The 57,671-nt window shown below is 45.2% G+C and carries 50 protein-coding genes; 20 read left to right on the top strand and 30 right to left on the bottom strand.

All coding sequences use genetic code 11. The features are described from left to right. Nucleotides 1–43 precede the first annotated feature (43 nt). The 10 genes from JC606_RS05090 to JC606_RS05045 form a co-directional block, all read right to left on the bottom strand. Nucleotides 44–1,135 carry an ABC transporter ATP-binding protein gene (locus JC606_RS05090; RefSeq protein WP_198778151.1) on the bottom strand — a complete coding sequence of 364 codons (1,092 nt, stop codon included), beginning with the start codon at nt 1,133–1,135 and terminating at the stop codon, nt 44–46. Further along, nucleotides 1,135–2,484 (bottom strand): GH1 family beta-glucosidase, encoded by a 1,350-nt coding sequence (locus JC606_RS05085; protein WP_198778150.1) that lies wholly within the window; start codon nt 2,482–2,484, stop codon nt 1,135–1,137. The genes JC606_RS05090 and JC606_RS05085 overlap by 1 nt, the downstream gene beginning before the upstream one ends. A gap of 17 nt (nt 2,485–2,501) precedes the next feature. Then, nucleotides 2,502–3,350: a carbohydrate ABC transporter permease gene (locus tag JC606_RS05080; RefSeq protein WP_017061568.1), complete on the bottom strand. Its 849-nt coding sequence runs from the start codon at nt 3,348–3,350 to the stop codon at nt 2,502–2,504. A gap of 46 nt (nt 3,351–3,396) precedes the next feature. Then, nucleotides 3,397–4,383: a carbohydrate ABC transporter permease gene (locus JC606_RS05075; RefSeq protein WP_105023945.1), complete on the bottom strand. Its 987-nt coding sequence runs from the start codon at nt 4,381–4,383 to the stop codon at nt 3,397–3,399. Nucleotides 4,384–4,450: 67 nt separating this feature from the next. After that, nucleotides 4,451–5,698 (bottom strand): ABC transporter substrate-binding protein, encoded by a 1,248-nt coding sequence (locus JC606_RS05070; protein ID WP_198778149.1) that lies wholly within the window; start codon nt 5,696–5,698, stop codon nt 4,451–4,453. A gap of 18 nt (nt 5,699–5,716) precedes the next feature. Beyond that, nucleotides 5,717–6,724, bottom strand: a complete 1,008-nt coding sequence (locus tag JC606_RS05065) for a LacI family DNA-binding transcriptional regulator (protein ID WP_004737065.1) — start codon at nt 6,722–6,724, stop codon at nt 5,717–5,719. 446 nt (nt 6,725–7,170) lie between these two features. After that, nucleotides 7,171–9,189, bottom strand: coding sequence for a methyl-accepting chemotaxis protein (locus JC606_RS05060; protein ID WP_198778148.1), 2,019 nt, complete (start codon nt 9,187–9,189; stop codon nt 7,171–7,173). Between the two features lie 200 nt (nt 9,190–9,389). After that, a complete protein-coding gene (locus JC606_RS05055) occupies nt 9,390–10,679 on the bottom strand; it encodes a carbohydrate porin (RefSeq protein ID WP_198778147.1) in 1,290 nt (429 codons plus the stop codon). Nucleotides 10,680–11,052: 373 nt separating this feature from the next. Then, entirely contained in the window at nt 11,053–13,113 is a 2,061-nt protein-coding gene (locus JC606_RS05050) for a prolyl oligopeptidase family serine peptidase (RefSeq protein WP_198778146.1), read from the bottom strand. A gap of 11 nt (nt 13,114–13,124) precedes the next feature. After that, nucleotides 13,125–14,042, bottom strand: a complete 918-nt coding sequence (locus JC606_RS05045; protein ID WP_102426077.1) for a LysR family transcriptional regulator — start codon at nt 14,040–14,042, stop codon at nt 13,125–13,127. 234 nt (nt 14,043–14,276) lie between these two features. Between JC606_RS05045 and JC606_RS05040 the strand changes: the two genes are divergently transcribed. The 3 genes from JC606_RS05040 to JC606_RS05030 all read left to right on the top strand — a co-directional run bounded on the left by JC606_RS05040 (nt 14,277) and on the right by JC606_RS05030 (nt 20,334). Continuing rightward, entirely contained in the window at nt 14,277–15,971 is a 1,695-nt protein-coding gene (locus tag JC606_RS05040) for an L-lactate permease (protein WP_198778145.1), read from the top strand. Nucleotides 15,972–16,173: 202 nt separating this feature from the next. Beyond that, entirely contained in the window at nt 16,174–17,313 is a 1,140-nt protein-coding gene (lldD, locus tag JC606_RS05035) for an FMN-dependent L-lactate dehydrogenase LldD (RefSeq protein ID WP_198778144.1), read from the top strand. A gap of 165 nt (nt 17,314–17,478) precedes the next feature. Then, a complete protein-coding gene (locus tag JC606_RS05030; protein ID WP_198778143.1) occupies nt 17,479–20,334 on the top strand; it encodes an FAD-binding and (Fe-S)-binding domain-containing protein in 2,856 nt (951 codons plus the stop codon). Nucleotides 20,335–20,403: 69 nt separating this feature from the next. On the opposite strand, the gene JC606_RS23330 is transcribed toward JC606_RS05030, so the two are convergent. From JC606_RS23330 to JC606_RS05015, 3 genes are all read right to left on the bottom strand, one after another. Then, a complete protein-coding gene (locus JC606_RS23330) occupies nt 20,404–20,553 on the bottom strand; it encodes a hypothetical protein (RefSeq protein WP_233090101.1) in 150 nt (49 codons plus the stop codon). 270 nt (nt 20,554–20,823) lie between these two features. Further along, a complete protein-coding gene (locus JC606_RS05020; RefSeq protein WP_198778141.1) occupies nt 20,824–21,069 on the bottom strand; it encodes a hypothetical protein in 246 nt (81 codons plus the stop codon). 23 nt (nt 21,070–21,092) lie between these two features. After that, the gene (locus JC606_RS05015) at nt 21,093–21,962 is read right to left on the bottom strand and encodes an AraC family transcriptional regulator (protein WP_198778140.1); all 870 of its coding nucleotides are present in this window, start codon (nt 21,960–21,962) and stop codon (nt 21,093–21,095) included. A gap of 115 nt (nt 21,963–22,077) precedes the next feature. Here JC606_RS05015 and JC606_RS05010 point away from each other — a divergent pair, with 115 nt between their 5' ends. From JC606_RS05010 to JC606_RS05000, 3 genes are all read left to right on the top strand, one after another. Next, nucleotides 22,078–23,226, top strand: a complete 1,149-nt coding sequence (locus JC606_RS05010; RefSeq protein ID WP_198778139.1) for an aminotransferase-like domain-containing protein — start codon at nt 22,078–22,080, stop codon at nt 23,224–23,226. A 260-nt stretch (nt 23,227–23,486) separates the two neighbouring features. Then, nucleotides 23,487–24,476, top strand: coding sequence for an oxygen-dependent tRNA uridine(34) hydroxylase TrhO (gene trhO, locus JC606_RS05005; RefSeq protein WP_171761860.1), 990 nt, complete (start codon nt 23,487–23,489; stop codon nt 24,474–24,476). 156 nt (nt 24,477–24,632) lie between these two features. Beyond that, nucleotides 24,633–24,890 (top strand): YdcH family protein, encoded by a 258-nt coding sequence (locus tag JC606_RS05000; RefSeq protein WP_032498145.1) that lies wholly within the window; start codon nt 24,633–24,635, stop codon nt 24,888–24,890. A 54-nt stretch (nt 24,891–24,944) separates the two neighbouring features. Here the strand turns inward: JC606_RS05000 and JC606_RS04995 are convergent, their stop codons facing one another. Together JC606_RS04995 and JC606_RS04990 are read right to left on the bottom strand one after the other, a co-directional pair. Further along, entirely contained in the window at nt 24,945–26,219 is a 1,275-nt protein-coding gene (locus JC606_RS04995) for a sensor histidine kinase (RefSeq protein WP_198778138.1), read from the bottom strand. After that, nucleotides 26,191–26,859 (bottom strand): response regulator transcription factor, encoded by a 669-nt coding sequence (locus JC606_RS04990; protein ID WP_198778137.1) that lies wholly within the window; start codon nt 26,857–26,859, stop codon nt 26,191–26,193. Before JC606_RS04990 ends, JC606_RS04995 begins: the two co-directional genes overlap by 29 nt. A gap of 104 nt (nt 26,860–26,963) precedes the next feature. On the opposite strand from JC606_RS04990, the gene JC606_RS04985 reads away from it, so the two are divergent. After that, nucleotides 26,964–28,136 carry a DUF5666 domain-containing protein gene (locus tag JC606_RS04985; protein WP_198778136.1) on the top strand — a complete coding sequence of 391 codons (1,173 nt, stop codon included), beginning with the start codon at nt 26,964–26,966 and terminating at the stop codon, nt 28,134–28,136. A 112-nt stretch (nt 28,137–28,248) separates the two neighbouring features. After that, a complete protein-coding gene (locus JC606_RS04980) occupies nt 28,249–28,716 on the top strand; it encodes a GNAT family N-acetyltransferase (protein ID WP_137407102.1) in 468 nt (155 codons plus the stop codon). Between the two features lie 26 nt (nt 28,717–28,742). Here JC606_RS04980 and JC606_RS04975 read toward each other — a convergent pair whose 3' ends face one another. Then, entirely contained in the window at nt 28,743–31,658 is a 2,916-nt protein-coding gene (locus JC606_RS04975; protein WP_198778135.1) for an alkaline phosphatase family protein, read from the bottom strand. Nucleotides 31,659–32,016: 358 nt separating this feature from the next. Here JC606_RS04975 and JC606_RS04970 point away from each other — a divergent pair, with 358 nt between their 5' ends. Next, nucleotides 32,017–34,698: a hypothetical protein gene (locus tag JC606_RS04970; protein ID WP_198778134.1), complete on the top strand. Its 2,682-nt coding sequence runs from the start codon at nt 32,017–32,019 to the stop codon at nt 34,696–34,698. A 108-nt stretch (nt 34,699–34,806) separates the two neighbouring features. Here the strand turns inward: JC606_RS04970 and JC606_RS04965 are convergent, their stop codons facing one another. Next, a complete protein-coding gene (locus JC606_RS04965; RefSeq protein ID WP_004737046.1) occupies nt 34,807–35,145 on the bottom strand; it encodes a DUF1840 domain-containing protein in 339 nt (112 codons plus the stop codon). A gap of 283 nt (nt 35,146–35,428) precedes the next feature. Between JC606_RS04965 and JC606_RS04960 the strand changes: the two genes are divergently transcribed. Continuing rightward, nucleotides 35,429–36,619 (top strand): GGDEF domain-containing protein, encoded by a 1,191-nt coding sequence (locus tag JC606_RS04960; RefSeq protein ID WP_198778171.1) that lies wholly within the window; start codon nt 35,429–35,431, stop codon nt 36,617–36,619. On the opposite strand, the gene JC606_RS04955 is transcribed toward JC606_RS04960, so the two are convergent. Continuing rightward, entirely contained in the window at nt 36,616–36,897 is a 282-nt protein-coding gene (locus JC606_RS04955) for a hypothetical protein (protein WP_004737044.1), read from the bottom strand. The two genes, JC606_RS04960 and JC606_RS04955, sit on opposite strands and share 4 nt — an antisense overlap. A gap of 157 nt (nt 36,898–37,054) precedes the next feature. Here JC606_RS04955 and JC606_RS04950 point away from each other — a divergent pair, with 157 nt between their 5' ends. After that, nucleotides 37,055–37,918, top strand: a complete 864-nt coding sequence (locus tag JC606_RS04950; RefSeq protein WP_198778133.1) for a pirin family protein — start codon at nt 37,055–37,057, stop codon at nt 37,916–37,918. 166 nt (nt 37,919–38,084) lie between these two features. On the opposite strand, the gene ppnP is transcribed toward JC606_RS04950, so the two are convergent. Continuing rightward, complete coding sequence (gene ppnP / locus JC606_RS04945; RefSeq protein ID WP_004737042.1) at nt 38,085–38,366, bottom strand: pyrimidine/purine nucleoside phosphorylase; 282 nt, start codon at nt 38,364–38,366, stop codon at nt 38,085–38,087. A 312-nt stretch (nt 38,367–38,678) separates the two neighbouring features. Between ppnP and JC606_RS04940 the strand changes: the two genes are divergently transcribed. Both JC606_RS04940 and JC606_RS04935 read left to right on the top strand, forming a co-directional pair. Further along, a complete protein-coding gene (locus JC606_RS04940; protein WP_105023967.1) occupies nt 38,679–39,143 on the top strand; it encodes a DUF2850 domain-containing protein in 465 nt (154 codons plus the stop codon). Nucleotides 39,144–39,525: 382 nt separating this feature from the next. Continuing rightward, a complete protein-coding gene (locus JC606_RS04935; RefSeq protein ID WP_137408955.1) occupies nt 39,526–42,066 on the top strand; it encodes a glycosyl hydrolase family 18 protein in 2,541 nt (846 codons plus the stop codon). 90 nt (nt 42,067–42,156) lie between these two features. Here JC606_RS04935 and JC606_RS04930 read toward each other — a convergent pair whose 3' ends face one another. After that, nucleotides 42,157–43,005: an alpha/beta hydrolase gene (locus JC606_RS04930; protein WP_137408954.1), complete on the bottom strand. Its 849-nt coding sequence runs from the start codon at nt 43,003–43,005 to the stop codon at nt 42,157–42,159. Between the two features lie 144 nt (nt 43,006–43,149). Beyond that, nucleotides 43,150–43,743, bottom strand: coding sequence for a TetR/AcrR family transcriptional regulator (locus JC606_RS04925; protein ID WP_137408953.1), 594 nt, complete (start codon nt 43,741–43,743; stop codon nt 43,150–43,152). Between the two features lie 163 nt (nt 43,744–43,906). Between JC606_RS04925 and JC606_RS04920 the strand changes: the two genes are divergently transcribed. Further along, the gene (locus tag JC606_RS04920; protein ID WP_137408952.1) at nt 43,907–44,863 is read left to right on the top strand and encodes an AEC family transporter; all 957 of its coding nucleotides are present in this window, start codon (nt 43,907–43,909) and stop codon (nt 44,861–44,863) included. 122 nt (nt 44,864–44,985) lie between these two features. Further along, nucleotides 44,986–46,026 (top strand): acyltransferase, encoded by a 1,041-nt coding sequence (locus JC606_RS04915; protein ID WP_137408951.1) that lies wholly within the window; start codon nt 44,986–44,988, stop codon nt 46,024–46,026. A 122-nt stretch (nt 46,027–46,148) separates the two neighbouring features. On the opposite strand, the gene JC606_RS04910 is transcribed toward JC606_RS04915, so the two are convergent. Beyond that, the gene (locus tag JC606_RS04910) at nt 46,149–47,027 is read right to left on the bottom strand and encodes a 6-pyruvoyl trahydropterin synthase family protein (protein WP_137408950.1); all 879 of its coding nucleotides are present in this window, start codon (nt 47,025–47,027) and stop codon (nt 46,149–46,151) included. A 229-nt stretch (nt 47,028–47,256) separates the two neighbouring features. Next, on the bottom strand, nt 47,257–48,081 hold the full coding sequence (locus tag JC606_RS04905; protein WP_137408949.1) for an AraC family transcriptional regulator: 825 nt from the start codon (nt 48,079–48,081) through the stop codon (nt 47,257–47,259). Between the two features lie 110 nt (nt 48,082–48,191). Here JC606_RS04905 and JC606_RS04900 point away from each other — a divergent pair, with 110 nt between their 5' ends. After that, complete coding sequence (locus tag JC606_RS04900) at nt 48,192–48,668, top strand: YHS domain-containing (seleno)protein (RefSeq protein ID WP_137408948.1); 477 nt, start codon at nt 48,192–48,194, stop codon at nt 48,666–48,668. A 163-nt stretch (nt 48,669–48,831) separates the two neighbouring features. Then, a complete protein-coding gene (locus tag JC606_RS04895) occupies nt 48,832–49,458 on the top strand; it encodes an START domain-containing protein (protein ID WP_198778132.1) in 627 nt (208 codons plus the stop codon). Nucleotides 49,459–49,492: 34 nt separating this feature from the next. Here JC606_RS04895 and JC606_RS04890 read toward each other — a convergent pair whose 3' ends face one another. From JC606_RS04890 to JC606_RS04875, 4 genes are all read right to left on the bottom strand, one after another. Next, a complete protein-coding gene (locus JC606_RS04890; protein WP_137408946.1) occupies nt 49,493–50,023 on the bottom strand; it encodes a DNA mismatch repair protein in 531 nt (176 codons plus the stop codon). A gap of 8 nt (nt 50,024–50,031) precedes the next feature. Further along, a complete protein-coding gene (locus JC606_RS04885) occupies nt 50,032–50,418 on the bottom strand; it encodes an MAPEG family protein (protein ID WP_061032915.1) in 387 nt (128 codons plus the stop codon). 605 nt (nt 50,419–51,023) lie between these two features. Next, nucleotides 51,024–51,419: a YjiG family protein gene (locus JC606_RS04880; protein ID WP_240700707.1), complete on the bottom strand. Its 396-nt coding sequence runs from the start codon at nt 51,417–51,419 to the stop codon at nt 51,024–51,026. Between the two features lie 71 nt (nt 51,420–51,490). Continuing rightward, nucleotides 51,491–52,228, bottom strand: a complete 738-nt coding sequence (locus JC606_RS04875) for a nucleoside recognition domain-containing protein (RefSeq protein WP_102425097.1) — start codon at nt 52,226–52,228, stop codon at nt 51,491–51,493. 469 nt (nt 52,229–52,697) lie between these two features. On the opposite strand from JC606_RS04875, the gene JC606_RS04870 reads away from it, so the two are divergent. Then, on the top strand, nt 52,698–52,868 hold the full coding sequence (locus JC606_RS04870; RefSeq protein ID WP_170259340.1) for a hypothetical protein: 171 nt from the start codon (nt 52,698–52,700) through the stop codon (nt 52,866–52,868). 214 nt (nt 52,869–53,082) lie between these two features. After that, nucleotides 53,083–54,522: a sodium:proton antiporter NhaD gene (gene nhaD / locus JC606_RS04865; protein WP_137408944.1), complete on the top strand. Its 1,440-nt coding sequence runs from the start codon at nt 53,083–53,085 to the stop codon at nt 54,520–54,522. An 11-nt stretch (nt 54,523–54,533) separates the two neighbouring features. On the opposite strand, the gene JC606_RS04860 is transcribed toward nhaD, so the two are convergent. The 3 genes from JC606_RS04860 to JC606_RS04850 form a co-directional block, all read right to left on the bottom strand. Continuing rightward, the gene (locus JC606_RS04860) at nt 54,534–54,908 is read right to left on the bottom strand and encodes a hypothetical protein (RefSeq protein ID WP_137408943.1); all 375 of its coding nucleotides are present in this window, start codon (nt 54,906–54,908) and stop codon (nt 54,534–54,536) included. A gap of 160 nt (nt 54,909–55,068) precedes the next feature. Then, nucleotides 55,069–55,551, bottom strand: coding sequence for a methylated-DNA--[protein]-cysteine S-methyltransferase (locus JC606_RS04855; RefSeq protein ID WP_102425403.1), 483 nt, complete (start codon nt 55,549–55,551; stop codon nt 55,069–55,071). A 48-nt stretch (nt 55,552–55,599) separates the two neighbouring features. After that, on the bottom strand, nt 55,600–56,976 hold the full coding sequence (locus JC606_RS04850) for an AlkA N-terminal domain-containing protein (protein ID WP_137408942.1): 1,377 nt from the start codon (nt 56,974–56,976) through the stop codon (nt 55,600–55,602). A gap of 238 nt (nt 56,977–57,214) precedes the next feature. On the opposite strand from JC606_RS04850, the gene JC606_RS04845 reads away from it, so the two are divergent. Continuing rightward, nucleotides 57,215–57,418 (top strand): hypothetical protein, encoded by a 204-nt coding sequence (locus JC606_RS04845; RefSeq protein ID WP_008216777.1) that lies wholly within the window; start codon nt 57,215–57,217, stop codon nt 57,416–57,418. Nucleotides 57,419–57,671 lie beyond the last annotated feature (253 nt).

The raw sequence follows: 57,671 nt of genomic DNA, 5'->3' as shown, positions 1-57,671 counted from the left end.
AGCTCGTTGGCTGACTTAAGTTGACCGGCTAGCTCGTAATTGACTAGCTCGCTAGCGAGTTCTCGCTCAATGCGTCAAACAGGTGGAAAGCATCCAAATCTAAGTAAAGTGTCAGTTCCTTCACATCCACTTCAGCAGCTTGAGTCTCAACCATCAGCGGTTGGCCGCCGATTTCTGTTTTCAGAAGAATGCTCGCACCCAGCAGTTCCTTGTCTTTGATTTTCACAGGGAATGGCAGCACACGGTCGTGGTCAACTTGCTCAGCACGCAGGTGGATGTCTGTTGGACGAACACCAAAGTGAAGCGCTAGGTTTTTAGACGCCAGAGACTTAAAACGCTCCGGCAGTGGAATATGAACATCACCAAGTTCAACGAAGTATTCACCTTCTTTTTCAATCAGCTTAGCTTCCAACATATTCATTGACGGGTTACCAATGAATTGCGCGACAAACTTGTTAGCTGGGCGCTGGAACACCTCTGTTGGCGTACCTACTTGTGCCACATAACCGTCTTTTAGGATCACAATGCGATCCGCCAGTGTCATCGCTTCGATTTGATCGTGAGTTACGTAGATGGTGGTGGTTTTAAGCTCACGATGTAGGTGTTTGATCTCTTCACGCATCACGCCACGCAGTTTTGCATCTAGGTTAGATAGCGGCTCATCAAACAAGAACACTTTCGGCGTACGTACCATCGCGCGGCCCATTGCTACACGCTGACGCTGACCACCAGAAAGATCTTTTGGCTTACGGTTTAGTAACGGGTCAAGCTCTAGCATTTTTGCAGCTTTGCGTACTTCTACATCAATCTCTGCCTTTGGCATGCCCTTCAGTTTCAGAGCGAAAGCGATGTTCTCGTAAACCGTCATGTGTGGGTACAGTGCGTAGCTTTGGAATACCATTGCTAAGTCACGGTCTTTGGCGTCGACCTTGTTCATCACTTTGCCACCAACCACGATATCGCCAGAGCTAATGCTTTCTAGGCCAGCAAGCATGCGAAGTGTGGTCGACTTACCACAGCCAGATGGGCCAAGGAAAACCACGAATTCACCGTCTTCAACCGTAAAATCAAACTCTTTAACCACTTCAACATCACCGAATGATTTCTTGATGTTTTTGAATTCTACTTTAGCCATTATCTGTTCTCCTCAGCGCGCTCTTGAAGCATGTTTCGGTACGCAATTGCGCTCTGTTTCAGTGTTCTTTCTTGGGTGGTGTAATCAACATGGACGATGCCAAAGCGTTGGCAGTAGCCGAATGCCCACTCAAAGTTATCCATTAGACTCCACGCAAAGTAGCCATCAACTTTCACACCTGCTTCAACTGCGTTGTGAACCGCTTCGATGTGGCCTTGGAAGTAACGAACACGTTGGTCATCCATCACTTGTCCGTTAACACGCTCGTCGTTACCTGCGGCGCCATTCTCAGTAATGTAGATAGGCGGCATGTTTTCGTAGCGAGCGTCTAGTCTTACCAATAAATCGGTTAAACCTTGTGGGTTGATTTCCCAGCCGATGTAAGTGTGTTCAGCGTCAGTCTGTTTTACTGATTCAATGTCGCCATTCTCATTGAAGCGAGCGACATTGCGCGTGTAGTAGTTGATACCGATGTAATCAACCGGTGCGCTGATGATGTCTAGATCGCCTTCTAAAATCATCGGCATGTTCATCGCTTGACGGTCGACTACTGACTGTGGGTATTCACCTTTCAATACAGGGTCGATGAACCAGTGGTAGTTCTCTGCTTCACAGTAGTCTGCAGCGCCTTGGTCTTGCGGTGTCAGTGGGTAAGCCGGAGTCGCGTTAAATACCACACCATGCTTAGCATGAGGCGCGTTCTTACGAAGAATCGGCATCGCCAAACCATGGCCTAGCATTAAATGGTGAGAAGCTAAGAAGCCTTCTTTTTCACCCTTGATGCCCGGTGCATGCTCGCCCCAACGGTAGCCTAAGAACGCAGATACAAACGGTTCGTTCAATGTGGTGTAAACATCAATTTTATTGCCAAAGTAGTTACTCACCACTTCTGCATATTCTGCAAACTTGTAAGACGTTTCACGGTTTAACCAACCGCCTTTGTCTTCAAGGTATTGCGGTAGATCCCAGTGATAAAGTGTCACGAACACCTTCATTCCACGAGCATGACATTCATCGATGATCTGCTCGTAAAACTCTAGACCTTGCTGATTCACTACACCGTCTTGCGGCAAGATACGTGGCCATGCAATTGACAGGCGGTAAGCATCAACACCTAAGCCTTGAATCATCTCGATATCTTGTTGCCACAAGTGGTAGTGGTCGCACGCCACATCACCACTGTCGCCGTTATCTACCTTACCTGGTGTCTTACAAAACGTGTCCCAGATAGACGGTGTACGACCGCCCTCTTCAACGCCGCCTTCAATTTGGTATGAAGATGTCGCGACACCGAATACAAATTCCTTACTGCGTAACTTTGAATCACTTGGAAGTTGAAATTTATTCATTGTTATAACCCTTAAACCTAACCTTTAACTGCGCCGGACGTTAAACCACTGATCATCTGTTTCGATGCGAACAGGTATGTAATCACGAGTGGTAAAATAGAAATTGTGGTACCTAGCATTACCGCGCCCCATGGCGTATTCGGAATACCTTGAACACTTCGTAGTGCTTGTGTGATGACGTAATTGTCAGGGTTGTTCAGCACCACAAGAGGCTGCATAAACATGTTCCAGAAGAAGACAAACTGCACGATAGCGAGTGTTGCTAATGCTGGTTTCATCAGTGGCAATACCACACTCCAGTACGTTCTGAACTCACCTGCGCCATCTAACTTCGCCGCTTCTAATAGCTCTTTAGGAATCGATGCAATCACGTGCTGACGCATCAAGAAGATACCAAATGGCGTGGTTGTGAACGGTAGCCATACCGCCATGTGGTTATCCAACAAGCCTAAGAATTTCACGATCATGAAGTAAGGGATCAAGCTAAGCACTGGCGGAATTGCCATTGAGCCAACCAGCATGCCGAACAACACGTTCTTACCGCGGAACTTAAACACAGCAAACGCGTAACCACCCATGCTACAAAACAGAAGCGAGATGGTTGTGCCTAAGAAAGCCACGTAAATCGAGTTAAACATCGCTTTCCAAAACGGCATGATTTCCAGCAGTTTTGCGTAGTTCACCATTAGGCTATCGCCAATAGCAAAGCTGATGCCCGAGCCGAAGATCTCCGAACGGTCACGTGTTGAAAGCAGTGCAGACCACACAAATGGGAACACCGTAATGATTGCGGAAACAATCAGTAATATGCCGAGCATGACCATCAAGATCTTAGTCATGATGTACATGGTGCGTTCGCTTGGCATTAGGCCACTTAGTGGTGAGGTATTTGTCTTAATTGATGTCGACATCTTAATGTTCCCCTAAGCCTTTCTTACCGAAGAATAAAAATTGAACCAAAGTACAAGACGCGATCAGTGCAAACAGAAGCCATGAAATTGCTGATGCTGTGCCCATTTCTAACCATTCCCAACCCACTTTGTAGAGGTACATAGAGATAGTTAAACCAGATTGACCCGTACCACCTGTACCACGCGTTAGAACGAACGGTTCTTCAAACATTTGCAGGTTACCGATAATGGTCATGGTGATTGCAAAAAAGATGAATGGACGAATCATTGGTAGTGAGATGTTCCAGAAGCGGCGGAAGGCATTCGCACCATCCATACGTGCAGCTTCTAAAATGTCTTTAGGAATCGTCATTAAACCTGTGGTGTAAAGGACGATGTTAAAACCGGTGTATTTCCAGAAAACCATGATCGCGATAGACGGCTTCACCATAGTGGCATCATCTAACCAGCGGATTGGTTGAAAATCGTTAACCCAAGCAAACGCCCAACCAAACAGCGTGCTATCGGCCAATGCCATTAGCGTTTGGTTGATAATTCCTGAGTTAGGAGAATACATATTGAAGAAAATCAGTGACGCTGCGACCGTTGATGTGATGAACGGTAGAAAGTACGCCGATGTTAGCCAGTGACGCATACGATCACCCATTGAAACCAACATGTAAGCCACTGGAATAGCGACTAAGTGCTGAGCAACACCCGATGTGATTGCTAGCCATAATGTGTTCTTTAATGAACGCCATAGCCATGGGTCAGTCAAGGCAATGTGATAGTTCTCAAAACCAACGAACTCCATTGCATCCATGCCCTGTACTGGGTTCCATTCGTGGAACGACAGGTAAACAGAGAACAACAGCGGGAAGATCCCAAATACAGAAAAAATGATCAGAAACGGCAGAAGGAATCCATACGGTGTAAGCGCTTTCAAATTCAGACGAGAAAAAAGGCTTTGCTCCGAAGGTTCTATCGTTGTGCTCGCTGTATGATTCATAGTAACGACCTCTTAAAAAAGGAAGCGCGTTATCCACGCTTCCTCACTTACTTAAAGTAAAACCAAATTAAAGATTACGCGTACGACGCTTAATTAGGCGCTCTGCCTCTTTAAGTGCAGTTTCGATGTCCTTACCTTCATCAAGCACTTCCATCAATGCGTTCTCTAAAATAATAGAACGTGCTACGTGGTCGCCTTGAGCTGGAGATACTGGCTTGATGTTCTGTGCCACTTCTGCAAATAGAAGACGTGCTTTCTGACCACCTAGGAACTCCATCTCTTCTTGAAAAAGCTCATCGTCATACGTCGTTACGTTCGCAGGGAAAGCCGCAATCGTTTCGAAGTGCTTAAGTTGAACTTCACGGTCCGTCGTCATGTACTCGATAAGCGCCCATGCTTCATCTGGGTTTTCAGATTGCGTTGGGATAGATAGGAACGAACCACCCCAGCTGCCGTAGATACCATCAGGAAGGTTTTCTACTGCCCACTTACCTTTGGTTTCAGGTGCAATCCAGTTGTTTAGGTGACCAAGTAGCCAAGCGCCAGAAAGTTGAGTTGCAAATGTGCCGTTGCGGAAGCCTTCGTACCATTCATTAGACCAAGCCAGAATGCGACCGTCTAAGCCTTTGTCGCGAATCTCTTTTGCTACTTCAAACGCGTGAACAAAGCGCTCTGATGTCACAACTGGGTTGCCATCTTTATCGAAGTAAAGACCTTCGCCTTCAGGAACTGTAGTAAAGATGATTGCTTGTGCTACGTCGGCTGCTGAAGCAATTAGCTGTACGTTTTGCTCTTTCAGCTTCTCACCTGCTGCGATGTATGAACCCCAATCTTTGATTGCGTCTTCAACATTGATCCCCGCTTTTTCAAATACATCGGTGCGGTAGTACATAACACCCGGACCAAGGTCGACAGGAATACCGTACATGTCGCCATCAGCACCTTTACCTTGTGCCCATGCGTAAGGTGCGAATCGTTCTTCGTATTTATCTGCACCGTAGTTTTCAGACAGGTTAACTAGGCCGCCAGAACCAACGAATGGACCGATTTTCTCAACGTCCACAACAATCACGTCACCCGCACCTGAGCCCGTTGCTAGGTTAGTGGTTAGTTTCGTGTGGTGGTCACCGTGATTGTTCATAAGGTAATCCACTTTGATCCCTGTTTCCTTTTCGAAATCAGGCAGTAATACCTTCAGGCTGCTGTCGAAATCTGGGAAGCCGTCGAAACGAATCTCTTTGTCAGCAGCATTTACCGCTGTTGCACCTAGTCCTAAAGCAACCGCGCATGAAAGCGCTAAGGTCTTAAATTTCATGTTCTATCCTTAATGTTTTTATAGGGTAACCAGTAAATCCGATACCGAGTTTCTAGTGACCAACGTCGGCAGCAATTTAAAGTTCACGTCATGTTTAATTTTCTTTAGCTTTTGCAGAGTGAGCTGCACTGCTTCAATGCTCATCTCTTCAATGGGGAAATTTATGGTGGTCAAACTAGGGGTCAGATAGCGCGCGAAGATGGTGTTATCGAAACCCACAAGCGAGATGTCTTTCGGAACCGACAATCCCTCGTTGTGTAAGACTTCGAAAGCGCCAAATGCCATGTGATCGTTTGAAGCAAATACCGCTGTGAAGTGGCACTTACGGTTGATCAACTTCTTCATAGCACTGATGCCGGTCTCTTCAGTAAATCCCGCCTCAGAGACCAAGGCTTCATCATATGGCACACCGGCTTCTTCCAGTGCCTTGCGATACCCCTGCAAACGCCCCCTAGCGTCTGCTTTATCTAAAGGCCCGGTAATACACGCGATATCTGTATGTCCCTTTTGCAAGAGATATTGAGTAGCGAGTAGCCCCCCGACTTCGTTATCAATATCAATGCAACTCATCGCCATTTCTGGGATGAAGCGGTTAATTAAAACCACAGGGGTCCCCTGTTCTTCCAATTCAATTAAATAGTCATCACTGAGCAGTTGAGTATGAAGAATCAAAGCATCGACACGACGCCCCAACAGAAACTCCACAGACTCGCGCTGCCCTTGTTCGGTGTTCGAACCCGCTGTAACCACAGCGTGGTAACCGAAGCGGCGTAGGTTTTCCTCTATGCAATGCAAGATGCCTGAATAGAAAGATCCGCCCAGTTCTGGAACAACAACCCCCACACTTCCGGTACGACTTGAAGCTAAAGCCTGAGCGATAGAGTTCGGGCGATAACCCAACTCTTTGATCGCCTTTTCAACCTTTAGCTTCTTATCGTGGCTCACTCTACTGGTGCCGTTAATCACTCTAGACACTGTCGCTTGAGACACACCTGCATGCTCTGATACGTGTTTAATTGTTGCCACTCGAACCTCGATACTTCATTAGCTTGTAACCGCTTACAAAACGATTATTAAGAAATTACGTTTTAGTTGAAGTGAGTGTCATCACACTAAACTTGGAGGTAAAAAGGCTGGATTTGGAAATCTTGAAAGCGCTTACAGATTCACTTCACGCCATGAAACTGTTTCATGAGATTCTTACTCACCCAATCAAAACGATGCCTGGTTACTTGCTGCCAGGGTGAAAGTAAGAACGCTTAAACTCCGGTTCTCAAAAGCACTATTCAGAGGTGAACCCGCAGCAGACGGTAATATACGGGGCTAAATTGACCCTATTATTTCAGTGTCTATGCTAAATTGTATGGGAACATTTCATAGGTACTTCGAATTCGCTTTGCAGAACCCGAAACTTGAAACAACAACGCCCAGCAAAGGCTGGGCGTGAAACAGTAGAGAGCTTAGAGTCGCCTCTAAACCTTGTTTTCTGATTGCTCGGCGAGCTTAAACTCTTGAGTTAGTGAGAATTGCTGCTGCGACATGGTTTCAAGCTGTTGACCATGAGAAAACAAAACCTGAGATCGTTGTGAGTTATCTTCAGCCAAGGTGTGTATCTGACTGATGTTTTGTGTAACTTGGGATGCGACCACTTGGTGTTCCGTGGTCGCAGTTGCGATTTGATGGCTTCTTTGTTCAACCTCAGTGAGCAGACCCGACACGCTTGATATTGAGTGATTCACTTCGCCCGTTTGTTCAACACATTGAACCATGCCCACCACACATTGATTGATTTGCTCCACCGCCAATTTAGAACTGGTTTGCAGCTGTTCTATCTTGTTGTGTATCTCTTGCGTCGAGGCATTGGTTTTGGCCGCTAACACGCGAACTTCATCAGCCACCACAGAGAAACCGCGCCCTTGTTCGCCCGCTCGCGCCGCTTCAATGGCTGCATTCAATGCCAACAAATTGGTTTGTTCGGAGATCCCAGATATCACATCCAAAATAGAGCCAATGCTAGCGCTTTCGCTTTCAAGCTGGCCGATGGTCGCTTTTGATTCTGCTAACTTACGCTCTAAACTGCCCATCAACTCGACGCTTTTATCCATGGTCTTCTGACCAGCACAGGAACTCGACACCGCTTCAGTCACCAGGGTTAGCGTTTGATTAGCGGCTTGAGTTATTTCGGTCACCGAGCACTCGATCTGCTCCATAGCTGTTGCCACCATCACGGTCTGATTGGTTTGGTCTTGCATCGCCTCGCTCAATGAACGGCTCGTGCTTTGATTCTCTATGGACGCCTCTTTTAAGCACGTCGACGAATAAAGCATGTTCTCAATCATTTGAGTCAGATGACTGATCACTAAGTTGACCTTGTCGCTCACTGAGCCAAACTCATTATTGGCTTGATAATGCACCATCGCACTCAAGTCTTTATTGGCAACTTGGTCGAGTGCACTTTGTAGCAGATTGCTTGGTTTACGGATACCTTTGGCAATATTCAACCCGATCAACAGAGCAATAAGCACGGAAGCAAGTGCAATAAAACCCTGCATCACAAGGGCTTGCTGTGAAGAGTCCATCGATTCGTGATACAGGCGTGTCGCGGTGTCTTCAGCGTACATTGAAAGCTCATCAAAGTGACTTAACTGTTGATCGATTAGCTGTTCAATTTCCTGCTTTTGAAGGGAGATAGACTCATCGAGTTTGATGGTTTCTTTATGGGTAGCGACTGAGCCACTGGCTGAAAACGCGTGTGAAGCGAGCAACGATAAAGACTGTTTACTGCGGCGCAGCAAAGATGAATCCAGATTATCTATATCTGCGACCGCTTGTTCGAATCGCTCTTTGCGACTTTGTAGGCGTCGCTCTACCCCGCGAACTTCTGATGACGTTTGTAATGAGAAGGCCTCATTCGCCTCTGCCGCAATCAGGCTTAGTTGCACCAACAGAGCTTCGACCGCCTTTTGTATTTGATCTGATTTCGCACTCGCCAGTTGATTGACCAAGGTGTTATTAAGCTGTCCCACCACAGACTGAAATTGCGCTTGCCCCATCGCACCAAGATCTTTGCTATCCAGATAAGCAACGTAAAGTTCGAGTACTCTTTCTATCTTTTCGATCGTCGATCTACCCGTTTCATCAATGTTACTAAGCAGGATTTCCATATGTGAACCAGCGACACTTTTACCTTCAAACCAACTCAACTGCTGCTGATATAGCTCGATGTTGTTCAACACCACTTGTTTCAGTGGCTCAAGTTCATCAATGTAGTTAGTGGATAAATAGGGTGTGGTGCTGCGATTAATGTCCAGAAATCGGATGGTTAACGTGGAGGATTGAAGCATTAATGGCGTAGCTTGCTGGGTGATGCTTTCGATTCGAGTGGTGATGTCTTTATTGCTACTGATGCTTAGCCATGCGGAACCTAGCATGATCACAATCAGTACGAAGAAGCCTAAATAAACTCGAGACACGATGGAAGAAAGTCTCATAGTAAATCCCTGATCTAGTGGCGAAAAAAAGGGCACAAAAATGTGCCCAAGAATGGAGTTAATTGAAACGTGCCCTAATCAATCTGCCTTTAGGGCTAAAATGGACAGTATTTACGTACTATTGAAAAGCATGGATATTCGAAAGCATGACTCTTTGAAAATATGCCGAATTCAAAGAGCCTCTCTTTCTATATCGGTGATTACCACCAAGCTTCAAACATTGCGCCGAACGACAATGTGTCAACATTCGTTGTCTTCACTGTGTTGCCTTTAGTTTCTACATCACCCACGGTTGTGTAGAAACGAAGCATTGGACGGCTCCAAGGTAAGCCACCTAGAGAAACGTTTTGAGAAAGCGTTACTTTCCATGCGTTCTCTTCACCGTCGTCATCGTAATCAACCATGCCGTAGCCAGCTTCTAACCATGTAGAGTGAACATCATCCCATTGGTACTGTGGACGAACGATACCAGCGTACTCCGTGTTCTCGCGGTCTAGATCAGAACCAGAGTTGTCTTTGTACGACACTAAGTAATCGATGATGAAGTTATCTGTTGCTGCGTAGCTACCTTCAACACTTGCGTACAAAGTTTGGTAGTCACCTTTTAGGTCAAACACTGATGAATCCGCACCGTCACCATACTTAACAACCAACTTGTTAGACTCACCCAAGCCTAAGGTTGCACCTACCAGGTATGCCGTTTCGTCACTGACTTTTGGATCACCCGCTACGTCAGAGTCTGCTTCATCTGAAGCAAAACCATAGTTCGCATATAGGTCTAGTTGGCCGATACCCGCATTAATAGAGTGCAACTTAGAAGTAATTGCGTATCGACCGTTGTCGTTCACTAGGCCGCCTTTCACTTGGCCTACGAAGCCCATGTCTAGCTTGGCACCGCCGAAATCTAGGTTGTTAAAACCAGCACCTTGACCATCGTGTGTCATCCAGAAGTAATCGTTCAAACCTTGTTGCGGACGTTGATGGAAGTCACGACCAGCCCACATGTAAAGCTCAGGCTGGCTTTCAAATACATTGGTTACACCAGCGTACATTTTTTTCATGCTCAGGCCACCGTCATCAGCCCATGCGTCTGCTTCCCAGTGATCAGCCATGAATACGATGTCCCAGATAGCACCGTTGTCAGCTTGGAATAGCTTAGCTAACTGAACTTCACCACCATTGGCTTCGTTACCTAAACGACCAACTGAGCGACCTGTTGTACCGATGTCTACATAACGCTCATCGCCACTTTTGTAGTGAGCGCCGTAACGAGCATAACCAGAAAAGACGATACCGTCTGGTACATTGGTTTCTGCAGTCAGAACCGTTTGTTGTTGATCATCAACATACTTGATATCACCAACTTGAGATTCCAGCTCTTGGATTCGTTGTTCCAGAGCGGCAAGATCCGTTTCTGCAGCAAAAGAAGAGAGTGAAGCAAGCGAAGCCGCCACTGCGACCGTTATTGGCAAAAGCTTAAATTTTTGCATTGTAATTCCCTATTATTTTTTTGAGTTTTCATCGAACAGGGAAATATTAAGCAATGAAAGCGTTGAAAAGTTGGTCGCTGTTCACACTGATAAATTAGGTCGAGAGCCATGAAACTTTTAGAAAAGTCATACCCAAAACTATTAATTTAATATCAGAAACTTAGGGCGGGAAACGCGTGAAATATCAGCTTGAAATCGCTTTCATTTCATCAATAATGGCGGGGTCTATCACGGAAAAGTGTATGTAAAAGTGAAGGAAATATGGTGCAGTTTTGATAAGTTTTCATATATATGAAAAACCTCAAAATCTAATGTCGATTTTGAGGCTTTTTAGTCTGAGTCAAACACCCAATTATCTAGAATCAAGCATTATCTAAAACGAATCTAGAGATTCAACGCCCATATTAAACAGCGTAAACGCATAAATATCGGCAGTGAGATCGATCGCTTTACTCAGTGGCATTCCGGCGCCATGGCCCGCATTTACGTCGATACGAATCATCACAGGCGCACCACCTTCATGCTTATCTTGCAGCTCTGCGATAAACTTATAAGAGTGTGCTGGCACCACGCGGTCATCATGATCCGCTGTCGTGACCAAAGTTGCTGGGTAGTCGACACCACGCACAACGTTATGAACCGGAGAGTAACCAAGCAGGTATTCAAACATCTCTTTGTTTTGCGCGGAGGTACCATAGTCGTACGCCCAACCTTCGCCAGACGTAAAGGTATGGTAACGCAACATATCTAGCACCCCAACAGCAGGTAGAGCCACTTGGAAAAGCTCCGGCCTCTGTGTCATACACGTACCCACCAGCAACCCACCGTTAGAGCCGCCACGAATCGCCAACTTGTCACTACTGGTATAGTTCTCGGCGATTAAGAACTCCGCAGCAGCAATGAAGTCATCAAACACATTCTGCTTTTGCTGCTGAGTACCCGCTTTATGCCACGCCTTACCGTACTCACCGCCGCCTCTCAGGTTGGGAACTGCGTACACGCCACCCAATTCTAACCAACTGCCCACCGTCCCCGAGAAAGAAGGCGTTAGGCTGACATTAAAGCCGCCATAGGCGTACAACATGGTTGGGTTATTACCGTCCAGTTTTAGTCCCTTCTTATAAGAGATAAGCATCGGAACCTGAGTGCCATCTTTTGAGGTATAAAAGACCTGTTTAGACTCAAACTTATCCGATTCAAACGGTGACTCAGAGCGCTGATAAACTTCTAAACTGCCCGACTCAATATCAAAAGAGAAAATGGTTGGCGGCGTAACATAGTTGGTAAAGGTGTAATAAAGCTGAGTTTGCTCTTTCTTACCACCTAAGCCACTGGCCGTTCCCAGCCCAGGTAAATGGATTTCACGAACTAGGTTACCTTGGTAATCCAGCTGCTCAATTTTCGACACCACATCCACCATGTAATGAGCAAACAAATAGCCACCACCAGTACTGATGTCTAATGGCTGTGGCTTTTCTGAGATGATATCTCGCCAATGCTCAGTGCCGCTATCAAAGCTCACAACCTTGCCATTCGGCGCATCAAGGTTGGTGTATAGAATGAAGTTCTCACCTTGATTATCGATGAGATACGTATCGCTATCCACATGATCAATCAGTGTGTTCAAAGACTGCTCTGATGATTTTAAATCGATATAGAACAGTCGATTACCTGAAGTCGACTCCTTGCCGAGGATGATCAAGTATCGATCGTCTTCAGTGGTGTAGCCAGACACATAGCGGTGTTGCTCATCGTTGCTTTCGCCAAAGATCACCTTGTCGCTAGCTTGCTCTGTGCCCAACTCATGGAAGTACAACTTGTGTTGTTCTGTACGAGCTGAAAGTTCACTACCGTCAGGCTTATCGTAACTGGAGTAGTAAAAACCGCGATTGCCTAACCAAGAAATGCCAGTAAATTTGGCGTCGGTAATTTCCGTTTCGAGCTGCTGCTTAGTCTCAGTTTCAATCACGAAGATCTTACGCCAATCACTGCCACCCTCAGAAATACTGTACGCCACTAAGCTATAGTCTTTCGAAAACGATACCGAGCCCAGAGATGTCGTGCCATCTTCCGAGAAAGTGTTCGGGTCTAGGAATACTTCAACCGGCTGCCGCTCTCTCTGACGATAGAGAATGCTGTGGTTCTGCAAGCCATCATTCTTATAGAAGTAGGTGTAGTCACCTCGGACAAACGGCTGCGAGCTCTTTTTGTAGTCTTGCGCTTTTGCCAGTCGCGCTCGCAGTTCCGCGCGATACGGAATTTGAGCAAGGTAATCAAACGTGACTGCATTCTGGTTCGCTACCCACTCTGCAGTTTGGTCACTTCTGTCATCTTCTAACCAGCGATATGGGTCTTCGATTATCTGACCAAAATAGTCATCGCTGACGATCTGCTTATTGGTGATTGGATATTGATACTCTTTTAAATAGCTCATCGTGATCCTTATTAAAAATAGTGAGAAATCGTCAGATAACGAGTTCTGATGTGTTCAATCAATAACTTAATCTTGTTGGGCGGCTGGCGCGTAAAAGGGTACACCGCATAAATACCGAGCTTCTTACCCACTAAGTCAGGGAAGATATCCACCAGCTGACCGTTACGAATATCGTGATAAACCAGACAACGCGGCACGTACGCAACGCCATGTCCACCCAGCGCAGCTTTTCTTAATGCAGTCGCGTTGTCTGTCGAGAAAGAGCCCGAAACACGCACGATATATTTGTCGTTGTCTGTACAACCGTCTTTGCTATACAGAAACTGCCACTCACTCGCCCCTGTGGTTTGATAGGCGTATTGCAAGCAGTTGTGCTCCACTAAGTCTTTGGGCTGCATCGGTTTACCGTTCTTGGCGATATAAGAGGGCGAGGCACACACCACCCATTGAGAATCCAATATGTGTCGCGCAATCAAGCTGGAGTCTTCTAGGTAACCGGTACGAATCACCAAGTCCAAACCATCTTCTACTAAGTCAACAAAGCGATTGTCCAGTGACATATCGACTGTTAAACCTGGATGCATATTACAAAACTCAGCAACGGCGTCTGCCAGAATCAAATCTCCAGAGATAGTAGGCACTGACATTTTGATATGACCGCTGACATTTTCACCAAAGCCTGAAACTGCGTCCATAGCCTCTTGAGTCGCCTGCTTCACATTTTTGGCTCCGTGCAAAATTGCCTTGCCCGCCTCAGTCAGGGTCAATTTACGCGTCGTTCGATATAATAATTGCACGCCAATTTCTTCCTCTAGGCGTGCAATTCTTTTACTAACTACCGAATTTGTAAGGTTATTTTGCTCTGCTACCTTACTGAAACTGCCCAGTTCTACTACCTGTGAAAACAGGATCAAATCGTCTGCTCGCATCTGATTATGCCAATTTTGGAATTAATTATTTTCATTATTTCCCTATATCAATAAAAAATAAAGGGGTAAATTCACGCCAAATTAACAAAACAATTACAAAAGAGTCATTCCAATTACAAGATTCGCACCCAAATGGTTCCCGCTTAGAGGCCAATAGCGAGTCAAAAAATGACAACCCATAACGTGTTATCTACTTCAAACATGAACGTTTGAAAACAGTACGAGGAAGTACCCATGAGTGAAACTCTACTAGCTCTATTGGCCTTTTCACCAATAGTTGTTGCAGCGATTCTGCTGGTCGGCCTGAACTGGCCTGCGAAAAAAGCGATGCCAGTGGCATTTGCATTAACCGTTGCTATTGCCCTATTTGCTTGGGATATGTCTGGCACTCGCGTGTTGGCCTCTGTATTCCAAGGTTTCGGTATTACCGTGTCGGTTCTCTGGATTGTGTTCGGCGCCATCTTCTTATTAAACACTTTGGAACACACCGGAGCTATCACCACCATCCGCAACGGCTTCACGGACATATCCGCTGACCGTCGTGTTCAGGCGATCATCATCGCTTGGTGTTTCGGTTCCTTCATTGAGGGCGCATCTGGCTTCGGTACACCTGCAGCTATTGCAGCACCGCTACTGGTTGCTATCGGCTTCCCTGCGCTTGCTGCGGTACTGATGGGCATGATGATCCAATCGACACCAGTCTCATTCGGTGCGGTAGGTACACCTATCATCGTTGGTGTGAACAAAGGTTTGGACACGCACAACATCGGTGAAAGCCTGATTGCTCACGGTTCTACTTGGGACGCTTACCTGCAACAAATCACCTCAAGCGTCGCTCTGATTCACGCCTCTGTGGGTGTGATGATGCCAGTACTAATGGCAATGATGCTGACTCGCTTCTTCGGTAAGAACAAAAGTTGGACAGAAGGTTTAGACATTCTACCGTTCGCACTGTTTGCTGGTGCAGCGTTCACCATCCCTTACGCACTAACAGGTGTCTTCCTAGGTGCTGAGTTCCCATCTCTAATTGGTGGTCTAGTCGGCCTAGCAATTGTGGTTACTGCAGCAAAACGTGGCTTCCTAGTACCGAAATCAAAATGGGATTTTGAGAGCGAAGACAAGTGGCCAGCTGAATGGCTAGGTTCTTTGAAAATTGACCTTGATGACAACAATCAAAGCCATAAGAAAATGAGCATGGCGATGGCATGGGCACCTTACGTGCTGCTAGCTGTGACTCTGGTTGCTAGCCGTGTGAGCCCTGAATTCAAAGGCCTACTGAAGAGCGTTAGCCTTTCATTCAGCAACATCCTTGGTGAGACTGGCGTAAGCACAGCGATTCAACCTCTTTATCTGCCGGGCGGTATCCTAGTATTTGTTGCTCTGGTTGCTGTTCTGATTCAAGGCCGCAGCGCTGCGCCACTAGCGAAAGCATTCGGTGAATCAAGTAAAACACTGATTGGTGCAGGCTTCGTACTGGTGTTCACCATCCCTATGGTTCGTATCTTCATCAACTCTGGTGTGAACGCAGCTGACCTAGCGAGTATGCCTGTAACAACAGCCAACTTCGCCGCGGACTTAGTTGGCAGCGCATTCCCTGCATTGAGTGCAACCGTCGGTGCTTTGGGTGCCTTCATTGCGGGTTCGAACACAGTATCAAACATGATGTTCAGCCAGTTCCAATTCGAAGTAGCGCAAACTCTGACTATCTCAAGTGCAGTCGTCGTTGCCCTACAAGCCGTTGGTGCAGCAGCCGGTAATATGATTGCAATTCACAACGTAGTAGCCGCTTCGGCAACGGTAGGCCTACTAGGACGTGAAGGTGCAACACTACGTAAAACCGTTATCCCAACGTTCTACTACTTGATGATGACAGGAATCATCGGCCTAGTAGTTATCTACGGCTTCAATATGACAGACGCACTTATGTAAGCCATAAGTCGTCACCAAAGCACTTGGCGTTAATACTCAATTCCCCGACAGCAACACCGTCTAATAAGACAGTTGATGAGTTCCGGGATGGACACTAGAACACATCAACACTCACGGGTATTAACGCCATTTTCCCGAATTAAAGCAGCCCAAACCAAGCTCTCAAAGAAGAGCAACATCCCAAGAATTTAGGACTGAAATTATGATCATATCCGCATCGACTGATTACCGCGCCGCAGCAAAATCGAAATTACCTCCGTTTCTTTTCCACTACATTGATGGTGGTTCTTACGGAGAGCACACCCTACAACGCAACACGGCTGACCTTGCTGAGATTGCGCTAAAGCAGCGCGTACTCAACGACATGTCGGATCTAAACTTAGAAACAGAGCTGTTCGGCGAGAAGCTTGCGATGCCAATCGCACTAGCGCCTGTTGGTTTGACGGGTATGTACGCACGACGCGGTGAAGTACAAGCCGCCAAAGCCGCAGACAACAAAGGCATTCCGTTTACCATGTCGACCGTGTCAGTGTGCCCGATTGAAGAAGTAGCCCCTAAGATTGAACGCCCAATGTGGTTCCAACTTTACGTGCTCAAAGATCGCGGGTTCATGAAGAACGTACTAGAGCGTGCGAAAGCGGCAGGCGTAACCACATTGGTTTTCACGGTTGATATGCCAGTGCCCGGGGCACGCTACCGTGACATGCATTCCGGAATGAGTGGACCAAATGCAGCAGTACGCCGCGTATTCCAATCTATGCGTCATCCTAGCTGGGCAGTTGATGTCGGCTTGCTGGGTAAACCACACGACCTAGGGAACATATCTACTTATCGTGGTTCTCCTACCAGGTTGGAAGACTACATTGGTTGGTTGGGTGATAACTTCGATCCGTCGATTTCATGGAAAGACCTAGAGTGGATTCGTGATTTCTGGGACGGCCCAATGGTCATCAAAGGTATTCTCGACGAAGAAGATGCAAAAGACGCGGTGAGATTTGGCGCAGACGGTATCGTCGTTTCAAATCACGGTGGTCGTCAGCTTGATGGTGTTTTATCGAGTGCTAAAGCGCTGCCTTCGATTGCTGATGCAGTTAAAGGCGACACCAAGATTCTGCTCGACTCTGGCATTCGAACTGGCTTAGATGTGGTTCGCATGATGGCACTTGGCGCAGATTGCACCTTGCTTGGCCGTTCTTTCGTATACGCATTAGCAGCTCAAGGACAAGCCGGCGTTGAGAACCTACTCGACCTTTACGACAAAGAGATGCGCGTTGCCATGACATTAACTGGCGCAAAGACAATCAAAGACTTAACTCGTGAATCTTTGGTGGGGTTAGATTAAGTCCGTTGATTCACTGTAATGCTTGGGTCTACTTAGACTGAAGTTCAATCGGTGTCACAGCAATTCCACTGCCGTTGTGACACCGTTTAAGCACTGGAAAATAAAACAAAAAAACAAAAAACAAAAAACAAATCAGTGCCAAATAAGAAGCACAAGGAAGCAAAGATGGTAACAAACACATCCCATGAGCGAGTAATTGACGTTAAAGCTTATCAGCAGCTTGAGGCGATACTGGCTCAAAAAATAGAAACGGAACGCATTGTCACGCAAGAGGCAAAGCGATTGGCTTACGGCACCGATGCGAGTTTTTATCGCTTGGTGCCGAAAATGGTTCTAAGACTTAAAAACTTAGAGGAAGTGATATTCACGATTCAAAGCTGTCGTGAGCTGGGCATTCATTTTACCTTTCGCGCGGCAGGTACCAGCCTTTCAGGACAAGCGGTTTCAGATTCAGTACTTATCACTCTGACCGACGATTGGCGTGGCCATGAGATTGTCGATAACGGCAATCAAATCATTCTTCAACCCGGTGTAATTGGCGCTGATGCCAATAAATACCTCGCCCCGTTCCAACGTAAAATAGGCCCAGACCCAGCCTCTATCAACACCTGTAAGATTGGTGGTATTGCCGCGAACAACGCCAGTGGCATGTGTTGTGGTACTGCGCAGAACTCCTATCGCACGGTCGAAAGCATGAAAGTCGTATTGAGCGATGGCACCCTGCTCGATACCGCAGACAGTGCTAGCGTTGAATCATTCAAGCAGTCACACAAAACGCTGTTTGATGGTATTGCTGAATTACACCGTCAAACCAGCTCAAATCAAGAACTCGCCGACAGAATCCGCCACAAGTATCGCCTTAAAAACACCACGGGCTACGCACTCAATGCATTGGTCGATTACCACGACCCAATCGAAATCATTAAACACCTGATGATCGGTTCAGAGGGCACGCTAGGCTTCATCGCCGAGATCACTTACAACACGGTGATTGAACACCCGAACAAAGCCTCTGCTCTGCTGGTGTTTGCCGACATCGAGCAAGCTAGTAAAGCCGTGACTACGCTATCCAAAACTCCGGTTGCGGCTGTTGAGTTAATGGACGGTAGGGCGTTACGTTCTGTCGCGGATAAACCGGGTATGCCTGCGTTCATGCCAAGCCTAGATCTAGAAGCAGCAGCTATTTTGGTGGAATCACACGCCAGCTCCCAGCAGGACTTAGATTTACAATGTAAATCAATTTTGGATGCATTAGCTGATTACACGATTGTCGAATCTGTCCCTTTCACGTCCGATCCTAAGACTGTCGCTACCCTGTGGGGCATCCGTAAAGGCATGTTCCCGGCCGTTGGCGCAGTGCGTGAAGTCGGCACGACGGTCATCATTGAAGATGTTGCTTTCCCAGTCGACAATCTTGCAAATGGCATTCGAGAGCTGCAAGAGCTGTTCGATAAATACGACTACAGCGAGGCGATCATTTTCGGCCACGCCCTAGAAGGCAACCTGCACTTTGTATTTACCCAAGGCTTTGATAGCCAAGAAGAGATCGACCGTTACGGCGGATTCATGGATGACGTAGCCGAGCTTGTCGCCGTGAAATATCAAGGTTCTCTGAAAGCGGAACACGGCACAGGCCGTAACATGGCACCTTACGTGGAGTTGGAATGGGGCAAAGATGGTTACGCCTTGATGCAACAGATCAAAGCGCTGTTCGACCCAGAAAGGTTGCTCAACCCTGGCGTTATCATCAACGACAACCCAAACTCCCACATCACAGACTTAAAGCCAATGCCAGCTGCCGACGATCTTGTCGACCGCTGTATTGAGTGTGGATTCTGTGAGCCAGTCTGCCCGTCTCGCACACTGACCTTGTCACCTCGCCAACGCATCGTGTTGTACCGAGAACTGCAACGTCGCCGAGAAGCAGGTGAAGAGATAGAAGCCAGCGAACTAGAAAAAACCTTTGAATACCAAGGCATTGATACCTGTGCGGCAACAGGCCTGTGTGCCGAGCGTTGTCCGGTAGGCATTAATACGGGAGACTTGGTGAAGAAACTTCGTGTTGCCAAGTATGAGAAGTTCACACCAATCGCCAAATGGACAGCGGATCATTTCTCGACCACCACGAAACTGACCAAGGCAGGTCTCAAAACCAATCAAGTAGCGAGTAAAGTTCTGGGCGCAAACACGGTCGGCAAGCTTACCAATGGCCTGCGCTCAGTGACCAAAGGCGCAACGCCAGTTTGGATGCCAGAGATGCCGCAGTCCAACAGTCACACTCTCACGGCTTCACCAATGACAGCCGCAACGTCTAATGACGCAAAGAAAGTGGTTTACCTCCCGTCGTGTGCTAGCCGAACCATGGGTCAACAAAATGATGCGGGTGATCAACGCCCTCTTACTGAAGTGACCATGTCTCTGCTCAACAAAGCTGGATTTGAAGTCATCCTGCCGAAGAAATTAGACGAGCAATGTTGCGGTATGCCTTACGACAGCAAAGGGATGAAAGATATAGCCCAATCTAAAGCACAACAGCTCGAAGAAGTGTTGTGGCAAGCGACTCGTCAGGGTGAATACCCAGTATTGATGGACACCAGCCCATGTGCCAAACGCAGTATTGAGCAGTTCACTAAGCCCTTAGAAGTTCTGGAGCCGACAGGCTTTGTGAATCAATATTTACTTGAACATCTGACGCTTGAGCCACTGAAAGAGACCGTGATGCTTCATGTCACTTGTAGCTCTCGCCGAATGGGCTTAGAGGGCGCGATGTTAAACCTCGCTAAAGCCTGTACTGAAGAAGTGATTGTTCCTGAGCATATTCAATGTTGTGGCTGGGCGGGTGACAAAGGCTTCACTACGCCTGAACTGAATGAAGCAGCGGTGCACCCACTTAAGGAACAAGTACCGAGCAACTGTACTCGTGGATTCAGTAACAGCCGAACTTGTGAGATCGGTTTGTCGCATCACAGTGGCATTCCATATCAATCAATCTTGTACTTGGTGGACGAAGTTGCGCAGTAGCCAGACTTTAAAAGCGAGACACACTCTAGATAAAAAGGTTGCCTGAACGGCAACCTTCTGTGGCTCTAGTTAAAGCTCCCTCATGATGATTTGACAGTATATGTCGTTTTCTGGGCAAAGGTTCAAAGAATTGTTCATTTCGTTGTTGAGTTCTTGAGCGTGACTGGTAGAAGCCAACATGAGTTGTATCAGTGCGGCCAAAATGGTTGTTTTCTTCATTACTGTTTTTCCCAATGTATACTGAAACAGAGAGCCCTTAAAATTTAAGTATATTAAAGCTGGCTCACTCCGAAGAACCATACTACTCAGAACTTTAAACATGAATGCCCATTTCTTAAAAAAGACGATGGAAGACTCAAAGCCGCATGAGCTTTCTCTGAATAATGACTACCAGTCCGAACCAAGCTAAGTTTAGCGATAAGCAATATTTAGGGTTTTCAATATTTTACAATACACTTTATTTAAACGAGACCATACTCAACGCTATGGTTACGCACTAATCAGGTTCGCTAACTCTTGCGCAGAATAGTGCTCAGCCTCTTGACCTCTGCTGATCAAGTCAATCACTCGGAACCCTCTCATATCACCAAACTCTTTGATCAAGTAATCTCGAAACGCTTTTTCGTTCGGCAATTTTCCTCGCACGATATAACCCTCTTCTTTGTCGAAGTCTTCCGTCTCAAAAAAAGAAAAATCAGTCATACCAATGTTATGGCAATACAAAACAAGATACATGTTTACTCCTCAAAATGGGTGGATTAATAAAAACTCACGGGAAGATAGAAATCAAGTTCAAACACTTCATCACTATTAAGGAAATGATTCTGATGATAATGCACATAGGCGGGAGTTGAACGCTGCTTGAAGCCTGATGTAGGTAACCATTTTTCTAATACCATACTGATCTGTGGTAGCAATTCTCCATAACGGCCATTGAGTCGAAACACAGCATGCAAACCGCCGGGAATCACCATCTGATTAACTACGCTACGGTACTTAATAGGTCCACTGATCGCGATACACGCCACATAGCGACACTGGTCCATCTCGACCCAAGCAGGGTTTGAATGGTGCAAACCAAACTGGGTCGAAAAATCACGTTGCTCAGAGTTCGCCCACGCTTTCAATATCAACCACGCATTGCGAATAGAACGGTTATAGCCAGTGTGGCGAACATAGGCTGCCATACGTTCAGGTGTTTCCACTATTTTTGGTTCGGGTAGTATCCGCTGTGCGACATTTTGATAACCCGCCGCCACTTCAGGATCTTTCAAATAAGGCTTTTCGGCGATCTGTAAATCGTGTTTGCGCCACTCGCCCGGAGACATATTAAAGGTCGCTTTAAACGCTCGGCTAAACGAAGACACCGAACTGAAACCACATTTATTGGCTATCTCAACCACCGACGAGCGGGTATCGAACATCAACTGATTAGCGGCATACTCCATTCGGGTACGTCGAATGTATTGATGTAACGACTCCCCCACCACACTTTTGAACGTGCGATGAAAATGTTGCTCTGAGTAAGCCGCAATCTCAGATAGCGCTTTGGCAGACAACGGCTGACTGATGTCTTGATGAATATGGAACAGAACATCATTGATTCGAGATATATGTTGACGTGACATCGTTTAAACAGCATAAATGGACATGTTTAAGAGCATAAATGGACACGCTAGTTTTTACAATTGCCGTGTAATATCAAGCGATAGAATAAAAACGGAAAACGACGAGACACAACACATGGAAATCGCACAGTCATTACAACAAATTCAATCTTCATATATTCGAGAGATCCTCGCTGCAGCAAGCGATCCAAACGTCATCTCACTGGCCGGTGGTCTGCCGGATGAGAAAACATTCCCAATCGATTTAATGAAGCCAACGCTAGAAAATCTAGCGAACATGCCTGAAGTTTTCCAATACGGCTCTACGGCTGGTTACGGCCCATTGCTTGACCATCTAACGCAAAGCTACCAATTGCCAGAAACTCACACAGCGATGATCTGTACAGGCTCTCAGCAAGGTCTAGATTTGATTGCTCGTGCATATGTTGACCCGAATGATGTAGTTGTGATGGAAGCGCCGAGCTACTTAGGTGCGATGCAAGTGTTTGGCTTGGTTCAAGCAAACATTGTGACTGTGTCTCAAACCGAATTTGGCCCTAACCTAGATGAACTAGAAACGTGCTTTGCCGAGCAATCGCCAAAGATGTTCTACGCGGTGCCAGATTTCCATAACCCAACGGGCGTATGTTGGACAACAGAGACTCGCCAAAAAGTGGCAGAGCTGTGTATCAAATACAACGTGGCGTTCATTGAAGATGCACCATACCGAGAGCTACGTTTCACAGGCACAGAGCTGCCGTTGGTTTCGTCTTTCTGCCCTGATAACTCTATCGTTCTTCGTTCATTCTCTAAGATTGCATCACCTGGTTTACGTATCGGTGCGGTAACAGGCAAGCGCAGCTACCTTGAGCCACTGATCAAGGTGAAGCAAGGCGCAGATTTGCACTCAAGCGTTCCGATGCAGGCCCTACTGCTTGGCCTTCTAAAGCACCAAGACTTTAACGTACACATGGAAAGCATCCGTTCACTATACAAGTCTCGCTATGAAGTGCTGTTTTCAGAACTAGAAAAACAACTGCCTGCTAACTGTGTATTGAAAGCCGTAGATGGCGGGATGTTCATTTGGGTTGAAATTCCAAAGTGCGATACTTTTGAATTGGCTAAGACCCTACTTTCAAATGGTGTAGCCGTTGTACCAAGCCCAGTATTCTATCCAAAGCCAGATGGAGCAAAAGCCGCACTGCGCTTAAACTTCACTAACGCTAATCCAGAAGAGCTGACTGAAGCGGTGAAACGCTTAGCGGAAGTACTTAACCAAGCGTAGTCGCCAATTAAGTAAGACAGATTCAACACAAGCCCTGCTGTATTTGTACAGCAGGGCTTTTTCGTTCCTCAAACCATAAACCCACAATAAAATAGGTGATAAATAGCCCTACACTTGGTTGGTTTTTGTCCTACATAGCCTTAGTTATACTGCGGCGGATTTTAATAAGCCATCATGACGAGCTAGGCTTCAATGTCCAGCTATGATCAGAATAGGCAACCGCTCTGGATTTACGTTCCAGCTCGCAGAAAGGAAAAACCATGTCTCAATATGTTGTATGTGCTCTGTATAAATTCGTAGCACTTGATGATTACCAAGAAATTCGCCAACCGCTAACTGAGCTTCTAGAAGCGAATAACATTCGCGGTACTTTGTTACTCGCAAGTGAAGGTATCAACGGTACCGTTGCAGGTAAGCGCGAATCTATCGACGCTCTTCTTCAATGGTTCAAGCAAGACACTCGCTTAGCGGATGTTGTTTACAAAGAGTCGTTCAACGACGAACAACCATTCAACCGCACCAAGGTTAAGCTTAAGAAAGAGATCGTAACCATGGGTGTTGAAGGCATCGACCCTCGCCATGTTGTTGGTACTTACGTTAAGCCAAACGAATGGAATGACCTTATCTCAGATCCAGATGTGATCTTGGTTGATACTCGTAACGACTACGAAGTAGATATCGGCACATTCAAAAACGCAGTAAACCCAAATACGGAAACTTTCCGTGAATTCCCTCAATACGTTGAAGATAATCTAGACCCGAAGAAGCACAAGAAAGTCGCGATGTTCTGTACAGGTGGTATTCGTTGTGAAAAATCAACGGCCTACATGAAAGAGCAAGGCTTTGAAGAGGTTTACCACCTTGAAGGCGGCATTCTAAAGTACCTAGAAGAAGTACCTGAAGAAGAGAGCATGTGGGAAGGCGATTGCTACGTGTTTGATGGTCGTGTTGCCGTTAACCACCAGCTAGAAAAGAGTGGCTACGATGTATGTAACGCTTGTCGTCTACCAATCACAGAAGAAGACAAAGCCTCTGAGCATTTCGAGAAAGGCGTAAGCTGTCCTAAGTGTTTTGATAAGCACTCTGAGGAGCAGAAAGCGCGTTTCCGTGAACGTGAAAAGCAAGTACAGCTATCAAATGCGCGTGGTGAAACCCACGTAGGTGGCGATGCTGCTCACCTAATCGAACAGCGCAAAAAAGAAAAACTGGCACACAAAGAGCAACAACGTTCTGGTAAGAAAGCTCAGTAATATTTGATTCTGCTGAAATAACAAAGGGCATTAACGTATCCACAATGGAAGGTTAATGCCCTTTTTTGATCCTACTCTCGCTTTGTGTTTAGGGACACATTTATCTTCAAAAATAGGTTCTATACTGAAGTTAATTTGATGAAAGAGGAAGTGCCAATGCTCAATGAAAACCATGCCTTTATCTTAGATTTCCCAGAGCTAAAATTAGACATTGTTCAACTCAACCACGACGACGAAACCTTCAAAGCGGACATGCAGAAATACCATCAACTCGACTACGACATCCGTCAGCTTGAGATCTCGGGTAGTCCAATTGATGACGACAGCATGCACAACCTAAAAGTAGAACGCATGGAGCTCAAAGACTCGCTTCACAAGCAACTCACTCGACATCACGCCCTGAAAATGGTGTAGCCATACAAACACTTAGTGTGGCCGCAATCGTCACACTAAGTGATTAGCTAAACGTTAAGTTACCTTATTCCCATCAGAAAAATTCAAATAGGTATGAAACCTCTCGCCATCATCTCGGGTTTCAAAATGCCAATTCATACGCTCACAAATACGCTGAACAATAATCAGACCACAGCCGTAGCCTGCGTTATAGGTTTCGTTACCATCATGCCTATTGACGATCACCAACTCTTTCTCAATCAATTGAATATCAATGTCGCCGATACTGTAGCTAAATGCATTCTTGATTAAGTTGTTCATGACCACGGTGATGAAGCTTTCAGGCGCATACACGGTAGCTGATCTTGAAACATTAAGGCGGTAGCTCGCATCCTGTTTGGCAAACAAAATTGCCAACTCTTTCAGTTGCTGTCGGACCATGGTTTCTAAATCATGCTCAGAGAAGCGGTGTTCATCGACACTTTCTTTCCCAAGCAGCAAAAACATCTCAGTCAGAACACGCATTTGTTCACTGGCTTCTTGAACTCGATTGATAGCTTTCAACGCCACAGGAGGCTGGTTGTCGACTTTGGCGAGTAAATCTGCAGAACCTTGAATTACCATGATTGGCGTACGAAGTTCATGAGCGGCAAAGCGACTAAACTCCTCTTCTCGCTGAAAGTAGCCCGATATATCGTTTTTAGAATCGAGTAGAGTTTGCTCGATATGACGGGTTTCCGCGTAACCAGTTGTCACCTCAAAAGAGGGCTGGTCGGGCTGCATTAAACTGATTTTTTGCTCTATCTGATTCAGTGGACGTGACAATGAACGCACGACATAAACACTATAAAAAACCATAGCCAAGGAAATAAAGCCCCCCAACAGCATGGTGTAATAGTGGAGGCTCCACTCGTAGTTATCTAGGTAATCATCTGCATCATCTTGAAAGACGATGTACATCATCCCCTTGCCCGAAGGATGCTTCAAAACGATGAAATGTTTGTCCTCCGCCCCCAGAAGGTATTCATAGAAGCCTGGTGTTTTATAGTAACTTAACCAACGGGGTAATTCGTTCTCGCTCCAATAGGTGGAGAACTCATTCGGATTGGGCAATAAGGTATTTTCACCATATAACTCATACTCTGCGGTATAGCGGCTCGCTTCGGTATCTAACCAGTGGTGTAAGCTAATGACTTCCATCTGGTTTTCGGCCAAATAAATGGCTGTCCAGAACATGCTGAACATAACAAGTGTCATGATCCCAAAGCTTCTACGAATTTTCTTGTAGATACTTGGGTACGTGCTTTCTTTGACTGAGCTTTTACGCTTTAAGTCGGTATCCTTGTCCATGAATCGTCTCTAATCTTGAATGCTCAAAACCCTTATCAAGCGCATTTCGTAAACCATAAATGTGGCTTCTTAATGCATCACTCGATGGAGATTCGTCTCCCCAAACTGAGTCAATTACTTCTCTGCGCGACACTATTGCTGGGGCGTGTCGAATAAGCACTTTCAATATTTTCAGTTGAATACGACTTAGCTTAATCAGGTTGTCACCACGGAACACTTCATCGGTTTGAGAGTCCATCGTGATATCGGCAAAGCGCACCTTACCAACATCTAGCCTAGGACCACGGCTTGCCAATGCGTGCAGTCGTAAACTCAATTCTTGCATCGCGAAAGGTTTCAGCAAGTAGTCATCACCACCCGCTTGGAATGCTGCAATTTTGTCGTCCAGCTGCTCTTTTGCTGTCAGAAACAGAATAGGAGTACGACATGCCTGCTCTTGTCGCAGCTTTCTGACTGTCGAAATGCCATCTAATTTTGGCATCATGATATCCATAATAATGACATCGTAATGGTTTTCAGCCACTAGCTTTAATGCCGCTTCGCCATGATATGCGCAGTCAATACCAATACCTTCTAACTCGAGATAATCAGCAATGGTTTCAGAGACACTATGGTTATCGTCAACAATCAAAACTTTCATCGATTTATTTCACCTTTCTTCACGAGTGCTTCACGTTCGAGTTTATAAGATAGCGCCTAATTAAAACAAATAAACTTAAATTAATTCTATTAAAGAGTATAAAAATGAGAAAGTTAGCGTTAATTACAGCGATTAGTTTAGTCCTAGCTGGTTGCGGTGGCGGCAGTAGTGACAGCAGCAACACAAACGAAGCTCACACACCTTCATCTATCCAAAGCACGATCGACTCTGTTTCAGGCGATACCATTGTTGTTAATGGTTATAGCTATCAAGTAGGCAGCGCGAACTACGCAGGCGAAGAAGTCGCGATTGCTGACCTAGAAAAGAACATGATGGTTTCGATTGCATCTAACACTCGCAGCGCATCCGCTCACACTGGCGGGGCCCAAGTTGGTCTTGAACCGACGATCGTAGGTCTGATTGCAAATACTAACCACGTAAATGGCACATTTGAAGTCAACGGCATACCTCTAACTTTCTCAGCGCTTTCGACTGAGATTGAAGATGGCGATTGGGTGATGGTGTCTTCTCTACCGACCGCTAACGCAGGTTACAAAGTACTGTCGGTAGTGAAATTCGAACACTCTAACTTAACAGAGTCAGTTGAAGTTGAAGGCCTGATTAGCGAGTTAGACAGCAACGCAAAAACATTCAAACTCGGTGCAAATCTAAGCGTTGATTATTCAAATGCTCACATCGATAACGACGATTACAGCTCTGAGTTATCTAATGGTCTTTGGGTTGAAGTAACAGGCTCAATGACAGGCTCTGTACTAACAGCCAATGAAGTCGAAGTTGAAGACTTTGATGAAGTCAGCAATGACACGGAAATCGAAGGCATTATTACTTGGGTGGCGAACGACCAATCATCATTTGATTTAAGCTATAAAGGTCGCTTTGTTGTAAATAACAGCACTCGTTACGAAGACGGAAACAAATCGAACTTAACCGTTGGTGCAGAAGTTGAAGTCACAACGAAAAAAGCTAACGGCGACAATGTTGCAACCGAAATCAAATTTGAACACGACGATGATGCACAAGATTGGAATGACAACGATATCGACCTAGAAGGCATTGTTCAGAGCATTGATGAATCAGCATTGAGCTTTGTTATTCAGACAACTTCTGGTAATAAAACCGTCTACGTTAACCACAACACTCGCTATGAAGATGGCTTAACGTTCAACACGCTAACCAATCAACGAGTTGAAGCAGAGACGTATAAGGTAAATAACCAATACATCGCTAGCGAAATCGAAGCTGAAGACAACAACTAAATGTCATGAGTTTAAAAGCCACGTATCTACGTGGCTTTTTCATTTAGTATAAATATCAGCCGCTTATGGTATTGTTTGCTTATCCAAGATTCAGGGTAAGGAAATAGAAGGAATGACTATCATATACGGAGAACTTCGATTAGAAACCGTCTTAAGCTCCGAGTTCGGCGACCTGTTTGATTGCGTTAAGCAAGGTATCTTCGAACACGTCGACAATGTATTTGGCTGGGATGACGAGTTTCAACGTAACCGCCTCTCAAACGACTACCACCGCTCTTGGTTTCATTGGGTGTATAGAGACTCTCAAAAGGTCGGACTTACCTGCTTCAAACCTTATGACAACGCATATCATATCCACCTTCTGATCATTGACCCTCAATACCAAGGCAAAATGCTCGGTAAAAAAGTAATGTCACTCATCCACACCAAAGCCCTTCGAGAGCAACGAAATCAAGTCACCCTCTCTAGCTTTAGGAGTAACGCTCGCGCCATCAGCTTTTATCAGACGCTTGGCTATAAAGTTGTTGATGATAGTGATGAAGATTTTGTCGGAATGGCTCTCTCCCTAAATAACCATTAATGAGCCATTAGGGAGAGAATAAAACATTAACGAGCTGAAGTAATATCCAACTTATTCAACAATGAAGGGAATCCCCAACCATTCTCGCCTGCTACTACGGGTTCTCCGGTCAAGTACTCATAGAGAGTCGGTGCTAACGAACCATTGGCTTCGATCTTTAATGGTAATGAGTTCTCACCAATTGGGGAGCCCCAGAATCCGATAAATGCATCTTTCTCTAAATAGTCTTCACCAGCGTGACGCCCCGGCACTATTGTGTTGTAACCAATTCCCGCTTTAGGGAACAAATTAATGGTACCGGCTCTATCCTCAAGATAAATGTTAGCCAGTTGATTGACCGAATCAGGTCGAGGAGTCAATTGGGTTAAATCCGTCCACTCACTGCGACTACACCACGTTGAATCATCTTCTTTAACTGAACGGTTAATGCACTTTTCCACTAGCCGAGAGTAAACAGAAAAGTCAGCTTTACTCGGTGATGCAAGGTATGGGTTTAACGTTTGTATATTCAGTAAAGTAGGTGCCTGATTTCCCATTAATGACTCATAAAATAGTTTGTCACCGTGTCGAGTGATCAACTCGTCAACGCGCTTAAGATCACGATTGCCGATCACTCGAACAGAGCAAGCTCGCTCGCCACAGGCACTCTCTCTTACCACCATATAATCGAGACTCTCAGGTAAGCGTTTTGCTATCTCATCAATAACATTAATGCTGCCATCTTTTGGGGCAGCAATAGGCGCCCACTGTACCAACTCCTGATAAACCGGCTGTACAGTCCAACCCTGCTTTGAGTTAAAGAAATCCATCATAAAGTTGCCACCGGCGGTCGAAGCAACCACGACATCAACATGTTTAGAGCTTGGATAATTCAACGCATTCGTTATTTTAGGCCCCTCACCTTCATCCGAGGAAATTTTCTTCACCATAATTGGGTAATCAAGCTCTGCTTGTAACCCATCAAAAACTTGCTTCTCAGGATTCAATGAATAGAACACAGGTGTTAGCCCGTGATCCCCAGCCATTCCCCACAACGTCTTATCGTAGACACCAGCACTTTTATAAGTCGCTTCTATTTGACGAATCCAATAATCCAAACGATTTAACTCACCGGTTGGCATTAAAATCTCGTCACTAAAAGGCCCTGTAAAATGGGCGAAGTGATCGGGCCATGGGTTATACACCAAGGTGTAATCTGGCATCCCGTTGCCATCAAGCTCCGCAAACTGAGTTATCGACTGTTTAACTTGCGCTTTTTTAGATAACTTAGTGAACAAGTCAAAACTTGAAATAGAATGGTAGGCCTCGATGTCTTCTATCAAGGCCTTTCTTTTCTCTCGTAAAGCAACTTCAACTTCAGAGCGTGCCTGAAGCTCTTTTACACAACGTTTCTCACCGTAATCGCGTAATGACTCCCCTAAACCTAAGTTCACCAGACCATCATAACTTGTATGTGCATTCCAATCGTATTGAGCATTACAATTCAGCGTTTTAAGGTAATCGAGACGATCAAACATCGTCTGTACCTTGTTGTCTGCCATTAGTACATCCAGCTGGAGCGCATCATTCCCAAAGAAGTAATAAGCTCGGTCGATATCCCTGTCCACAAAGTGGAAGTTAGGCACGCCTGTACCACCTTCACCAGAAACCTTAGCGCCCGTTTTGATAATAGGCAGGTTACGCACGCTGATGGTTGGAGTCGACGAGATACCGACGCGGCTAATATTGTCTCGATGATCTTGATAAAGCTTTTTAAAGAAAGGCAGATAATGTGGATCACGGTAGGTTTGTTCAGATAGAACTTCCATGAACCTCACTTGTTGTTGATGCTCAGGTTCGATCACCTTTTCTATCTCGGGTTTATATTTCGCTCGGTCTTTATGGTTCTGATAAGCAACCGAAATAAAAGGCGTGCCTTCATTGACCAAACCCTCAATCAACCCTTGTTGTAAGCCATCTACCGTCACTTGCACAGCAAAACGTTTATTCTGTTGGGATTCCAAAAACTGAATTAGAGAGTCCGGCTGCTCATCAAAGGCTTGCTGCATCCAATCATCAAGCGCTTCAGCTCGCTCATCTTTATAAACAAATTGCCGGTAGGCTTTGAGTAAATTCAAGCGAACAAAATCAATAAGCGTGATAGTAAGAGCTTGTGCTTTGTTATTCGGCTTATCGGCATTTTCCGGCTTACCATCCTCGGCAATTGCGAGCATTGCCGATTTCATGTCACCCTCTTCTATGCCCGACGCTGCCTGAGCAATTAACTCAACAATAATCGGTTGTATCTGATTAATGATTGCTAAATCTTCAGGGCTGTTAGTTAAATAGGTATAGCTCTCTGGCAATCTTTCCATATCTTGCCAAACACCAATCTCAAACAGCGCATCGTAGATCACAACCATGTTCGCAATGAAGTGTTCATCGATTCGAATACCCTCATGATGTCCGGTTGCTTCTGTGGACGTATCAGGCTCTTTGTAATCAGAATCAGGCGCATCACCCACATAATAGAGGCTATGTTCAAAGCCTCTTAATACCTCATCATCGTAGACTGTCGATAGGTATGCTTTGAATACATCTTCACTGCCCAAGCCCGAATAGCGATCGTAGTAACTATAGAGAAAGTACCCCAAAGGAATGGAGTAAGTCGGGTTAGACAGCTGAGCGATCACCCGCGCTTTCGTTTTAGCATCCAAAGGCAGTGCGAGAATGTACGCATCTAGCGTTACGCCCGCGATCGTAAAGATCGCTGCATCGCGAGTTAATGTAGCCGAATAACTCAGGCTTGAAAGCACCTGGTTTTTCAAAACCTCACTTGAACTGAATACACCACCAATGACAGGCGTTGTCGATATATCGGCAACACTAGACGTTGGTACAACCGCTAAAGAAAGCGTGCTAAATAAATAGGCACGGCAACGACTTGGGGAATAGAAACTCATCAAATACCCTTAGTTTAATGTGTTTTTATAAATGTAAGTTATTGTTCCAGTTTAGTTTAACAACCAAAAAATGCGCAATGATGCACATCTCAAGTCCCCAATGAGCTGTCACTTATTAACTGGTAGTAATATCAATTACACACACCATTCATTCACTAGAGATATAACTTGCATATAAAACATTCAAATTTGATGTGACTCTAGAATAAAAGCTCCTGTGCTTTCCGCGCAATCCCTACTTGATACATTCCACAATAATGGCACTCGATTTATAAATAGTCATATTTATCAATGACATTCCGTCAATTGATTTCTAAATAGAAGACTTTTATCAATAACTCAATAAAGGAGAACTAACATGAATGGTCAACGTTCACTGTTAGCAGTGGCAATAGCCCTAGGGATAGCAGGATGTGGTAGCGATAGTTCGAATAGCCCCGCAACGGATAGTGGGGGTTCAACGGCAACAACAGCATCTCTTACTGCCAAAGCCGCAGATGGCTATCTAGTAGGTGCTAATGCATGTTTGGATCTAAACAACAACAAGGAGTGTGATAAGGATGAGCCAAATGCAGTAACCGGCGACAATGGCGAATTCACCATTGATAACTTAACTCAAGAGCAACTAGAGCAGAGCACTCTGTTAATCGAAGTGGTTGCAGGACAAACCATCGACACGGATAACCCTGGTGTTGTGTTAAGCAAAAGCTACCGCTTAACGGCTCCACCACAATCAGAGTTTATTAGCCCGTTAACCACACTCATACAAAATGAAATTGAAAGTGGCGCATCATTAGATGAAGCGAAAGCAACTATTCAAGAGAAGTTAGGGACAACGCTCGACTTAACTCAAGATTATATTGAGGCCAAAAATAACGACAAGCTAGCGGACTCACAAAAAGCAGCTTTTGAGAACCTACACCGCGTTGCTCAAGTTACGGCATCGGTCATGGCTGAGAATACTAACGCACTATCAGAAACCACAGCGTGTGCTGGTATTTCTGTAGAAGCGCTTAGGGCGTTGATCAATGAAGAAGTAACTCGAGTCTTAGATGAAGTCGTCAAAAATATTGAAGCAGCGGGAGAAAACTTCAACCCAAGCGACATTGCTGGCAGCATTAATCGCGACCACATCGCCATTGATGACTCTAACCTTGAAGATAAAATCAAAGAAAACGAAGCAAATAAAGAATCTAAGCAAGCCGACCTTGCGAAGCTGATTAAAACGGATGGCATCAATTGGTTTGGTGGTGAGAATTACACAGGCAAAGACTTGATGGTCGTCTATGGAACACTAAAAGCGAATTCCGATAACTCTGTAACCGAAACCAGTTACATTTATGACTACTTTGCAGAACAGTTTGTTGAAGTTGAAAGCACTCCTGACGCTAATGATATGGTTTTGGGTCTAAGCGGCTGGGAAACTAGCAATGACACTTTAACTAGCATCGAGCCAAATAAAGACGGCAGTATCACTCTTGAGTCTAGCAGCTCAATTTTTAATAAAGTTGCTAGTGCTAAACAGTTGGATATCAGCGGTCTTAATGTTCGCTCAATCATGGATCAAACAGATGGTGAGAACGTTTGGTCTCTAATCATGCCAGCAGGATTAAAATTCTCAGATAACACCACAGCATACAAGTTGTCAGTAGAAGACCTCTACGACAACATTTATTACTTTTATAAGGATGATTGGTGTGCAGAACACGATCCAGATCGTTACCAAGCGCTCAATAACTCGTGTAACGGAATAAGTGCCTTTAAGAATGGCAGCGATACATGGTTAGCAACTTTAGCATCAACCGTAGCTGAAGATGAGTCAGATCGTCATGACACTGCATATAACAACCATGCAGATCTAATTCCAATGGCAGGAATAGAGGGTGCTGAAATATTTGCACAGCTTCTGCCTAACGGTACCGTGGTTTATTATTCGAGAGCCTGGGAGCTAGACTCTACATTCTCCAGATTATCAGAACTGGGGTCGTGGGAAGATCAATCAGTGAATGGCGAGGTATTACGTCAAGTAACAATTCCTGAATCCATCCACTCGCAAACCACATGGTCAAATTATCAAAGACAGGATAACTCCGCTTACTTATCTGTTTTCGATAGATTTGTGCGTATAACCTACAAAGAACATAAAGAGGTTGATAGTGAGGCCTATATCTTTGATGAAGCAACTAAACAGTTCATTTTAGATAACGCATTAACGCCACAGCCTCTGCATCCTCTAAATCTGCAGGCTTGTCTTGACTCGCTACCAGATGCAGGGTTCGCACCTGCAACCAATGACGACACGGTATACGATGTACAGCGCACACCTATGTGGGAAGAAGATCCTGTTACCGAAAATCTAACTTATGAGTTTACCTATCTTGGGGATACATTTTCTTGGCTGAATGACGTTACGTTAGTCACTGGACTTCCAAGTTGGATTTCTGACCTAGAGGGTAGTCTAGAAAAAACACGTATCGATATTAAAGATTCGGAAGGTGTTTTAATAGGGTATGAGTATTCATATAGCTCTGAAGGTCACTATCTAGGTCAAGAAGGCTTTAACTCTGATGACTCGTTAGGTTGGGGGTCAGCGAAAGCAGTATTACCTCTAGCGGTTGCTGATAACCAAAAAATCATCAATCAAACGATAGACTTTGGAACGTCAACTAACGCCCCACTCACCTCTCAGTTCGATTATTGGTGGGACGAAGATAGCAGTGAGATAATCGAAATAGAGTATCCTGGGTTAAGAACCGTTTCTGTAGAAACATCATTGGATGAAATCATTTATGCGAACCCTAGCTATCTATCCTCTTTCGATTACCAGCAAGCCTACGTAGGTAAAGAGGAAATCACAGTGCCTGCAAGTGCTTTGGTAGCATGTAAAGTAACAAGTAAGACACAATTCGTAGATTATGGACCTACTGATACTCAAACTACCTGGCTTACTAACCGAGGCTCCATCAAGTCTATTAAAGAGGAACAATCTTGGGGTATGTCGATTGTAATGGAGGCAAAAAGCTTACCTTCTATTCAGTAATCGATAAGTAATAAGAACAAGCCAATATTTTATTGGCTTGTTCTTTTTTACAAACCACACTTTGCACCCGACACAGAAACTGATTCACAAGATGTGGTGTAAAGACCTCTACAAACGCTTACCGCTGCCATCTTCCCACATCACTTCACACTCTTCTTTAATGGCTGCTTTTAATAGTTCTACCAACGGAAATGCTCGGCTGCCAATGTTTACTGGCGCTTCGACAACTTCATCTTCATTGTCGTCATCCGTATCGCCTTGCTCTACAGCTTGATTTTGCTCCGCAGCTATTGCAGTGCGCAGGTTATTCAATGCTTGGGGAACTTCTGAAGCATCGATCGCTCCTGGGATCTTGCCACTATGTCCGAGCATTTTAATAAACTGAAGGCCTACTTCACCAAACATCGTGACGCTTGCGTGCGCCTTGCAACTGAACGTGATTAACATAATTGGTCCCTTGATAACTCAATAGTAAAAGAACTATGTGGAGTAAATTGTTGGAAAGCAAGCACATAATCGCTCGCTTGCTTTTGGCGAGCTGCACCACCAGTGACATTTATCACCATTTAGAATGCGTTAATCAACCTTTCATATGAAATCTTGATAATAGTCACATTAAATGATCACCGAAGTTTCCGCATAGCCCATTATTTAATCTAGTATTAATACCATTATCAAAATTAGTGGCACAAATCACATGAACAGGCTTGTAGGAAGGCACCTTGAAGAGATGGCGGATCTCCGCTCTACGCGAAAACAAAAAATCGTCTACTCCTTTTCACTGACTGCTGCCGCGCTCTTTATCTTTTACACATGGGCTTACTTTCAGGGGCAACACTATACGCTGTCCATGTTTGAACTGTGCTTCGCCTTTATCGCTATCGCCAACGCGATTTATGTAAGAAAAGTCTACAACCCTGAGTACTCAGAGCTAATTCTCAGCTGTGTACTGCTTGTGCAAGGCGTCATCCTATTTTTATACAGCTATGCCATTCCCGACCGCATACTTTGGCTCTATCCAATTTTGGCCGCCGTTATTTTCATCAACGACTTCAGAATTGGTGTCATCCTAAGCACCTCTTTTTGTCTATTCATAAGTACGCTGATCACTGCATTGCCTAGCAATTTTTCTCTACCTTTTAACAGCACACATCGCTTTATTCTTAGCTTGTTTACTATGAGCTTGGTGTGCCATACCTCGGCTTACTACTACACCAAAGCAGTAAGTTATATACAGCGCTTGTATAAAGAAGGGATCGAAGACTTAGCTTACCGAGACCAACTCACAGGGTTAGCAAATCGATGGAGCTTTGAACGTTGGGCTATTGAAAAAATCACAACCGTTGATAGTGAGCGATCACTTACTGCATTGGTTTTTTTAGATATCGATGATTTTAAAGGCATCAATGACAGTTATGGACACGATGTGGGCGACAGTGTGCTGCAGCACTTTGCGAATCGCTTGAGCAACAATATTCGAACTCGAGATCGAAAAAGTCACGAATACGACTATTCGATTGCGCGTTTTGCAGGCGATGAGTTTGTATTAATGCTCTACGATATCCCGACGCGAAAAGACCTCGACGGAATCCTAGACCGGATCTGTGGTTTATTCGAAAGCGGCTGCCAAACAAATGAAAGAATAAAAGAACTAACGCTCAGTGTTGGTGTGTCTTTGTATCCACAAGACGCGCAAGACTTACATGAGTTAACGAGATGTGCGGATAAAGCCATGTATGTTGCCAAGCATTCAGGCAAGAACCGATACGCTTATTATCACGACAACCCTGTTTCTCCCCTGATAGAAGAGTGTCCGATAGACAGCATCCATGCAGAAGCCGAATCGTCTAAACATGAAGAGGATGTTCAAACTAACGTAGAAGGGAACAATGTAACGTTACTAAAAACTCGCCAGCGTTAGCCAGCCATATACATGGCCCATAAGCTGACAAGACCAATAACAATAATCCAAACCACTTGCCGAACTCGGCTTCGGTTTTCCCATTTAGATCTGGTGACGGTTTTCAGCGCGGATTCCTTTGCCGAATGCACAAAAGGCGCTTCAACTTCACGCTTTTTGATGCGACGTTTCACCGCGTTATTCGCAACCTCAGTAAAACGTTGACCTTGATCTGTCGTAAAGTCATTTTCAAAGCCCATTCGACCGTGCCTTTCGCCATGTTTTTGTTGTACTGCCATAGCGGCCTCCTTGGCGGTCTACCCTATATTGAGTGTAGACTTAATTTCATATTGTTACCTGTTCAAAATTTTCGAATAAGTCACTCAACGTAGCACCATCTTCTTTATAAATTAAATTCCATACACTAACCCTATTCAAGCTTACGAGGGTTTCAATATGTCGAATGTAAGAACCGTAGAACATGTAATCTCAGCCCATGCCACGTCCGATGGCGATGGGGTTAAAATCCAAAGAGTTGCTGGTTTTAATAACAAACGCTTCTCTCCATTTTTGATGATTGATGAACTCAAATCAGATGAGAGCAAAGACTATGTTGGCGGCTTCCCTCCCCACCCTCACCGTGGGATAGAGACACTCACCTATATGCTGCAAGGTCACTTTCAGCATAAAGACCACATGGGCAATGTCGGAGAGCTTCGCAGTGGTGGGGCGCAATGGATGGCTGCAGGCCGTGGCGTTATTCACAGTGAAATGCCGATGATGGAGGAAGGTGCACTTCATGGCTTTCAGATTTGGATCAATCAACCTGCCAAAGACAAAATGAAGCCAGCGCAATACCATGACTTCCAAAGCGAAACTATTACTGAACACCAAAGTGAGCAGGGTGGTTTACTAAGAGTCATTGCCGGAGGATTTGAATTACTTAATCCTGTCACTGATACTTTAAAGATACAAGGACCACTACAACAAACGGGCGTGCCACTGAGTGTTTCAGATTGGCGAGCAAGCATTGGGCAACAAATCTCGCTAAGCACTAACGCTAGTCATAATGCCATGACTTATGTGCACAAGGGCAGCCTTAAAATTGGTGAAAAGATCATAAGCCAAGGTCAACTGGCGTTCCTAACAAGCGCTGAAGTACTGTCTTTAGAAAGCCAAGAGGATTCCGGTGCGCTTATCTTTGTCGGAGAGCCAATCGATGAACCGGTTGTACATTATGGTCCATTTGTCATGAACTCTATGGAAGAGATTGAACAAACCATTCAAGACTATAACAGCGGCGTATTTGAAACTTATTAGTGTTTGGTTCGGACTTTTGAAGGATTGAGAAGATAACAACGAATTTGGTCGTCGATTTGATGACTGTAAACAAGTGACACTATCCACTGCCGGTTATTATCACTTATTTAACCACGCTCTTAGAGCGTGGTTTTTTCTTATTGGAGAGAAGCTAGCTCACTTCTCCCTAAAGGTACTCACATAGGTAAGCCGTTGCTTCTTTTACTTGCAGGTCGAAAGAAGATTCGCCCGCAACGTCAAAAGATTCTCCAGATCGGTATGTAGTCCAGTCGTCATCGCCAACACGCTTTACAATCAGAGCGCCTTTAACCACTGTCATCTTTTCAGGAGCAGCCGTACCGAAGGTATATTCGCCAGCCGCCATCACACCAACACTCACATCAGCGCCAGATTGATTAAACGCTAACGATTTAACGCCACCTTCAAAGTATGTGTTTTCTTTAATCATTGTACTTCCTTGTTGTCTTTAAATTGCAGTTATTTGGCTCAACGAATAAGCCTACCTGTAGACTTAGGTGATAATTGTTTTAACCAATTCGCGACTTTCCTACAAGAAATAAATACGCATAACTTAAGATTTACTGACAGCAACTTCCATTGATGACATAAATATTGGTGGTAATACTCAAAGAAACATCAAAGCAAGCCTATTTATCGTAACATTGGATCTTGCTTCTAACTCTTTTACCAATCTTTGCAAACAAAGATTTTAATTTATAGACTCAAAGACGGTACAAGCAAAAAAAGAAACGAAGAGATAATGGCAAAAAAGCCCACTAAAAGCAGAGATATATTTGCCAACTCACTACTCTACGGCTTTCTATTAGCTGGTTTTATGATTGCCGTCACCGCTGGTTATTTTGCTTATCAAGCCCACCAAAAGTCTGTCAGCCCAAGTAACGTACATGGTAATTGGATTGAGATTGGTGCTCCACCATACGATACCGACATCCTAACCCTTTCTGAAAAAGGGGTAATGATCAATCATCGCCTTATCACCACTTCGTTTGAGTTTGACGGTAAAATCGTCACGATAAATACAGGCTCTGGACCAAGGGTTTACACCATTAGTGGTACCTACGATTCACCTCGCCTAAAGCGACTGGAGCCAAGCACACCTGCCCAGCAATTTATTAAAGAAGGCTTTGAGCATACCGCTACCGGTGATAATCACAGTGTCATGCAACAAAGAAGAGCGTCATTAGCTGAGCAATTCAAAAAATAGCCTTCAGTAGCCCCAATTACTCCGTCAACACTCTTTAAGCTTCCCATCTACTCGCCACTAATTCGAGATCTTGCTTCAACGTCACGATATTTTCATGCAGCTAGTCGCATTTTTACATAACTTCATGTCGTACAATTTCACATATGAGATTTTCATGCTAGGTGACATTTCATTTTATAAAACATGGACTCGACCTCTCACTCACTAAGCAACAAATTTGTAACAAGATACAATTTTTTAGTTGTCCATCGAAAACAGATTTATTTTCAGTTATGAAATTAAAACTCTCTCGAATACTGACTGGGAAGCTCCTTCAAAAGTGATCGGAGCAACTTATGAGGCCATTTGGTTCTCGTAACCTTCAAGGAATGAGAGAAATAGTATGATTCGTTTTAATACCTGTGCTGCGAGCATTGCTCTAGCGCTATCTGGTACAGCATTAGCTGCTCCAACAGCACCTAGCATCGACATGTACGGTTCCAACAACCTACAGTTTTCTAAAATTGAACTCGCGATGGAAACCACTTCTGGCTACAACCAGATGGTTAAGTATCAAGACAAAGCAAAGGTCGACGTTAAGTTTAACCAGTGGAGCGGAACGTCAGGAAACACGTACAACATCTACTTTGATGGCGTTAAAGTTGCGACCGGTCCAATCACTGGCAGCCAAACTACAGCTTCATTCGAATACGGTCAGGGTGGCTTGTTTGATATGGAGATCGAAGCGTGTGACGAAACGGGTTGTAGCAAGAGTGCACCCGCTAAGATCACTATCGCCGATACGGATGGTGCACACTTAGCACCACTAGCAATGAACATTGATCCAAACAACAAGTCATACAATACAGACCCAAACACAGTAGTGGGTACTTACTTTGTTGAATGGGGTATCTATGGCCGTGATTACACCGTCGACAACCTACCCGCTGATAACTTGACCCATATCCTTTATGGCTTCATCCCAATTTGTGGTCCTAACGAATCAGTGAAATCGGTTGGCGGTAACAGCTACAACGCACTCATGACGGCATGTCAGGGCGTCAACGATTACGAAGTGGTAATTCATGACCCATGGGCAGCTTTCCAGAAAAGTTTCCCTCAAGCAGGTCACGAATACAGCTCACCAATCAAGGGCAACTATGCAATGATGATGGCGCTCAAGCAGCGTAATCCTGATCTGAAAATCATCCCTTCAATTGGCGGTTGGACCCTGTCAGACCCATTCTTCGATTTCACCACCAAAGCCAACCGTGACACCTTCGTAGCATCGGTCAAGAAGTTCCTAAATACATGGAAATTCTATGACGGCGTAGATATCGATTGGGAATTCCCAGGCGGCGGCGGTGCTGCGCCAGAACTTGGTGACCCAGTAAATGATGGCCCTGCTTATATCGCACTGATGGCAGAACTGCGCGCAATGCTTGATGAGTTAGAAGCAGAAAATGGTCGTACTTACGAACTCACATCAGCGATCGGTGTTGGTCACGACAAAATTGAGGATGTGGATTACGGTGATGCGATCCAGTACATGGACTACATCTTTGCGATGACTTACGACTTCTATGGCGGTTGGAACAACGTGTTAGGTCACCAGACAGCATTAAATTGCGGTAACTTCATGCGTCCTGGTCAGTGTGATGGCTCTGGCATTGATGAAAATGGCAAACCATACACAGGCCCTGCTTACACCACTGACAACGGTATCCAATTATTGCTTCAGCAAGGTGTTCCAGCTAACAAGCTTGTCGTAGGTACAGCAATGTACGGTCGTGGTTGGGAAGGCGTACTACCATCAACACTCTCTGACCCAAGCGACCCTATGACAGGTGTCGGTAATGGCAAACTGAAAGGCAGCACTGCACAAGGTGTATGGGAAGATGGCGTTATCGACTACAAAGGCATTAAAGCGAACATGCTTGGCGCCAACAACCAAGGCATTAATGGCTTCGAATATGGCTACGACGAAATGGCAGAAGCGCCATACGTTTGGAACCGTACTTCAGGTCAGTTGATCACGTTTGATGACGACCGCTCGGTTAAAGCAAAAGGTGCGTACGTGCGTAGCCTTGGTCTTGCGGGTCTGTTCTCTTGGGAAATTGATGCGGATAACGGCGATATCCTGAATGCAATGCACGAGGGTTTAGCAGGTGGCACTACAGAACCTGTGAACAAGAAACCAACCGCATCAGCAGGTGCAGACCAATCTGTTGAAGGCCCTGCTTCTGTTTCTCTAGATGGCAGCGCTTCAAAAGACAGTGATGGCACAATTGCTAGTTACGCTTGGTCTCAAGTGGGCGGTATAGCAGTAACACTGGCTAACGCGAATGCCGTGGTTGCAAGCTTCGATGTTGTTGAAGTCGTTCAGCAAGAAACACTGACCTTCAGCCTAACGGTAACGGACAACGAAGGCGCAACGTCAACGGACACGGTTGTTGTAACGGTCAATCCAAAAGATACAGGTCCAGTTAACACAGCACCAGTTGCAGTGGTTACGGCTCCGGCTGAAGTCAATGCGGGTGATGTTGTGGTCGTGGATGCATCTGCGTCTAGCGATGTCGATCAAGACACACTAACCTTCACATGGGACGTACCTGCAGGTATCGATGCAACAGTACAAGGCGCTTCAGTAAGCTTTGTTGCAGCAGAATACACGCAAGACACTATTCTGAACTTCTCTGTGACCGTGAGTGACGGTACAGATTCATCAGTCGCAGCTGCATCAGTGAAAGTACTTAAGAAAACCACAGACGGCGGTACATGTACTAACGCTTGGGATTCAAGTGCAGTCTACACTGGCGGCGACCAAGTGACTCAAGCTGGTAAGGTTTGGGAAGCGAAATGGTGGACCAAAGGTGATGACCCAGTTAACTCAGGTGAATGGGGTGTATGGAAAGAAGTTGGCCCAGCAAACTGTGCTAACTAAAAATAGGTTTTAGCTAAATACTCACTAAACACCTAAAAGCAAAGGCCAACTAGAAATGTCTGGTTGGCCTTTTTGTTGTTTTTTCTGAACCTAGCTAATCAAGGTATCAAAACTCTCAAATACCTGAGGGCACTTCATCACTCGACCATGGCCCTGCCCTTGAGTAGCAATCAAGGTAACGCGATCCATTTCATTCGCTGCACGCTGTGACACATCAAACTTGGTAAACTTGTCTTGCTCATCATGCACAATGATTGTCTGAGACTGACGCAGCGCGAGCTTGCCATAGGGATCGACAGACTGGATTGGGTAATTAAACTGTTCTTCTACTTCTCCCACTACCGCCTCAAACAACTTCATTGAGTACCCTGAACGAGCAACGCTGCCGAACAGGTTATCGAGGTAATCCAATACAGGTGCAATCAGCAACAATGGTTTGTTTTCCAATTTAACGTGCTTACATTCCAACGCAGAAGCGGTACCCATGCTGTGACCAACTAAGCCTGCCACTTCACCCACCGAGTCAAGAATCGCCTCAAGGCCGTTCACAAACGCCGGAATATGACCATGCACGCCATCGCTGCCGCCATGCGCCGGGTGATCGTAAGCCAGAGCGGTAAAACCTTTAGCTGCGATGTGTTCCATCAAAGGAAAGAGCTGACTCGCAGTCCCTGACCAACCATGAGTTAATACCCAAACTGGCCCAGTACCTAGAGAGTAAGTTTTAAGAACGCCATCGCGGCCTTTAATTTCGCTCTTGATCAACCCTTGTGGATCAGCATTTTTCTGCTCGGTACGCATTGGCGTGAGCAATAACTTACGCGCTGTTTTCTTTGCATGGCTCGGCGCTAAGATGTAGTGCAGGTTGGTTGTTGCACCAATCAGGCTGCGCTTGACGCTGAATTTGTTCGATGTATTAAAGTAGATTTTGTCACTCATGACTATTCCTTGTATCGCCATCTTCATTGGCGGATCGAGCTCGGCCAGAAAAACGAACGACCGTGCTATTTGTTAGTATAAAAAATGGGGCAAAGCTGTGTACACGTGCTTGCCGCCACTTCTCTTAAAATTGTTAGACGCGAGTTAAGCCGCTTTCCAGCTAGCGATTAAGCGCTCTACACCGCTCCAAAAATGCGTGTGGCTCGCTTGTTGGCCTCGTAACGAGTAAAACAAGTTCGCGCTCAGATAGAGACCATATAGCTCAAAAGTTGCCTGTTTTGGATCTAAGTCGGGTCTAAACTGCTGACTCTCAACCGCTTTTGCTACCTGAATCGTCAAGTAGTCAATCCAAACCGAAATGGTTTTCTGCAGCGCTTTCTGAATCACAGACGTTTCACTACCAGCATCTTTCCACGCATCAATAAACATGCAGCTACCTTGAAACGAATGGTTCCAACCCAGCCAGTTATCGAGCAACTGTTTTAACTTCGCTTCAATGTCAGCATCACCAAGCTCTCTTGCTGGAATGATGACTCGCTCGGTGAATATAGCGTTGGAATATTCGAGTACAGAGAGCTGCAGGTTCTCCTTAGAGTTGAAGTGCGCAAACAGGCCACTCTTAGACATGCCACACTGTTTGGCTAATTCGCCAATCGTCAAACTCTCAAGCCCGTTTTCACTCGCAAGTGCGAATGCATGACTCAAAATATACTCTTTGGTTATCTTTCCTTTACTCATTATTCACCAAGGATAAATCTGATACGTTATTTTTAGCACGTTCGTTCTTTTTTTCAAAGATTTTTACTTATCTATTGGGATTCAATTTCTCTTCTCAAAGAATTGTGGAAAAATGCGACAGTATTCAAAGGATATTGAAGTTGGCTAAGTTTAAGGAAAAATAATGAACACACTTTGGGAACAGTTTGCGTTTTCGGCGTCAGTAACAGGCCCTATTTGTTTGATGTTGTTTCTTGGTGTGATGCTCAAGCGAATTGGCTTAATCAATGACAACTTCATTGATGTCGCCTCTAAAATTGTTTTTCAAATCACCTTACCTGCAATGCTGTTCTTGAGTATTGTTCAGTCCGAACATGACTTCTCTGCAAGCAGTACCTTAGTACTATTTGCTTTAGCCGCTAATTTCGCCTTTTTCTTAATTGCTACTCTATCCACCAAGTTATTGTTTAAAGAGTCGAAGGACCAAGGCGTTATCATCCAAGGTGGGTTTCGGGCGAATACTGGCATCATAGGTTTAGCGTATGTCGCCAATATCTACGGCAACCAAGGCGTGGCACTGGCTGCTATCTATGTTGCATCTATTACAGTGCTCTACAACATTCAAGCGGTGATTACCCTAACTCCTAAAGGCACAGACACCGGCGATAAAGCCATTCAAGCAATCGCCAAATCAATAACCAAGAACCCTCTGATTATCGCCATTTTCCTCGGTGTTTTCTGTTACGCATTGTCTATTCCAATCCCTAAGATGGTCACTGACGCTGGGCAATACTTGGCAAAAATGACATTGCCTTTGGCTTTACTTTGTACAGGTGGTTCATTGGATATCAGCTCTCTCAAACAAGAGAAACTCGCGACTTGGTTTTCCTCAAGTTACCGACTCATTGTTTCACCCTTGCTTATTACTTTAGCAGCACTGGTCTTGGGCTTTGAAGGGCTCGATCTTGGTCTTATTTTCCTGATGAGTGCAGCGCCAACCGCAGCCGCGAGTTACGTCATGGCACGTGCAATGGGTGGGAATGCAACGCTCGCTGCCAATATTATCGCACTCACAACAATGGGCTCGCTTATCACTTGTACGCTTGGCATCTTTGCACTTACTGCAATGGGTTTACTATAGCTGCGACAGGCTTCAAAGAATCTAGACGTGCCTTCATATAAAGGTCGCAACCCTTGATTTAGCGCTAACTGGCTCAACAGAAAGGCTGCTAGATTCTACGAAAATTTTCTTAGAGATCTGATATGTCTTCCGTTCAAAATACGCCTTCACAACGCATCGCCAGTATCGAGTTGGGTCGAGTGATTGCTATCTTGGCGATCATTGGCTTACATGGCCAAATGGCCCTTACTTATTGGCAAATCAATGACGTGCCATGGATTGGTTACATTCTTAATCAAGCCGCGCGCTTTGCAGTACCTCTGTTCTTTCTAATTTCAGGTTATCTGATTCAACCTAAGCTCGTCTCATCTCCTTGGGAGACCGTCATCAATTACTCGAAACCACTGCTTAAAGTTTGGTTGGCATGGAGCATCATTTGCTTAGTGATGCCATTCAACCTCGCTAGGGTTGAAGAGCTCGGTTATCTGGGCGAACGCCAAGGCTACTGGGGCTTTCTGATGAGCACACCGCTCAACTCTTTCTTAGAGGGTGGTTTAGTGCATTTATGGTTTATCCCAGCTTTAGTCTTCGCAGTTTTGATCATCGCTTTGATGGTTGAGATGAAGCTCGATAAGCTTTTATTGCCTCTCGCAGCTGGACTCTACATCTACGGTGTTTTAGCGGGAAGTTATACAAGCCTGACTGGACTGGAAGCACCTTTCTTTACCCGTAACGGCCCGTTCTTCAGCACATTGATGGTCACCTTGGGTTTTCTTATTCGTCAGTATCAATGGAAAGTGTCGTCGGCTAAGGCGCTAGGATTAATATTGTTAGGCATGGGCATTCATTTTGCTGAAGCAGCATGGCTGTCTAAATTCGACATCGCATTCAACATCCATGATTTCTTGTTTGGTACTGCGCTATGGGGAATGGGCACGTTTATGTGGCTTCTAGCCAATCCAAACGTGGGCAATTATGGATGGGTTCGTGCTATCTCAAATCGCATGTTGGGTATCTACGTTAGTCACCTATTAATCATCATCTTGCTGTTCAATGTCTGCGGTGTATTGGGCATTACGGAGCTAGCAAAAGACCTAACCGTATTCTTTGGCACCGTATTACTCAGCTTTGGGTTAGTCGTTGCGATTGAGAAAAGCCCACTGCGACACGTACTGCTTCGTTAGCACCAAAAAAATCGCGCTAATAACCTTCTCGGTTTAACTAGCCACAAAAAAGAAAGGCAAGATAACTTAGTATCTTGCCTTTTTTGTTCTGATAGAAAGTGAACTTGCGTCACCGTGAGGTGTTATCGGAACGCCATCGCGCCTTTACCTACACCTTCATAAGCCACAATTTGTAGTGATTGGTTTTCTACCAAACTTGGAGCAACTTGATCTGCAATATAGCCTGCCAGTAATTCCACCGTGGTATCCGTTGGCAAGATCTCTGTTTCACTCTTAGCAATCGCTAACTCAAACTCACCTTGTGGGGCCATGTAACTAAAACCATAGTGGCTTTCGTCATTCACACTCTTGGCATGCTCGCTTAGGTTTAATGATGAAACAGAAACTTGGTCTTCTTTAGAACCTAGATAGATGTCTTCCCAACGCTTAGCAAACTCTAGCTCACGTTGTTCATCACGCTGACCGTCAACCACAATTTCAACCGGAGAACGGTGGCCATGCGCGATACGCTGACAGTTACCATCATGCTTTTTCAAACCATGGGTATAGTGGTAGAACGCACCATTAATGTTCTCGTGGCGAAGGGTGATCTCTAACCCTGTGACGTTGCTTGGAAGGTTATCGCGAAGAATGTCATAAACGTGTGCGGTCACGCTCTCGATTGTGATCGCCTCTGCATCAACCAGACAGTAAGCTTCATCAGGGCAGTGCAAGTGAAGACTCTTATCACCACGCAATACATCGACTTTTGCGTAGCCCGGTTTACTTGCTTGATGCACGATCGCTGCATTTTTCATTGGTAGCAGTAAACGGTGATCGACATGCTGATCAACAAGGTTTTTGATCTGTTTTTTGACTCTGCTAAAGTCTAAAACCATGCTCATTTCATTCAGTTCACCAGACATGGTGACATCTAAAATCCAACTATCTCCTACGACCCCTCTGTGTTCACAGATGTATGAAGAATCGATAACGGTAAGGTCTCTTACAAATAGGTTCAAGTGGAACTCCTTAGTGCTTTAATGAGATACGGGAGGCTGAATAATGTTCAGCAGGCACTTCGTCTCATTGATGTCTGATAAAATAGGACGGGCAGGATGTTACAACAAGCTTATAAAGTCCACCTTTTTACACCGTCATTCGAGAAATGAACAAACTACGCTCAATTTCCGCTAAAACATAGGCCAGTCTCATGCTAATAGCCATATTGCAGGTAGGGTTGCAAGCGCTTCACGTTACATTTTGCTTTAGCCATAAACGCGGCGACATTCCCGCGACATGCTGGAAAGCTCGCGAAAATCCAGAATAACTGTTGTACCCCACTTCATCCGCGACCCAGTTGATGGGCTTGTTTTGCAACAGCAACGATTGAGCCACAGACACACGCCACTTTTGGACATAATCACCCGGAGTTTCGCCCACCTCGCGCTTAAATGCTTCGATGAACTGAGTTCGAGACATCGCCGCCAATGAAGCCATTTTCTCTATCGAAAAGTGTCGAGCTGGCATTAGGTGAATGGCGGTCACTACCGGAGCAAGTCGTGGGTGAGCAAGCGCAGAAAATACGCCTTGATCGATTTGCTGTTGTTCAATGAGATGGCGGAAAATCAAAGCCATTAGCGCGTCACTCAACTTATCCATTAAGTATTGCTGGTCTGATAACTCTTGGTTCGATTCTCGAAACAGCACCTCAATCACCGGCATAAGGTTAGGTGCGTCTTCAAACGGAATCACGATCACGTCAGGAAGAGCAGACAATAGAGGATTCATTTGCCCTGAACGGTATTCCACACTCGCACACACAACTTCTGCACCGTCTCCAACCCCTTCAATCGCGTGTGGTGTGCTATTGGGTAAGTAGATGATACAAGGCTGAGAGAGCTTCCTGTGTTCCATACTAGAGCTCGATAGAGTCAACTCACCGGCACTCAATACATGAAGGTGCCCTTCTTTACCCTGTTGCGCGTTGAATGACGATACCCCACACAAGTTCCCAGAATAGAAAACACCGGTGCGTATCGAGAAGTGTTCCATCAACTGTGACAGCAGATCCATGCATCCTCCGAACGATTCGCTTACTTTTTAGTTCTTTTGTCCCTCTATAGACCGGACCAGTCGGCTAATTTATTTCATACAAGTTAACTAACACTGACAAGGAACTTGATATGTCACATTTAAAATCGACCAGTCAAAAAATCACTCTTACAGCCGCGTTACTAGGCGCGAGCTTTTCAATAATGGCTGCTGACCTTGATATGAGCGTTGATAGTAACGACCTCGCGATTAAAGGCTACGACCCGGTTGCTTATTTCGACAGTAAAGGGCCAGTGAAAGGCACGTCAGAATTCACCGCAACGTACAAAAATGCCATTTATCAGTTTGTGAGCAGTGAAAACCGAGACCAATTCCGCGCCGATCCACAAGCCTATGCGCCTCAATATGGTGGGTACTGCGCCTTTGGTGTGGCAATGGGTAAGAAGTTTGAAACCGATCCACAAGCTTGGAAAATAGAAGATGGAAAGTTATATCTGAACTTAGACAAGTCAGTACAAAAGCGTTGGTTGGAGAACACACAAGAGTTCATTCAAGATGCCGACAACAATTGGACCACTATAAAAACGGTTGAGGCCTATAAGCTCTAGATAAATTGCCACTATCCTCCCTTCTATAAACGGAAGACCCTCTGCCTTCCGTTTTTCCCAATATCAAATAACCATATTCAATACGCAGCATCTTACGACGCGAACCCAACCTATTTTTATTCTATACTCATGGCAGATAAGCTTTTCATTTCATGGAAGAATAATGATATTACCTAGGATTATGGTAGTTGGACTCTGTCTATTTTCAGCGCTTTCTTACGCGACTCCGTGGCAGTTCGTCAAAAGCGAAAACGGCATCACCATTCATAAACGTAACCATGGAAATGGTCTTGTTGAAGTTCGAGCGCAAATGCAGGTCGAAACCAGTTATTCAGGCTTTCTCTTATTGTTGGAAGACAGCGATAACGTACAGAATTGGATCGACAATGTGTCGCACAGTGAAGTGTTAATGCAAATATCTAACAATGAGAATATCGTCTACACCCAGTTCAAAGCCCCTTGGCCTGCTCGAGACCGAGATATGGTGACGTATTCGAAATATGAAGTAGAAGACGGTCAATTCACCCTAACCATTAAAGATGCATCTAATTACTTGGCTAAAGAGTCGGGGTATATTCGAATCAACGAGGTCGATGCGCTATGGGTTTTGCAGCCTCTAACCAATGGCCTGACCCACATCACCTATACGGCATATGCGAATGCGGGTGGTATTTTGCCTGACTGGTTAATGAATCGCTTATCAGCTAACAATGCATTCAGTACCTTCAAAAAGCTTAAAGACCAGCTTCCAAAGTACCAAGGGCAACAGCACCCTAACCTGGGCCAATAACTCGACATCAGGTCTGGCTTAAGGCATGCGACGGTTAATTTCGTCTCGCCAGGTCACGCGCAAGGATCAATGCTAAGCCAAAGATCTGAAGAAAGAGCGCAATATTTTTATAGAGGGTCATCTGCTCTTCAAGAGCTTGGAGGCGTTCAGATAAGGTTAGATTATCAAGGTAGAAGTCATCGATACGTGTACGTTGTGATTGCTGAGCTTGGTTTATCAACATCATGATCTGAGAAAGGTTTTCGACGGTAATCTCTGGGACTTTGCCACTGACCCACGCACCAAGCTGACCACGCATTGCTTCTTCTAATTCCGGTGTCACCGCCGAATTTGAAGAGGTACTGATATCCATGTGCAACAACATAGATTCACGCTTACGTTCTAAGGTTTCAATCGTATTCCAAGCCAACTGAATCGAGTATACATTGCCCTGTTGACGCTCTCGATACTGAGCTTGTTCAACCACCATTTTGTCGAGCACTAGGCTCGACACAACAATAGCCAGAATATTCAGCACTAACCCTGTTAATACAATCATCCATGGTGGAGGGAGGCGTAACGCCATGCGTGTCCTTATATAAGCTTATCAAAAGGAAGATAAATCAAGTTTAGAACAACTAAAGACACCATGCTGGCAAAGGTCAAATACATGCCTTGCTTTCTTCCCTTCAGACTACGAGCAAGGATGCTTTTCCCATGAATAATACGACCAGCAACAAAAGCAACACCAATAACGTGGATCAGCCATACATTGGCGCCGTTGAACTCGAGCAACGCCATCAGTATCACGGTAATCGGAATATAGTCCATAGCATTACTTTGAGCGGAACGAGCCACTTGTAACGATTCAACACCACCATCTGCGTGTGCCACTTGATTCTTTCTTCTTTGCTTAATCACTTCAATAGAAAGCCATAACATGACCAAAGTGAGCAACGAAGCATATAACGCTGTAACCATTATCATTTCCTACTGGTTAGTTTATTCGGCGGACTACCTCAACGTATCTGTATTCAGCAAACAAAGAGCATTCACGCCCGCACATGTGTAAGAGATCTCTCACAACAAACGTAAGAGATTACAACCAAGCTTCGCAGAAAAATCCTAGATTACAAACCCAAGCCCTTGTTTTGTATGAGTCCGCACAGTTTTTCTTAGCTTTGCCTTCAGATTATTTGCTTGAGGTAGATTGTGGGAGAAGCCTCCAGAGTGTTTAATATACGTGTCGACAGGGAGTTGGCAGGAACAGGAAAAAGCCTAATGGATTAGGTATCTTCAGGATGAAGATTTGATGACTTAGGATGAGTTATCAGCAAGGAAGTTATTGCTCTAGGATAGAGTCACTTGTCAGGATGATGAGTTTGCAAGGACACCGCTAGGAAGGCGATGGATTGGATAGGTTAAAGGATTTAGCCACGTCAAGGAACGATGCAAGGAGCACCAGTTACCTATTGAAAGATAAGTAACGCGCAGTAGCAGGATGGCTACAAAAAGAATATACCCCGTTTGGTGAAAGCCAAACGGGGTTTCCTTTTTCTAACGCCCAAGAAACTTCAAAAGCTAGGCTACAGAATAATGTTCATTAGGAACATCGCACCAAACGCATTCAACACTGAAATAGCGATCATCACTGGAATGTAACGGCCTTCAGTACCAATTGGTCCCATGATACGGCCCATGTACTGAACCTGTGAGCCCATCAAGTAAATAGCTGGCGCTAAGATCGCAATATGATTGCCATTCAAGATACCTTGGTCAAACAGCGTGATGACCACACCCACTGCACCGCCCATCGACATCCACGCACCGATCAATACTGCAGCGGCTTCACCCGGCAAACCAAACACCGCCATGATTGGAGCAAACACACTGCCCATCAGATCCAACGCACCCGTAATCTGCAATGCTTTGATGATTACAAACGCCATCAGAACGTTTGGCACTGTCGAGGTGGTCGCAATAACCTAGCCTTTCTTAGCACCTTCAACGAAAATATCAGTCACCATTGGTTTCTTTGCTTTCACTTCGCTCATTATGCTACTTCCTCTTCCAGTTTTTGTTCTTTGTCTGATTTTGGTTTGTCTTCTTTGCCTTCAGTAATATTGAGGTAGATACGGAACAGGTTGGCACCGACAAACTTAAAGATGAACATCACCGCCACAGCAAGACCAATAGATGATGTTACCGCGAGAGAACCGTCCATTGCGGTTAGAGTAAATAGCACAGCGCCAGACGAGAAGAAGTTAACGATCGCCGCACCTGCTGTGAATTGGAACATGGTAAAGACATCAGTTTCGCGCTTGGTTAGATGCCCTTCATCTTTAAGCTGACGTGTCATCGCGGCACCTGCATCGGTACTTTGTAAAGAAGCGATCAGTGCCAAGCCTGAGTTACCAGGAATACCCATAAGAGGACGAAGTAGTGGAGTAAGCAGTTTACGAGCCGCATCTAGCGCACCGTAGTGCTCAAGTACGTTGATCATACCCAAAGCAAACATCACGGTCGGAATAAGTGTCAAAGCAAAAATGAAACCGTCACGAGCACCACTACCGCCTTTACCACGCAAAGAGGTGGTTGCCGCTTGGATACCATCGGCGGATTCACTCACATCGTAAGCCACTTTACCGAATGAACCGTTAAGCGTCGTAAAATCGAATACGCCATACCATTCATTGGACTGCATTAAGCCGGAAAAAAACACAACCGCGAAGGCGAGTGCGATGTAACTACCGATCGTGACTTTACGATCGGTTTTCGCTGGATTAGTCATAAGGACCTCTATACATCTGGTTTATGTGGAACAGAACACGCATAGATAGTGCAAACTAATGAGCAACAGGTTACTGACCAAAATCAAATAGCGTATGACTTTGAATGTAAGTTCATCAGCAACATACAAAACTAAATAGAATTTGCTGCAACAACGCAACCGAAAATACACAGATACGATACAAAAATCAGCGCTAAACCGATAACCACCTGCCCAATCCAATTTCTGATATTTACGTAAGAGATCTCCTACATTACTTTTCCTGATAGATTTAAAGTAAAACAAAATCAAGCACTTAACATGCAACCTTCCTTGGAAAAGTTAACTGCTTCATTGTGGTTGATTAGGTTTCAATCCGCCCTCAATCGATGAGCCACTTTATAAAGGATTTGAGCTTAATTCGAAATTCCAGACTTAAGAGGTGCTATAGACTTCGCGCAGCCAATATAGAAGGAAAATGGTGATAAAGATGGAAATGAGAACACTCAAATATCAGGTAATGGGCAAAGGCACGTGGATCACAGCCACGGTATCTCGCGCAGTTGCGGACCAACTTGCGATGGAGTATCAATCCTATGGCTGGCCTGTTGAGATATGTGCTGCAGAACAAACAATGACGTTTGATCGCAATGCTGCATAATATTGGCGACACAGAATAAGCTCTATCGGCCCTAAATCCGGTAGGGCTTTTTCTTTATCCGCTTCCACATGTAAGACCATATTTCGTTTGCATCACAGTCTCTTGCATCCCCTGTAATCGGTTGAATTATTAAGATATCTATCACACTCCATGTGGTTATTTAGGTCTACGCTTTTACGCGTGTTAATAACTTATTAACTTTGGAGCGTAATCCATGCTAGGTATCCAGCTTTCTGTTGTCCTCTCTTTGCTGTTTTTTTCTACGGTAGCAAGTGCCGCCACTTCTCAGTTGGGAGAACCACTCAAGCTCACTAGCTCATTTGCTGGCTACTTATCACTGACCATTTTCGTTGTCGCCTACATCGTGGTGATGATGGAAGAGTATCTAAAACTCCGAAAATCTAAACCCGTTCTGCTAGCTGCTGGTCTGATTTGGATCATCATCGGTTTCACATACCAAGAACACAATCTGACTGAGGTCGCGAAACAAGCACTCGAACACAACTTATTGGAATATGCCGAGCTGCTACTCTTCCTACTCGTCGCCATGACCTACATCAGCGCTATGGAAGAACGAAGACTGTTTGATGCGCTGCAAGCCTGGATGGTCGGTAAAGGCTTTAATTTTCGTTCGCTGTTTTGGTTGACCGGCATTCTAGCGTTTTTTATTTCTCCGATTGCCGACAACCTCACCACCGCTCTGCTGATGTGCGCCGTGGTGCTTAAAGTAGCGGGTTCGAATCCTAAGTTCGTTAACCTTGCTTGTGTAAATATCGTTATTGCCGCCAACGCTGGCGGCGCATTCAGTCCATTTGGTGACATCACAACCCTAATGGTGTGGCAGGCTGGCTATGTTAGCTTCAGCGAATTCCTCCCGTTATTTATCCCTTCCGTAATGAACTATGTAGTCCCTGCGGTAATCATGTCTTACTTTGTACCCACCACCCAGCCCGACACGGTACATCAACACGTTGAACTCAAGCGTGGCGCAAGACGAATCGTGTTCTTATTTATCATGACTATCGCGACCGCAGTTGCTTTCCACGCTGTACTGCACTTCCCTCCAGTGATGGGGATGATGATGGGGCTCGCTTACCTACAGTTCTTCGGATACTTCTTACGTAAAACTCTGCCCAATTCGCTGGCGAAGAAAAAAGCAGTGGCCATTGCCAATAATGACGAAGGTGCGTTAAAACGACTCGGGTCTGTGGTGCCGTTTGATGTATTTCGAAGAGTGTCTCACGCAGAGTGGGATACATTATTGTTCTTCTACGGTGTGGTAATGTGTGTGGGCGGTTTGAGCTTGCTCGGATATTTAGAGCTGGCTTCGATTTTGATGTACAGCCAGTGGGACCCAATTTTTGCCAACATTATGGTGGGCATCTTATCTGCGATTGTCGATAACATTCCAGTGATGTTTGCTGTGCTATCGATGGAGCCACAAATGTCGATGGGGAACTGGTTACTGATTACCTTAACCGCTGGAGTTGGGGGGAGCTTGTTATCGATTGGTAGTGCTGCTGGTGTGGCCTTAATGGGCGCGGCGCATGGTAAATACACCTTCTTTGGACACCTAAAGTGGATGCCAGTCATCATGGTTGGCTACGCCGTCAGCATCGCGGCTCACTTATGGCTTAATGGTGGGTTATTCTAGTTAGATGAGCCTTATTGCTGCGGGGTTTCGACTCGTGTCCAGACGTTGCTCAATTGCATCGCCGGGCATTGGTTGCAAGTGAACACCTCTCCTTGACGTTGAATTCTCATCACCAAATTAGAATCCGTTCGGCTGCTTCCTGAATTCAGCTCAATGGTTATCAAATCGTCTTCAACGCTGTAGCTACGCGTCACTGTGTTATCCGTTACCTGATAAGTAACTTGCCCCGACTCAAAAAGCAAATAGCTGTCGTTATCAGTACTTTCATACATACCTTTAAATAGAACTAACTGTGGAACTTCAAAAGGGTGACTGGTATCGCTTAAACAACCTGTCAGTAACAGCGTACTACTGCAACTGAGTAAGAAAGGGATTTGACTATTCATTTGGGCATCCTTGCCTAGAGAACATGATTAAAGAATATGCAACCAAATATGTATTTTCCAGAAAGTGACGATTTTATTGCAAAGTCACACTTTTAAGGTCCCTAGGCTAAGTTCAACATTGCGAGGCATCACTTAACCCAATAACCAATAACCAAGCGATCTATTCTTGGCCAATTCCCTCAATCGCCAACAAGCGCTGTTTACGCTCTACTCCACCCGCGTAACCCGTCAACTTGCCATTTTTACCAATAACTCGATGACACGGAATAATCACTGATACCGGGTTCTTGCCATTGGCTAACCCCACAGCTCGCACCGCTTTGGGATTACCGATCGCGTCGGCTAACTGAGCATAGCTCCACGTTTCTCCGTAAGGAATAGTAGTCAGTGCGTGCCAAACCGATTGCTGAAACGGAGTGCCTTTGGCAGCGATCGGTACATCAAACTGAACAGCTTCTCCTGCAAAATAACGATCGAGCTGGTCTTTAACCGATTGGAAAATCGGAAAGCTATCTTCTTGTGTACCTAAGTCTTCCGGTTTCGTTGTGTGTGTTTCAAACCAAACTCCGAGTAAGCCTTGCTCATTCGCCTGCAGAGTCACAGTGCCTAACGGGCTGTCATAATATGTAAAACGGTTCGCCATGATTGCTCCTAACTTTGTATTGCGGACGTTCGCAAGTTACTCTTTCTATTAAGACTGATTCCAACAGTGGAACGTAGCGTAACTGCCCCACGGTGAAACACTCTCTATATTGATAGCCGGTCGGTGCTCGATAAACTTCTTCACCACTAAATCACCCACTAGCAAATGATTCGGCTCACTCAAGCCACGAAGTAATGCGTATTGTATGGTCCAAGGGCCAATGCCTTTTAGGTCAATCCATTTGGTAGGGTGCTCGGCTTGGTTGTCGACCATGTATTCGGCAAAACGTTTTAGGGTTTCCTTTCGGCTTCCCGGCATTCTTAAGAAAGTTACATCCGCCTCAGCTATTTGCTTTGGAGTCGGAAAGTAAGTTTCCTCGTCTGCACCAGAAAGCTCTCTAACCAACAGGTTCAGCTGACCAATCGCCGCAGTGACCGAAACTTGCTGACCGAGGATCGCCCTAACTCCGGCCTCCCAAGCACTCCACACCCCTGGGATACGAATGCCACTTCTGGCGACTAAGTTAGGATCTATCGTCGCAAAAAAGGCTTCAACTTTAGCGATGTCGACATCAAGGTCGAACATACGTCGAATATGGGCAATAAAACTTCGCAGCTGATTGATATCATCCAACTCAAACTCAATATCCAAGCTATTATCTTTGACTAAGGTCGCCTTGAACCAGCCCTTCGAGCCATTCACCTTCACCGTACGTTGGTAATAGTCCTCGCCGACCTCTTCTATTCCCTCAATCATTCTTCGTCGATAAAAGTCCAGCAAATGACTCCAATCTAATGGACCATGAAAAGTCAGTTGGACGTGATTACTCAGACTGTCATCAGGTTTGGCTCGTCGAATCTGACTGGGTGAAAGCTTCAGCTCCTTTTGAAAGGCATCATTGAAACGACGCGTACTATTAAACCCACTCGCAAAGCCGACATCTGTGATGCTCATACTGCTGGTATGCAGTAACTGCTTGGCAAACATCAACTGGCTGTACAGGCTATATTGCTTGGGCGACACGCCAATGTAAGTATCGAATAGGGTTCGCAAATACCGATCGGATATCCCTAAACGTGCTGCAAGATCGGTGATTGAGCCTGAACTCAATGCGCCGTTATCGATCAGCTGCATCGCTCTAAGAAAAGTGGTTTCAACCCCTTTCCATGCTGGTGAGAAAGGCGCACTGTCTGGTCGACAGCGTAAGCAAGGTCGGTAGCCTGCTTTTAATGCCTGAGCCTGATGAGAGAAATATTCGACATTCTCTTCTTTCGGTGGTGTTGCAGGGCAGATAGGGCGACAGAAAATCCCCGTCGTTTTTACCGCAGTGAAGAACATACCATCAAAACGCGCGTCTCGCGCATAGCGAGCTAAGTGGCACTGCTCATTAGTTAACGTACTGTTGTGATGGATTTTTTTCGACATACTCTATTCTTCCCTTTGGCCATAATTTTGGCTCCGATAACAAAAAGTTTACCGTGAATAACCACTGTCGCTAGCCACTTTCGGAACTGAAGGTTAGATAAATCACAAAAAAGGGTTTTATTTTTATCCAATTCGACTAAATTTAATCAAGAGAAGTCAATCTTCTCACAACGTCAAACGATAGGTACTTAGCACGCCAAAGATGCAGAGACCTATCGAATATAAAAAGGAAAAGGCTATGGTTCTTCACACGTGTCGTATTGTTTTATCAAACCAACAGGTTCTCACCAGTCAATCAGTCGAGCAATCACTCGGCTTTCTTGAAGAAAAAGCGGATCATGGGATTACTAAAATTGAGATAGACGCAACGGACGGACACACCATCCATTCGTACATGTCACACTCTCTTGAAGAGTCTATTGAAAACCTAATGAACCTATAAGTGTCCTGATAAATCTCTACGTGTTCTCACGCGATAGAAATAGGGTTACGCGTACCAGGCTTAAACAGTTTTCCGACTTAGAGCTTTTTCTAAATTGGGCAATATGAATATATCTGGTTTAAACAAAAAAATGGCTCCCCAACTGGGCTGTCTCTTGATCACAAGTCTGGTTAATCAAGAGACTTGGCGAGTTCATACCCTTCAAGGATGGTTTGTAACCTAAGCCATCCTTGCCATAACGTCTTTATAGAAG

This window comes from Vibrio sp. IB15 (assembly GCF_016406055.1).
GTDB lineage: Bacteria > Pseudomonadota > Gammaproteobacteria > Enterobacterales > Vibrionaceae > Vibrio > Vibrio chagasii.
Note: the sequence above shows the minus strand (reverse complement) of the source record. Positions and strands in the feature narration are given on the sequence as shown.

What these genes read in the sequence shown, in the direction of transcription:
- JC606_RS05080 (WP_017061568.1), bottom strand. Translation starts at nt 3,350, where the DNA reads ATGCCAAGCGAACGCACCATGTACATCATGACTAAGATCTTGATGGTC.
- nhaD (WP_137408944.1), top strand. Translation starts at nt 53,083, where the DNA reads ATGCTAGGTATCCAGCTTTCTGTTGTCCTCTCTTTGCTGTTTTTTTCT.
- JC606_RS04845 (WP_008216777.1), top strand. Translation starts at nt 57,215, where the DNA reads ATGGTTCTTCACACGTGTCGTATTGTTTTATCAAACCAACAGGTTCTC.
- JC606_RS04875 (WP_102425097.1), bottom strand. Translation starts at nt 52,228, where the DNA reads ATGACTAATCCAGCGAAAACCGATCGTAAAGTCACGATCGGTAGTTAC.
- JC606_RS05030 (WP_198778143.1), top strand. Translation starts at nt 17,479, where the DNA reads ATGGTAACAAACACATCCCATGAGCGAGTAATTGACGTTAAAGCTTAT.
- JC606_RS04900 (WP_137408948.1), top strand. Translation starts at nt 48,192, where the DNA reads ATGTCACATTTAAAATCGACCAGTCAAAAAATCACTCTTACAGCCGCG.
- JC606_RS04990 (WP_198778137.1), bottom strand. Translation starts at nt 26,859, where the DNA reads ATGAAAGTTTTGATTGTTGACGATAACCATAGTGTCTCTGAAACCATT.
- JC606_RS05010 (WP_198778139.1), top strand. Translation starts at nt 22,078, where the DNA reads ATGGAAATCGCACAGTCATTACAACAAATTCAATCTTCATATATTCGA.
- JC606_RS05075 (WP_105023945.1), bottom strand. Translation starts at nt 4,383, where the DNA reads ATGAATCATACAGCGAGCACAACGATAGAACCTTCGGAGCAAAGCCTT.
- JC606_RS05055 (WP_198778147.1), bottom strand. Translation starts at nt 10,679, where the DNA reads ATGCAAAAATTTAAGCTTTTGCCAATAACGGTCGCAGTGGCGGCTTCG.
- JC606_RS04935 (WP_137408955.1), top strand. Translation starts at nt 39,526, where the DNA reads ATGATTCGTTTTAATACCTGTGCTGCGAGCATTGCTCTAGCGCTATCT.
- JC606_RS05000 (WP_032498145.1), top strand. Translation starts at nt 24,633, where the DNA reads ATGCTCAATGAAAACCATGCCTTTATCTTAGATTTCCCAGAGCTAAAA.
- JC606_RS04970 (WP_198778134.1), top strand. Translation starts at nt 32,017, where the DNA reads ATGAATGGTCAACGTTCACTGTTAGCAGTGGCAATAGCCCTAGGGATA.
- JC606_RS04950 (WP_198778133.1), top strand. Translation starts at nt 37,055, where the DNA reads ATGTCGAATGTAAGAACCGTAGAACATGTAATCTCAGCCCATGCCACG.
- JC606_RS04915 (WP_137408951.1), top strand. Translation starts at nt 44,986, where the DNA reads ATGTCTTCCGTTCAAAATACGCCTTCACAACGCATCGCCAGTATCGAG.
- JC606_RS04995 (WP_198778138.1), bottom strand. Translation starts at nt 26,219, where the DNA reads ATGGACAAGGATACCGACTTAAAGCGTAAAAGCTCAGTCAAAGAAAGC.
- JC606_RS04925 (WP_137408953.1), bottom strand. Translation starts at nt 43,743, where the DNA reads ATGAGTAAAGGAAAGATAACCAAAGAGTATATTTTGAGTCATGCATTC.
- JC606_RS05045 (WP_102426077.1), bottom strand. Translation starts at nt 14,042, where the DNA reads ATGCGAGCAGACGATTTGATCCTGTTTTCACAGGTAGTAGAACTGGGC.
- JC606_RS04965 (WP_004737046.1), bottom strand. Translation starts at nt 35,145, where the DNA reads ATGTTAATCACGTTCAGTTGCAAGGCGCACGCAAGCGTCACGATGTTT.
- JC606_RS05090 (WP_198778151.1), bottom strand. Translation starts at nt 1,135, where the DNA reads ATGGCTAAAGTAGAATTCAAAAACATCAAGAAATCATTCGGTGATGTT.
- JC606_RS04985 (WP_198778136.1), top strand. Translation starts at nt 26,964, where the DNA reads ATGAGAAAGTTAGCGTTAATTACAGCGATTAGTTTAGTCCTAGCTGGT.
- JC606_RS05050 (WP_198778146.1), bottom strand. Translation starts at nt 13,113, where the DNA reads ATGAGCTATTTAAAAGAGTATCAATATCCAATCACCAATAAGCAGATC.
- JC606_RS05085 (WP_198778150.1), bottom strand. Translation starts at nt 2,484, where the DNA reads ATGAATAAATTTCAACTTCCAAGTGATTCAAAGTTACGCAGTAAGGAA.
- JC606_RS04930 (WP_137408954.1), bottom strand. Translation starts at nt 43,005, where the DNA reads ATGAGTGACAAAATCTACTTTAATACATCGAACAAATTCAGCGTCAAG.
- JC606_RS04885 (WP_061032915.1), bottom strand. Translation starts at nt 50,418, where the DNA reads ATGGTTACAGCGTTATATGCTTCGTTGCTCACTTTGGTCATGTTATGG.
- JC606_RS23330 (WP_233090101.1), bottom strand. Translation starts at nt 20,553, where the DNA reads ATGAAGAAAACAACCATTTTGGCCGCACTGATACAACTCATGTTGGCT.
- JC606_RS04940 (WP_105023967.1), top strand. Translation starts at nt 38,679, where the DNA reads ATGGCAAAAAAGCCCACTAAAAGCAGAGATATATTTGCCAACTCACTA.
- JC606_RS04870 (WP_170259340.1), top strand. Translation starts at nt 52,698, where the DNA reads ATGGAAATGAGAACACTCAAATATCAGGTAATGGGCAAAGGCACGTGG.
- JC606_RS04855 (WP_102425403.1), bottom strand. Translation starts at nt 55,551, where the DNA reads ATGGCGAACCGTTTTACATATTATGACAGCCCGTTAGGCACTGTGACT.
- JC606_RS04980 (WP_137407102.1), top strand. Translation starts at nt 28,249, where the DNA reads ATGACTATCATATACGGAGAACTTCGATTAGAAACCGTCTTAAGCTCC.
- JC606_RS05040 (WP_198778145.1), top strand. Translation starts at nt 14,277, where the DNA reads ATGAGTGAAACTCTACTAGCTCTATTGGCCTTTTCACCAATAGTTGTT.
- JC606_RS05060 (WP_198778148.1), bottom strand. Translation starts at nt 9,189, where the DNA reads ATGAGACTTTCTTCCATCGTGTCTCGAGTTTATTTAGGCTTCTTCGTA.
- ppnP (WP_004737042.1), bottom strand. Translation starts at nt 38,366, where the DNA reads ATGATTAAAGAAAACACATACTTTGAAGGTGGCGTTAAATCGTTAGCG.
- JC606_RS04955 (WP_004737044.1), bottom strand. Translation starts at nt 36,897, where the DNA reads ATGGCAGTACAACAAAAACATGGCGAAAGGCACGGTCGAATGGGCTTT.
- JC606_RS04960 (WP_198778171.1), top strand. Translation starts at nt 35,429, where the DNA reads ATGGCGGATCTCCGCTCTACGCGAAAACAAAAAATCGTCTACTCCTTT.
- JC606_RS04890 (WP_137408946.1), bottom strand. Translation starts at nt 50,023, where the DNA reads ATGGCGTTACGCCTCCCTCCACCATGGATGATTGTATTAACAGGGTTA.
- trhO (WP_171761860.1), top strand. Translation starts at nt 23,487, where the DNA reads ATGTCTCAATATGTTGTATGTGCTCTGTATAAATTCGTAGCACTTGAT.
- JC606_RS04975 (WP_198778135.1), bottom strand. Translation starts at nt 31,658, where the DNA reads ATGAGTTTCTATTCCCCAAGTCGTTGCCGTGCCTATTTATTTAGCACG.
- JC606_RS04905 (WP_137408949.1), bottom strand. Translation starts at nt 48,081, where the DNA reads ATGGATCTGCTGTCACAGTTGATGGAACACTTCTCGATACGCACCGGT.
- JC606_RS05020 (WP_198778141.1), bottom strand. Translation starts at nt 21,069, where the DNA reads ATGTATCTTGTTTTGTATTGCCATAACATTGGTATGACTGATTTTTCT.
- JC606_RS04920 (WP_137408952.1), top strand. Translation starts at nt 43,907, where the DNA reads ATGAACACACTTTGGGAACAGTTTGCGTTTTCGGCGTCAGTAACAGGC.
- lldD (WP_198778144.1), top strand. Translation starts at nt 16,174, where the DNA reads ATGATCATATCCGCATCGACTGATTACCGCGCCGCAGCAAAATCGAAA.
- JC606_RS05070 (WP_198778149.1), bottom strand. Translation starts at nt 5,698, where the DNA reads ATGAAATTTAAGACCTTAGCGCTTTCATGCGCGGTTGCTTTAGGACTA.
- JC606_RS04895 (WP_198778132.1), top strand. Translation starts at nt 48,832, where the DNA reads ATGATATTACCTAGGATTATGGTAGTTGGACTCTGTCTATTTTCAGCG.
- JC606_RS05015 (WP_198778140.1), bottom strand. Translation starts at nt 21,962, where the DNA reads ATGTCACGTCAACATATATCTCGAATCAATGATGTTCTGTTCCATATT.
- JC606_RS04850 (WP_137408942.1), bottom strand. Translation starts at nt 56,976, where the DNA reads ATGTCGAAAAAAATCCATCACAACAGTACGTTAACTAATGAGCAGTGC.
- JC606_RS04860 (WP_137408943.1), bottom strand. Translation starts at nt 54,908, where the DNA reads ATGAATAGTCAAATCCCTTTCTTACTCAGTTGCAGTAGTACGCTGTTA.